This window comes from Frigidibacter sp. RF13 (assembly GCF_026626305.1).
Lineage (GTDB): Bacteria > Pseudomonadota > Alphaproteobacteria > Rhodobacterales > Rhodobacteraceae > TMP-24.
In genome coordinates, this window is the sequence record NZ_JAPNUE010000001.1 from 957,424 (window position 1) to 1,014,654 (window position 57,231).

Sequence of the window (57,231 nt, forward strand, 5' to 3'; positions counted from 1 at the left end):
GCGAAGCTTATCCCGACGGGGCGGTCGATCCGGTGCTTTTCGCGATGGCCGACAAGGGCCGGCTTGGCCGCAAGGCCAAGGCCGGCTTCTATGCCTATGATGACAAGGGCGAGCGCCAGGGCCTGTGGGACGGTCTTGACAGCCTCTGGCCGGTCGCCGCAAGCCAGCCCGACCTGACCGAGGTCCAGCACCGCCTGCTTCTGGTCCAGACGCTGGAGGCGGTGCGGGCGCTTGAGGATGGCGTTCTGGAAGACATCCGCGAAGGCGATGTAGGCGCCATCCTCGGCTGGGGCTACTGCCCCTGGTCGGGCGGGCCCTTCGGCTGGCTCGACATCGTGGGCGCCGCCCGCGCGGTCGAGATCTGCGACGGGCTGGAGGCGCGCCACAGCGCACGGTTCATGGCGCCGAAGCTTCTCATCGACATGGCGGCAAAGGGCGAAAGCTTCTACGGCGGCAAGGCGGCGAAGGCCGCCTGAGCGCGGCCTGCCCGGGCGGGCCTCCTCGAAGCACTTCGTGCGCTCGTCGGACCCGCCCGAGGCGTGCATGACATGCGCGACGAGGCGCCGCTTCGCGCAGGCGCCTCAGATGCGGCGCGTGAGCCCGCCATCGACGGTCAGATTCTGGCCGGTGATATAGCCAGCGCCATCCGAGAGAAGGAACGCGACGGTCGCCGCGACCTCCTCCGCCCGGCCATAGCGGCCCATCGGCACCATCTGCCGCCGTTCTTCGGTGCCGGGCAGGCTGTCGATCCAACCGGGCAGGACATTGTTCATCCGCACATTCTTCGCGGCATATTCGTCGCTGAAAATCTTGGTGAAGGCCGCTAGCCCCGCCCGCGCCACGGCCGAGGTCGGAAACATTGCCGAAGGTTCGAACGCCCAGGCGGTCGAGATATTGACGATCGCGCCGCCGCCCTGCGCCGCCATGACTGGCGCCACCAGCCGCGTGGCCCTGACCACGTTCAGGAAATAGACGTCGATCCCCCGGTGCCAGTCCTCATCGCTGATCTCTAGGATCGGGGCGCGCGGCCCGTGGCCAGCGGAATTCACCAGCCCGTCGATCCGGCCCCATCGCTTCATCGCCTGATCGACAAGCCGCGCCAGATCGTCTGAGGACTGGTTCGATCCGGTCACGCCCAGCCCGCCCAGTTCCTCGGCCAAAGCCTCGCCCTTGCCGGACGACGACAGGATCCCGACCTTCCAGCCCTGCCCGGCCAGATGGCGCGCCGCCGCCGCGCCCATGCCGGAGCCTCCGGCGGTGATGAGGGCAACCTTTGTGTCACTCATGGCAAACTCCTGCTTTCAAACATCAAAATCATAGCTGAACCGCGCAATATCCTCGGCGCAGATCGCGCCCAGCAAAGCTGCATCGCGGTCGGAATAGAAAGGCCGCCAGTCACGCGGCCGGGCGCTTTCGTTCACGCGCGGCAGGGGGGCGAGGCGAAAGCCCAGGTGCGCCTCGAACGGCGCCAGATCAGCGCCGATCTGTTCGAGGCGAAGGAAAAGCCCGGGCTGCTCCATTCCGGACCGGTCACGCAGCCAGGCCCCGTACGGCCAGCGGCGGAAACTCTCTGCGATCACCGGACGGTTCAGGAAGGCGCTGAAGTCGAGCGTCTGCGCCAGCCCCACGGCCGGATGATCGAAGCTCTGCAATTGCAGCCAATGGTAATAGCTCACCATCCGGTCCCACGGGTTGCGCACCAGCGTCACGATGAGAAGTCCCGGGTCCGCTACGCCTGCAAGCCCGTCGAGATCGGCGAGCGTGGAGTGCTTCCAAAGCCGCCCCGCCGTCTTGATCGCCTTCTGTCGCCCCGCCCGCGCCCGGCCCTTTGGCGTGTCGGAGATGATCACATCGTCCTTCATCGCACGCGCTTCCAGCGCCAAAGTCAGCGCCGTGCCGCCGGTCTTCGGCGCGTGGAGAAAGAGGAAACGGCGGCCGCGCGAGAAATACATGGGCCGAGCCTACCCCTCAGCGCGACCGCAGCGCAATGATCGCACCCGCGACAACGATCAGCCCCATGCCGCTGACCGCGGTCAGCGAAATCCCCTCGCCCCAGATCGCCCAGGTCCAGAGGGCGCTCATTGGCAGGATCGCATATTCGAAGACCGCGACCCGGCTCGCCTCGGCCACCTGATAGGCACGGATCATCAGGCCGACGCCCAGAAGCGAACCTGCTGCCTGAACGAAGGTCCAGAAAAGGAAGGGCCCGGACGGCCATACCGGCCCGCGCAGAACGAAACCTGCGGTGCCTTCCGGCACTGCCGGATGCAAGACAGAGAGGACGCCCATCCCGATCAGACCGAAGAATCCAAGGCCAAGGAAGAAACCCAGAAGCAGCGTCTCGGCCCTCTCGCCCTCGCACCATTCGCGGGTCGCGAGATTGCCCAGCGCGTAGAAGAACCCCGCGACGATGGGCAGGATCATCGCCGGGCTGACGGCCTTCAGACCGAACCCCAGAACCAGCATCACGCCCACGAACCCCACGATGACCGCCAGCACCCGGAACGGGCCTATCGGATGGCCATAGACGAACCGCGTGAGGATCAGGACGAAGATCGGCGCGGTGAAGAGGCCTGCCGCGACCTCGGCCACCGACAGGAAGGCGAGGCAGCCGAAATAGATCACCATCGCTATGGCATGAATGAGGCTGCGCGCCAGAACCGCGCGCAGGCGGCGCGGGGCGAGCGACAGGCCAAGCGGCCGGGCAAGCAGGAAGAGAAGCGCCGCCGCCATGACCGTGCGGGTGGCATGGAACTGCCAAAGCCCGCCCTCGGCGGCGATCACCCTGACCCAATTGTCGGTGAAGCCGATCAGGAAAGCATAGGTCAGGACCATCGCGGCGGCGCGCAGGGTCGGGTTTGCGGTAGGGCGGACAGTATCGGGGACGGTCATCGGGCCTCTCAGGTCGAATTTGGATATGCTAGCGGCCCGGCGCGCGTTACCCATGTCTGGAAACGACATGTGCGACGGGGAGGTACGCATGGGTTGGCTCAGGGACGAAACCGGTCTTGGCAGGAACGCGGCGAATTTCGTGCCGCTGACACCCCTCTCCTTCCTCCGGCGCGCGGCGGATGTTTTCGCCACTGATGCAGCGCTCGTCTATGGGAATGAGCGCTGGACCTATCGCGCCTTTCATGAACGGGTCAGCCGCCTCGCCTCGGCGCTCGACCGCGCGGGGGTCGCGCCCGGCGATGTGGTGGCAACGCTTCTGCCGAACGTGCCCGCCCAGGTCGAGGCGCATTTCGGCATTCCGGCCGCAGGCGCGGTGATCAATGCGATCAACACGCGGCTTGATGCCGACACCGTCGCCTATATCTTCGCCCACGGCGAAGCGAAGCTCGCGCTCGTCGACACGGCGCTTCTGCCGCTCGCCGAAGACGCCATCGCCCGAAACGCGGGCGCGGGTCCGAGGATCGTCGAAGTGCCAGACCGGGTCGCGGGGATCGAGCCAAGCGGGCGCTATCAGACCTACGAGGATCTGCTGGCGACCGGCGATGCCGACGCGCCCTGGAAAATGCCGCAGGACGAATGGGAAAGCCTCGCGCTCAATTATACCTCTGGCACCACCGGGCGGCCGAAAGGCGTGGTCTATCACCATCGCGGCGCCTATCTTCTTGGTATGGGCACGGCGGTCGCCTGGCAGATGGGGCTGAGGCCGGTCTATCTGACCATCGTGCCGCTCTTTCACTGCAACGGCTGGTGCCACAGCTGGACGATCCCGTCGCTCGGCGGCACGATCGTCTGCTGCCGCGACATCACAGCTGCCGCGATCTATCGCGCCATCGCCGAGGAAGGCGTGACCCATATGGGCGGGGCGCCGATCGTTCTGAACATGATCATCAATGCAAAACCGGAAGACCGGCGCGATTTTTCGCATATCGTTCAGACCTATACCGCCGGCGCGCCGCCGCCCGCCGCCACGCTTGCCGCCATTGAACCTTTGGGGTTTTCGGTGACGCAGGTCTATGGCCTGACCGAAACCTTTGGCCATGTCACCGAATGCCTCTGGCGGCCGGAGTGGGACGGGCTGCCCGAGGCGGACCGCGCGGCGATCAAGGCGCGGACCGGGGTCCTGATGCCCTTCATGGAAGACATAAACGTCCACAGCGATGCCTCCGCCCCTGTCGCCCGTGACGGCGCCGCGCTTGGCGAGATCGCCATACGCGGGAACGCGGTGATGAAGGGCTATTACAAGAACCCCGAGGCGACGGCTGAAGCCTTCAAGGGCGGCTGGTTCCGCTCGGGCGACATCGCCTTCCAGCATGAGGACGGCTATATCAAGATCACCGACCGGGCGAAGGACATCATCATTTCGGGCGGCGAGAATGTCTCGTCGGTCGAGGTCGAGGGCGCGCTGATGCACCATCCGGCCGTGTCGCTCTGCGCGGTCGTGGCGAAGCCGGACGACAGATGGGGCGAGGTGCCCTGTGCCTTCGTCGAGCTGAAACCCGGGCAGGAAGCAAGCGAGGAGGAGCTGATCGCCTTCGCGCGAACGCGGCTTGCGGGCTTCAAGACCCCGAAGAAAGTGGTGTTTCAGGAATTGCCCAAGACCTCGACCGGCAAGATCCAGAAATTCGAACTCCGCGCCCGGGCCAGGGAACTCTGACACAATGCAGGCGCCTCATCGAGCCCGGGCGGGCTCTCTTCGGCTGCAAGGGCTCGACGGGCGGCCCGGAATGATTGCCCGCCCTCCTCCGCTTCGCTAGACTGCGGGAAAACAGGCAAGAGCAGCATACCGCCCATGACGGCGCTCAGCGAATATCAGCGACTGGAATGCACCGGCCTCTGGCGGGAGCATGCGGCTGCCCAGAGGCGCGAGGTGATCGTCACCTTCGGCGATGCGACGCTGATGCTGAAGGAAGCGGCCTCTGATCGGGCGCTTGCCCATTGGTCGCTGCCCGCGCTGACCCGCGCCAATCCGGGAGAGATGCCCGCAATCTTTCGCCCCGACCCCGACGCAGAGGAGGAGTTGGAGATTGACGACGAGGTGATGATCGCCGCCATCGGAAAGGTCCACCGGCTGATCGAGGCCCGCCGCCCCCATCCCGGGCGCCTGCGCGGCGCGCTCGTCGCCTCGCTCCTCGCCGCCTTCCTCGGCGCGATGATCTTCTGGCTGCCGGGCGCCCTTATCGCCCATACCGCCAAGGTGCTGCCCGCGCCGGTCCGTGCCGCCGTCGGTCAGGCGATCCTGGCCGATGTCACGCGCCTGTCCGGTCCGCCCTGCGCAGAGCCCGAAGGGCTGGCCGCTGCCGATCTTCTGTCGAACCGCCTGCTCGGGCGCCCCGGCGCGCTGGTGATACTTCCCGAAGGGCTTCAGGGCGCGCTCCATCTGCCCGGCGGCCTCATCCTTGCCGGCCGTCCGCTCCTCGACAGCGGGGACGACCCGGCCCTGCTTGCCGGCCATATTCTTGCCGAGGAGCTTCGCGCCCGCCGCTCCGACGCGCTGACCGAAGCATTGTCCTACGCCGGCTTCCGCGCGACCTTCCACCTTCTGACCACTGGCGAAGTCCCGAGTGAGGCGTTCCACGGCTATGGCGAACGGCTCCTGAAAGCGCCGGTCGAGCCCGTGTCGGCAGATGATCTGACAGCGCAGGCCACGCGCCTCCACCTCGATCCCGCGCCCTATCTCACTGCAACCGGCGCCACCTCTGCCCCGGCAGGCGGTGACGCGGTCGAGCCGGTCATCACCGATACCGACTGGGTCGGCCTGCAGGGGATTTGCGGTTAGGGCCGGATGAACGCGCCGGGAAAACCTGCCTTCAGCCGCGCGCGCGCCGCCGCGGCCGCCGCTTCAGTTGCAAAAGGTCCCGCGAGAACGGCGGTCAACGCGCCGCCCCGCACCTTCTGCCGGGCCACCGGCAAATCCGCGCCCTTCACCGCCGTCGCGGCCGCCTCGGTATTCGCCGGATCGGCGAAGGCGCCAACCTGTACCCAAAGCGCCGCGCCGCCCACCGGTCGCTCTTCCAACGTTCCATCGCTCGACCAGACCAGCCGGTAACCGCCTGCACCCTGCGCCTTCGCGCGGGCAAGCGCGGCCGGATCGTCCGAAACGCCCGCAACCGCCAATCCCGGCACGCCCAACGCATTCACGCTCGCGGGGTCCAGCGCCCCACCGCCACAGCGGGTGATCCGCCGCCCGTCGCTAAGCCAGGCCCGCGCCCCTCCGCGCGGGCAAAGCCCATCGCCCGATGCCACGGCCTCTGTTCCGACGATCACCAGCGCCGGGCGCGCCCGGCGGGCCTTGGTCGCAGCCGGAGCTACCGCCTTCGGCGCAGGTTCGGGTGCAGGTGCCGCATCTGCCGCCACCTCGGCCACCGGCGCGGCTGTCGGCACCTCACCGCAAACCGGCTTGTTCGATTGATCCAGACGCGGCGCCCAGAGGACCGCGCCATTCACCACCGCGCGCTGGAAGAGGCAGCCCTTGCTGTCAGTATAGTCCCGCCCGGCATAATCGGCGGGCGGCGGCTCCGCCGGGCCACCCACCTGCCCGAAGCTGGGCTGACCGGCCAAGACCGCAAAAGACACCAGTACCGGAAGAACTCTCATCGCCTGCCCTGCCTCCACCCCGGGGTCAGATTGGCAAAGGCCAAGGCGCCGGTAAAGCCCCCACTCACTTCGTGCCAAACATCCGGTCGCCCGCGTCGCCAAGACCCGGCACGATATAGCCGTGATCGTTCAGATGGCTGTCGAGCGCTGCGGTGACGATCGGCACATCGGGATGGGCCTCTTTCATCCGCGCCACGCCCTCGGGCGCGGCCAGAAGGCACATGAAGCGGATGTTCTTCGCACCCGACTTCTTCAGAAGGTCGATGGCGGCGGCCGAGGAATTGCCCGTGGCCAGCATCGGATCGAGCGCAATGACCAGACGATCCTCCAGCCCCGAGGGCACCTTATAGTAATATTGCACCGGCTGCAGCGTCTCGGGGTCGCGGTAGAGACCCACGAACCCCACCCGCGCCGCCGGGATCAGCTCCAGCACCCCGTCCAGAAGCCCGTTGCCCGCGCGCAGGATCGAGATCAGCGCCAGCTTCTTGCCGTCGATCACCGGCGCGTCCATCTCGCAGAGCGGCGTCTCGATCCGCTTCGTCGTCATCTCCATCTCGCGGGTGATCTCATAGGCCAGAAGCTGGCTGATCTCGCGCAAGAGGCGGCGGAAGGAATTGGTCGATGTGTCCTTCTCGCGCATCAAGGTCAGCTTGTGCTGCACCAGCGGGTGTTTGACGACGGTCAGATGATCACGCACGGGCAGCCTCCAGCTTCTTGACGATCCGGTCCCTTGTATCGCCATCGCAGAAGGCCGCGTCAATCGAGGTGCGGGCGATTGCGTCGAATACGCCCTCGTCCCAGTCGAAAGCCTCGGCCAGCCTATCATATTCATTCTTCATCGTTGTGTGGAAGAAGGGCGGATCGTCGGTCGAGACCGTGACCTTCACGCCGCGCTCGCGCAGCCGGTGGATCGGATGGTCGCGCCAGGTCCTGTAGACGCCAAGCGCCACGTTCGAGCCCGGGCAAACCTCCAGCACCACTCCCTTTTCGGCAATCTCCTCGACCAGCGCCAGATCCTCGATCGCGCGGACGCCATGGCCGATCCGTTCGACGCCCAGATCGCGGATCGCGTCGCGCACGCTCTCAGGCCCGCCCCATTCGCCCGCGTGCGCCGTCAGGCGCAGACCCGCTTCACGCGCTGCATCAAAAGACCAGGCGAAGTCCTTGGGTTTTCCCATTTTTTCGTCACCGGCCAGACCGAAGCCGACGATCCAGTCGCCGGCAGTTTCGGCGGCACACAGTGCAGTTTCGCGCGCCTTCTCCGGCCCGAAATGGCGGATCGCGGTTACGATGCCCCTGAGCGTGATCCCGTCGCGCCTTTCGGCCAGATCGGCAGCGTCGCGGATCGCGGCCAGATAGTCCTTCCAGGCTTCCACGTCCCGCCCGCCGCAGAAATCGGGGCTGAGGAAGGTTTCGGAATAGACGACGCCCGAGGCCGCGCTTTCCTCCAGAACGGCAAGCGTCAGACGATGGTAATCCTCGGGGCTCTTCAAGGTTTCGGTGGCCGCCTCATAGACCTTCAGGAAATGCCAGAAGTCGCGGTAGGCATAGTGGCCGCGCTCGTCGAAGATGCCCGACAGGTCCATCGACTTTTCCTTCGCCAGCCCCCGGATGAAGGCAGGCGGTGCCGCGCCTTCCAGATGCAGGTGAAGTTCGACCTTGGGCAGAGTGGAGGTCATGTTCGGAGTTCCTTTCGGGACGGATGCCATACGCGTGCAGGACGGGTGCGGGACGCGGGCGGCACGGAGTTCTTTGGCCTAGAGGAAGCTCTTCCCAGGCCCGTGCGACGGCACACCAAGATGCGCCGCGACCGAGGCCGCCACATCGACGAAGCTGACATGGCCGATTTCTTTCAGCCCGTAGCCATGACCGATGACCGGCACCCGCTCGCGCGTATGGTCGGTGCCGGTCCAGGTCGGGTCATTGCCGTGATCGGCCGTGAAAAGCGCAAGATCGCCGGGGCGGAGAACGGCCAGAAAGTCGCCCACGCGGGCATCGAACCATTCAAGCGCCCGGGCATAGCCCGAAACATCGCGGGGGTGGCCGAACAGGCTGTCGAACTCGACGAAGTTCGCAAATGTTAAGGAACCCTCCTCGGCATCCCTCGCACAATCCATCAGATGTTCGAAAAGTGCAATATCCGCGCCCTTCTTCACGTCGTCGATCCCGCGCATCGAGAAGATGTCGCCGATCTTGCCGATCGCATGAACCTTGCGGCCCGCGCCCTGCACCCAGCGCAGAAGCGTCGGCGCGGGCGGGGCTATGGCGTAGTCGTGGCGGTTGGTCGTGCGCTTGAAGTTTCCCGGCTCGCCGACGAAAGGCCGGGCGATCACCCGGCCCACTTTCATCGCATGGAGACGCGGCGCGATGTCCTCGCAAAGCTTCAATAACCGGTCGAGCCCAAAGGTCTCCTCATGACAGGCGATCTGAAAGACGCTGTCGGCAGAGGTGTAGCAGATCGGCCAACCGGTCCGCATGTGCTCGGCGCAATGCGCCTCGATGATCGGCACGCCCGAGGCATGGCAGTTGCCCAAGGTCCCCCCGGCGCCGCATAGCCGCGCGACCTCGTCCATCAGATCCTGCGGGAAGGCGGGCTGGGCGTCGGGAAAATAGTGCCAGTCCCACGGCACCGGCACACCTGCCAATTCCCAATGGCCCGAGGGCGTGTCCTTGCCATTCGACACTTCGGTCGCAGCCCCCCAAAGGCCCTGCGGGCTGTGGCGCAGGCCCGGCATCGCCTCACCCGACGCCAAAGCCACAGCAGCCGACAGGCCCAGCCGGTCGAGGTTCGGCATGTGCAAGGGGCCGCTCCGCCCCTCTTCCGCCCGGCCCGCCGCGCAGGCCTGGGCAATATGGGCGAGCGTATTGGCGCCCGTATCCGGCACCTTGCCGTTGAAGAAGTTGCCCGCGTCCGGCGCGCCGCCCGCGCCGACGGAATCCATCACGATCAGGAAGGCGCGTCCCATCAGGCGATCCTTTCGATGATCAATTCCGGCTCGTCCGGCGCCTCGGGCGCGATCCGGTAGGCGGCGAGCACCTCGGCCACCGCGCGATCCGCATCTGCATCCGACGCTGCGTGAACCAAAGCGAAGGCCTCGCCCGCCGCCACCGGTTCGCCAATTGGCGCAAGGTCCGACAGCCCGACCGCCGGATTGATCCGGTCGCCGCCCTTGAGCCGACCGCCGCCGAGATGAACCACCGCATGGCCAAGCGCCTCGCCATCGATGGCGGCGATGAAGCCGCCTTCAGGCGCCTTCACCTCGCGCACCACCGCTGCTGCGGGCAGGCGGTCGGGATAGTGTTCCACGAAATCATGCGGCCCACCCAGCGCCGCGACCATCTGGCCAAAAATCTCCGCGGCGCGACCGGAATCGAGCGCCTCGGCAATCTGGTCCTCGCCTTCCAGCGCATCCTCGGCAAGGCCAGCGAGCACCAGGGCCTCGCCGCCAAGCGCCACCGTCGTGTCCCACAAGGGCTGGCTGATCGCCTGGCCGGTCAGCGTTTCCATCACCTCGATCACCTCAAGCGCATTGCCTGCCGCCGCAGCCAGAGGCTGCGACATATCGGTGATCAGCGCGGACGTCTTGCAGCCCGCGCCATTCGCCGTATCGACGAGCGAACGCGCGAGCGCCCGGGCCCGATCAAGCGTCTTCATGAAGGCGCCGGAGCCGACTTTCACATCCAGAACAAGGGCTTCCAGCCCGGCCGCCAGTTTCTTCGACAGGATCGAGGCGGTGATAAGGTCGATAGACTCCACCGTCCCCGTCACATCGCGGATCGCGTATAGCCGCCGGTCGGCGGGGGCGATATCGGCGTTCGCCCCGACGATCGCGCAGCCGACCTCGCGCAGGATGCGGGTCAGCGCGTCGGACGATTGGTCGACCTTGTAGCCCGGGATCGCCTCCAGCTTGTCGAGCGTGCCGCCGGTATGGCCAAGGCCGCGGCCCGAGATCATCGGTACATAGGCGCCGCAGGCCGCTAGCGCCGGGGCGAGGAGAAGCGATGTTACGTCACCGATGCCGCCGGTCGAGTGCTTGTCGACGATGGGCCCCGGCATGTCCCACTGCAGAACCTGGCCGCTGTCGCGCATGGCGAGCGTCCAGCCGACGCGTTCCTCGACCGGCAGTCCGTTAAGGAAAACCGCCATGGCGAAGGCGCCTGCCTGCGCATCGGTGACCTCGCCCGAGGCAAGCCCGTCGGCGAACCAGCGCGCGGCGTCTGCAGGCAGGCCGCCGCCGTCGCGCACGCGGGCAATGATCTGACGCGCGTCCATCTCAGACCCTTTCCATATGGCTGGCATCGAAGGACCCCGGCAGAAGCGCCCCGATCGTCGTCGAAAGGCGGGCGCCATCCGTCGTCGCGAGCGTCACCGGAACCTCGCCCGCGCCGAATTCCGCGAGCTTCTGTCGGCAGCCGCCGCAGGGCGGCACCGGCGCGGGGCTGTCGGCGATGACGGCGACCTCGGTCAGCCGCTTTTCCCCGGCCGCAACCATCGCGGCGATGGCGCCCGCCTCGGCGCAGGTGCCTTCCGGATAGGCGACATTCTCGACATTGCAGCCGACATAGACCGTGCCGGAGGCCGCCCGCACCGCCGCGCCGACCTTGAAACGGCTGTAGGGGGCATGGGCGTTCTCTCGCACGGCGCGCGCCGCCGCGACCAGATCATCCTCGGTCATTCCTGCCTCCCATTTTTTACCATCCGGTCTAATTACGTCACCGTTAGCGCGAACGCAACGGCGTAGTCCGGGGTGCTTTGCGCCCCCCGGAGCCTCCGCAGGATATTTGAGCCACAGTGAAAGGGATAGAGGTCAGGCGCGCAGGGTGGAAAATGCGCCGGGCAGGGAAACTTCCAGAAGCTCGAAATCGTCCGACGGCTCGGCCCATTCGGTCACCATGCCGGGCGGGGTGACGAACGCGTCACCGCGCACCAGACGGTAGGGCTCCTTGCCCTCGCCCTTCAGGGTCATTTCGCCCGCCATCACGAAGCCGAAAAGAATGTCGCTGTCATGGCGGGTGGGCGCGGACGGGCCCTCGCCCTTGCGCACCACCTGAACGCCCGCGACGCCCTTGGTATTTGCGTTGATCGTCGTGTCGCGGCAGATATAGCCCGGCTGGCGGAACGGGGCCCATGCGGCGCCTTTCGCCAGATTATGGACGAAGCGCTGGCCGTCCCATTCCCGATCGGGGCGGTCATGCGGGGTCGGCAGCTCCATCTCATGGTCGATCTCGGTGACATGTTCGGCCGGCACGCCGATCTCGATCACCTCGATATCCTCGCCCGCCTCCATCACCCGGTGGCGGATCTGCGGCGGCTGGATGAAACAATCGCCGCGCGTCAGGCGGCGCATCCCGCCCTGATCCTCGTAAAGCACATCGACCCAGCCGTTCACGCAGAAAATGAGCTGAAAGCCCACCTTGTGGTAATGAACCATGTCCGGAACCTTGCCGTCCGGCACGCGGATGTGGCTCGCGATGATCGCGCCGCCGAGGCGCGAGGGCACCAGATCGCGGTAGGCCATCCCGGCGCGGCCGATCACCCAGGGCGCCTGATCGGCGAGGCGGCGGACAACGAAGGCATGTTCGGTGGCGGGCAGCACGAGCGGCGGGTTCAGTTCATGGAGCGTGACGAGCGTGCCGCCGGGCGAGGTCAGTTCTGTCTTGCCCTCTGCCAGCGTCAGATAATCGTCGGTCAGGATGCGAAGCTGACCGGGCGCGGCCTTCAGCTGGGCATCGAGCCTGAGGCGCAGGCCATGGCCGGAAAGGACAACCACCGCCGGATTGTCGGCCGGGTAGATCATGTCGAGCCGGAAACCCAACTCCTTGGTGAAGAAGCCGAGATCCTTGGTCAGGGCCGTGGTCGGCAAAAGCACTTCGGCGCGCATGTCGCTCATCTTTGTCTCCTCCGGAGCTGCCGGTATTCTTCAAGTTCAAAATAACTTTTCAAGGAAATTCTTGTATGGCGATTGTATCTGTCGGAAAGTCAGGGAACTTGCGCGACTCTGTAAATAGTTTAATATTAAACAAATCAGGCGGGAGGCGGATTTGGACGAGACACGGCAAGACAGCGCGCGGCAGGCGGCGCTTGATTATCACGAGTTTCCGAAGCCCGGCAAACTGGAGATCCGCCCGACGAAGCCGATGGCGAACGGCCGTGACCTGAGCCGCGCCTACAGCCCCGGCGTGGCCGAAGCCTGCCTGGAGATCAAGGCCGATCCCGCCAGTGCCAGCCGCTATACCGCCCGAGGCAATCTGGTTGCCGTCGTGTCGAACGGCACCGCCGTGCTGGGCCTTGGCAATATCGGCGCGCTGGCGTCGAAGCCGGTGATGGAAGGCAAGGCGGTGCTTTTCAAGAAATTCGCCAATATCGACTGTTTCGACATCGAGCTGAACGAGCCCGACCCCGAGAAACTCGCCGATATCGTCTGCGCGCTGGAGCCGACCTTCGGCGCGATCAACCTCGAAGACATCAAGGCTCCCGACTGTTTCATCGTCGAGAAATTGTGCCGCGAGCGGATGAACATCCCGGTCTTCCATGACGACCAGCATGGCACGGCGATTGTGGTCGGCGCGGCGGCCACCAATGCGCTGCATGTCGCGGGCAAGCGGTTCGACGAGATAAAGGTCGTGTCTACGGGCGGGGGCGCTGCCGGCATCGCCTGCCTCAACATGCTCCTGAAACTCGGCGTCCGGCGCGAGAATGTCTGGCTCTGCGATCTCGCTGGCCTCGTCTACAAGGGCCGGGCCGAGCAGATGACGCCGCAGAAGGACGCGTATGCGCAGGGCACGGCGCCTGCGACGCTCGATCAGGTGATCGTGGGCGCGGACCTGTTCCTTGGCCTCTCCGGTCCGGGCGTGCTGACGCAGGAGATGGTGCAGAAGATGGCGCCGCGCCCGATCGTCTTCGCGCTGGCAAATCCCACGCCGGAGATTCTGCCCGACGAGGTGCGCGCCGTGGCGCCTGACGCGATCATCGCTACGGGGCGCAGCGATTTTCCTAATCAGGTCAACAACGTCCTCTGCTTTCCCTTCATCTTCCGCGGCGCGCTCGATGTGGGCGCGACCACGATCAACGACGAGATGGAGCTGGCCTGTATCGACGGGATCGCGGCCTTGGCCCGCGCCACGACCAGCGCCGAGGCGGCGGCCGCCTACCGGGGCGAGAAGCTGACCTTCGGGCCGGACTACCTGATCCCCAAACCCTTCGACCCCCGCCTGATCGGTGTGGTGGCAAGCGCGGTGGCGAAGGCGGCGATGGAAACCGGCGTCGCGATGCGCCCCATTGTCGACCTGCCCGCCTACAAGCAGAAGCTCGATGGGTCCGTGTACAAATCCGCCCTGATCATGCGCCCGGTGTTCGAGGCGGCCCGGCAGGCGGCGCGGCGGATCATCTTCGCCGAGGGCGAGGATGAGCGGGTGCTGAGATGCGCGAACGCGATGCTTGAGGAGATGACCGACAGCCCGGTACTGATCGGCCGCCCCGAGGTGATCGAACGGCGCTGCGAACGCGCGGGCCTGCCGATCCGCCCGGGCCGCGATTTCGAGATCGTGAACCCCGAAAACGACCCGCGCTACCGCGATTATTGGGAAACCTATCATGCGCTGATGGAACGGCGCGGCGTGACGCCCGATATCGCACGCGCCGTGATGCGCACCAACACGACCGCAATCGGCGCCATCGCCGTCCATCGCGGCGAGGCCGACAGCCTGATCTGCGGCACTTTCGGCCAGTATCTCTGGCATCTGAACTATGTGAACCAGATCCTAGGCCGCGACGGGCTCTGCCCTCACGGTGCGTTGTCGTTGATGATCCAGGAGGATGGGCCACTTTTCGTCGGAGACACCCATGTGAATGCGGTGCCGACGCCCGAGGAGATCGCTCGCGCCGCCATCGGCGCAGCACGTCACGCCCGCCGCTTCGGTGTGGTGCCCAAGGTCGCGATCTGCTCCCATTCGAACTTCGGCAATCTCGATACCGATTCCGGCCGCCGCACCCGCGGCGCGATGGAGATACTGGCCGCGAAGGGCGTCGATTTCGCCCATGACGGCGAAATGTCGGTTGACGCGGCACTCGACCCCGAACTGCGGGCGCGGATCTTCCCGAACGGGCGGTTCGACGGTGCTGCCAACATCCTGATCTTCGCCTTCACCGATGCGGCCAATACCGCGCGCAATGTGCTGAAGATGCGTGCAGGCGGGCTGGAGGTCGGGCCGATCCTGATGGGGATGGGCAACAAGGCGCATATCGTCACGCCGTCGATCACGGCGCGCGGGCTTCTGAACATGTCGGCCATCGCCGGAACGCCCGTGACCGTCTACAGCTAGGTAAAGGCGATTCTGCAGAGGTGTGGCTGGTATTTGCAAACCTGCCACACAATGCCCGTCCCTTTGCTGATACGCAGAGGATTTGCAAAAATTTGCCGGGGCAAGTTGTCTATTTTTGCAAATATCATGACAGCGACATTTCCTGCGACCGCTAACGCGATTGATCGCCCCCATCCCCTGCCCTAGGCTCCCGCCCGAGCTTTGGAGGAGGCGACAGATGGCGACGGCGGGGAGCTACCGGGAGATCTATGACGGCTGGCGGAAGGACCCGGACGGGTTCTGGATGGGCGCGGCCGAGGCCATCGACTGGATCAAACCGCCGTCGAAGGCGCTGAGCGCCGAAAAGGCGCCGCTCTACGAATGGTTCAAGGATGCCGAGGTCAACGCCTGCTGGAATGCCGTCGACCGCCATGTCGAGGCAGGCCATGGCGAACGGATCGCCATCATCCACGACAGCCCGATCACCCGCGCAATCCGCAAGATCACTTATGCGGAGCTCAGAAATCGGGTGGCGACGCTTGCGGGCGCGCTGCGTGCCAAGGGGGTAGAGAAGGGCGACCGGGTCATCATCTACATGCCGATGGTGCCCGAGGCGCTTGAGGCGATGCTGGCCTGCGCGCGGCTTGGCGCGATCCATTCGGTGGTGTTCGGCGGCTTTGCCGCGAACGAACTGGCTGTGCGTATCGACGACGCCAAGCCCAAGGCGATCATTGCCGCCTCCTGCGGTCTCGAACCGGGGCGCGTGGTTCATTACAAACCCCTCCTTGATGCTGCCATCGACCAGGCCAGCCACAAGCCCAGCTTCTGCGTGATCCTCCAGCGAGAGCAGGAAGTGGCGAAGCTGACCGAGGGCCGCGACTATGCCTGGCATTCCTTCCAGTACGGCGTAGAGCCCGCGGACTGTGTTCCGGTTTCGGGCGATCACCCGGCCTATATCCTCTACACCTCCGGCACCACCGGCCAGCCGAAGGGCGTAGTCCGCCCGACGGCAGGGCATCTGGTGGCGTTGAACTGGACGATGGGCAAGATCTACAAGGTGGGCGCGGGCGATGTGTTCTGGGCGGCCTCGGACGTGGGCTGGGTCGTCGGTCACAGCTATATCTGCTACGGCCCCCTGATCGCGGGCTGCACCACCATCGTTTTCGAGGGCAAGCCGGTCGGCACGCCCGACGCAGGCACCTTCTGGCGGGTGATCCAGGACCATGGCGTGAAAAGCTTCTTCACCGCGCCGACCGCTTTCCGCGCCATCAAGCGAGAGGATCCGCAGGGCGAGTTGATCAAGGATTACGACATATCGAGCCTCGAGGCGCTGTTCCTGGCGGGCGAACGGGCCGACCCCGACACGATCATGTGGGCCCAGCGCCATCTGAAAGTGCCGGTCATCGACCACTGGTGGCAGACTGAGACCGGCTGGGCCATCGCCGCCAATCCGATCGGGATCGAGGAACTGCCGGTCAAGATCGGCTCGCCTTCCGTTCCGATGCCCGGCTACGATGTCCAGGTGCTGGACGAGGGCGGCCATCCGGTCGCGCCCGGCACACTGGGTGCCATAGCGGTGAAACTGCCCCTGCCGCCCGGCACGCTGCCAACCCTTTGGAATGCCGAGGAAAGATTCAAGAAAAGTTACCTCAACCACTTCCCCGGCTATTATGAGACGGGCGATGCGGGCTATATCGACGAGGATGGCTATCTCTACATCATGGCGCGCACCGACGATGTGATCAATGTCGCGGGCCACCGTCTGTCGACCGGCGCGATGGAGGAGGTTCTGGCCTCGCACGCTGATGTCGCCGAATGCGCGGTGATCGGGGTTGCGGACGATCTGAAGGGGCAGATGCCCTTGGGGTTCCTCTGCCTCAACAAGGGCACCAACCGGCCGCATGGCGAGATCGTGAAGGAATGCGTGGGGCTGGTGCGCGACAAGATTGGCCCGGTCGCGGCCTTCAAGACCGCTTGTGTCGTTGACCGGCTGCCGAAGACCAGGTCGGGCAAGATCCTGCGCGGGACGATGGTGAAGATCGCCGACGGCGAGGCCTACAAGATGCCCGCCACGATCGACGATCCGGCCATCCTCGACGAGATCACAGAGGCGCTGAAAGCGCTCGGCTATCCGCGGGGTTAGGCACCGGCGGCTATCTGCGCGAGAGGCCGAAGGTCACGGCCTTTCGTTGCTGCCCTAAGGTCATGACGATTCAGACAAGTTGGCGCGGGGCGATTCGTCACGTAGATATGTTGCATTATGCAACCTTGGCTTGAATTGCCCTTGTCCCCTGGCATTCGGGTCCACGCAAGTGGCCGGACATGACATTTGACCGTACCATACTTCTGATCGAGAACACCGTATCGCTGCAGGTCACCTATGCCTCGGTCCTGCGGCAGCATGGCTATCGGGTGATTACAGCGGGAACCGCAGAGGCGGGGCTTGCCGCCTTGCGCGAGACCGCACCACAGGCTGTCATCGTCGACCTCGCTCTGCCCGACCGCGACGGGATTGAACTCATGGCCGATATCCTGACCGAACGCCCCGGGTTGCCGGTCATCGTCATCACGGCAAACGGCCCGACGAGCACGGCGGTCGAGGCGATGCGGGCCGGCGCGCATGACTTTCTGGTCAAGCCGTTCGACGAGCAGAGATTCCTTAACGCCGTCGGCAATGCGATCGCGGCGGCCGAGGCAACCTTGGCCAGCGCCGAAGCGCCAGACCGCACGGCACCCTCCCCAGGCGATTTCGTCGGATCATCGGCCACGATGACGCAGGTCTACGCCCGCATCCGCTCGGTCGCCCGGTCGATGGCGCCGGTCTTCATCACCGGCGAAAGCGGCACCGGCAAGGAGCTGTGCGCCGAGGCGATCCACCGCCTGTCGAGCCGCGCGACGAAGCCCTTTGTCATCTTGTCTTGCGGCACGATTCCATCGGATCAGCTGGAATCAGAGCTTTTCGGCCATATGAAAGGCTCGTTCCCCGGCGCCATCGCCGAGCGGACCGGCGCAGCGGCGGCGGCCGATGGTGGCACGCTCTTTCTTGACGAGATCTGTGAACTTGACCCGTCTGTCCAGGCGAAGCTTCTGAAATTCGTCCAGACCTCGACCATCCAGCCGGTCGGGTCGAACCGACCGCGCAAGGTCAATGTCCGCATCATCTGCGCCACCAACCGCGATCCGGCGCAGGCGATCCGCATGGGGCAGCTCAGGCAGGACCTCTACTACCGCCTGCATGTCGTGCCGCTGCATATGCCGCCCCTGCGTGATCGGGGCGCCGACGTGATCGAGATTGCCGAACAGGCGCTTGCCCGGATGTCCGAGGAAGAGGGGCGCCGTTTCCGTGGCCTCAGCGACGAGGCGGCGGCACTCTTCCGCTTCTACGCCTGGCCCGGCAATGTGCGCGAGCTTCTGAATGTCATCCGTCAGGTGGTGGTGATGCATGACGGGCGCGAAGTGACGCCCGCGATGCTGCCCCCGGAACTGACCGAGGCGCCGGTCAAGCCGAACCTCGCAGGTGCGCCGCGCCCGGTCGCCAGCAAGGTCGAAATCGGCGCGATCCTGGGCCGTCCGCTGGCTGAGGCCGAACGGATGATCATCGAGGCGACGATTGCCATGCATGGCGGTTCGATCACCCGCGCGGCGCGGGTGCTGGAGGTGGCGCCCTCGACGCTTTACCGCAAGATCGAAGCCTGGCAGGCGAAAACCGGCGGAGCCAAGGACAGCGAGGAGGGCTGATAGCCCCGCTCAGATGAACTGCTCGCGCGTCAGCCGTTCTTCCAGCCCGTGACCGGGATCGAAGAGGATGCGGTGACGGATCGTGGCATCCGAACATATCTCGACACTCAGCACATCGCGCACAGAGGACCGGCTGTCGGCGTCCGCCATTACCGGCCGCTTCGCGGCTTCGAGTACGTCGAACCGCACCAGCGCCGCCTTCGGCAGGATGGCGCCGCGCCAGCGCCTTGGCCGGAAGGCGGCCATGGCGGTCAGCGCCAGCACGTCCGATCCGATCGGCAGGATCGGGCCGTGGGCGGAATAATTGTAGGCGGTCGATCCGGCAGGCGTCGAAAGAAGCGCGCCGTCGCAGACCAGCTCCTCCATCCTGACCCTTCCATCGACGCTGATCCTCAGCTTCGCCGCCTGCGGCCCGGCGCGCAGAAGCGCCACCTCGTTGATCGCGAGCGCCTCATGCGCCGCACCATCGGCGTCGATAACCCGCATGCGCAAAGGGGCAATCTCGGTTTCCTCAGCCGCCGCCAGCCGCTCGAACAGCCCGTCTTCGGCATATTCGTTCATGAGAAAGCCGATGGTCCCGCAATTCATGCCATAGACCGGCAGATCGCGCGCCTCGGTCGCATGGAGCGTCTGCAGCATGAACCCGTCTCCGCCAAGCGCGACGATGGCGTCCGCCTGTTCCAGCGCCACTGATCCATAGCGCGCGGTCAGCCGCTCTAGCGCATCGCGCGCGGCCTCCGCCTCGCTTGCCAGAAAAGTGATACGCTGCGACCTCTTCACATCTTCCGCTCCGCTTCCACATCGGCATTGATCACCGTTAAGGACGCCTGCGCAACCCCGCAGTCGCCCCCCGTCTGAAAGGAACGCCCGATGACGCCCAGCCGCCGCACCTTCCTGACCGGTCTTCTGGCCAGCCCCGCGCTTATGCGCCTCGGGCCTGCCTTCGCGTCAGAGGGGCGGGCGCTGACCATGCCCGCGATCGACGAAGGAACGGTGACGGCGGGCGCGCTGTCCTTCGACCTCGGGCTGCAGTCGGGCGAGATGGAGTTCCTGGCAGGCAGGGCGACGCCGACGATCGGCATCAACGGCCCCTACCTCGGCCCGATCCTGCGGGCGCGGGCGGGCGAGGCCCTGTCGCTCAGGGTCCGGAACGGCCTTGAGGAAGCGTCATCGCTGCACTGGCACGGGCTGCATCTGCCCGCCGCGATGGACGGCGGCCCGCATCAGCCGATCGCGCCGGGCGCCAGTTGGACGGCCGAATTTCCGCTCAAGCAGAAGGCCGGGACCTTCTGGTTCCATTCGCACCAGCATGGCCGGACCGCGGCGCAGGTCTGGTCGGGGCTCGCGGGCGTGATCCGGGTCGAAGATGAAGAGGAGGGGGCGCTGCCCCTGCCCCGCACGCACGGCGAAGATGATTTCACCCTTGTCCTGCAGGACCGGCGTTTTGGCGCGGACGGTGCCATGACCTATGCGCCCGACATGCATGACCTGATGGCAGGCAAGGTCGGCGATGTGATGCTGGTGAACGGTCAGGTGGGGGCCCATCTGCCGGTCGCCGCGCCGCTCGCGCGGCTGAGGGTCCTGAACGGCGCCAATGGCTCGATCTACCGGCTGCATTTTGCGGGCGACGTGCCCTTCGTGCAGATAGCCTCTGACGGCGGGCTCCTCGAAGCCCCGGTCATGCTGACCGAGGCACTCGTCGCGCCGGGCGAAAGGGTGGAACTTCTGGTCGATCTGAGCGCAGGGGCGCCCCTGATGCTGCGCGCCGAGGTTTTTGGCGCCGAGGCGCCCTTTGCCGGATCGAACGGCGTGCGTGACGTGATCGAGATCCGCCCCGACCGCGCGCGGTCTGCCCCGCCCGCCCTGCCCGACCGGCTCGCCAGCCTGCCGCCCGTCCCGGCGGCCACCGGCGCGACGCGGACCTTCAAGCTCGGCATGACCGGCGAGGGCCTGATGGGCACGCCGGTGATCGACGGCATTCCGTTCGACCATGGGCGGATAGATTTCACCGTGCCGCTCGGCGCGGTCGAGACCTGGATCTTCGAGAACACATCCCAGATGCTGCATCCAATGCATGTGCACGATGTGCAGTTCCGCATCGTCTCTCGCAACGGCCAGCCGCCCGCGCCGCGCGAGGCGGGGCTGAAGGACGTGGTCCTCACCCAGCCCGGCGAACGGGTCGAACTTCGGATGGAGTTCACCGACTACGCCGACCCGGTCAGCCCCTACATGATGCACTGCCATATCCTCGAGCATGAGGATCAGGGCATGATGAAGCAGTTCACTGTGGTCTGAACACCGCCCGGCGGCAAAGGGTAGCGGTAACGTTCGCCCCGTGATGCGGGAAGGTCGGAATCCGCCTTTCTCGCAGGGGGAAGCTCGGCTACAACCCCGCCCGAACCGGACCGCGAGGAGACCAGCATGACCGCCCAAAAAGGCTTTTTCACCGAGCATCTTGCGTCGAGCGACCCCGAGCTCTGGAGCTCGATCACCAATGAACTCGGCCGCCAGCGCGACGAGATCGAGCTGATCGCCTCGGAAAACATCGTGTCGCTGGCGGTCCTCGAGGCCCAAGGCTCGGTGATGACCAACAAATATGCCGAGGGCTACCCGGGCAAGCGCTATTACGGCGGCTGCCAGTATGTCGACGTGGCCGAAACGCTGGCCATTGAACGCGCGAAGGAACTCTTCGGCTGCAAGTTCGCGAACGTCCAGCCGAATTCCGGGTCGCAGATGAACCAGGCGGTGTTCCTGGCGCTTCTGAAGCCCGGCGATACGTTCATGGGGCTTGACCTCAACTCCGGCGGCCACCTGACCCACGGCTCGCCCGTCAACATGTCGGGCAAATGGTTCAACGTCGTCTCCTATGGCGTCCGCCAGCAGGACCAGCGGCTGGATATGGAAGATGTCCGCCAGAAGGCGCTGGAACATCGGCCGAAACTGATCATCGCGGGCGGCACCGCTTACAGCCGCGAATGGGACTGGGCGGCCTTCCGCGCCATCGCCGACGAGATCGGCGCCTATCTGCATGTCGACATGGCCCATATCGCGGGGCTTGTCGCGGGCGGCGTCCATGCCTCGCCCGTCCCGCATGCCCATGTCTGCACCACCACGACCCACAAGTCGCTGCGCGGCCCCCGTGGTGGCATGATCCTGACCAATGACGAAGAGATCGCGAAGAAGATCAATTCTGCCGTCTTCCCCGGCCTGCAGGGCGGCCCGCTGATGCATGTGATCGCCGCAAAGGCCGTGGCCTTCGGCGAGGCGCTGCGGCCCGAATTCAAGGCCTATGCGGCGCAGGTCAAGAAAAACGCCGCCGCCATGGCGGACGAGCTGATGAAGGGCGGGATCAACATCGTCTCGGGCGGCACCGACAACCACCTCTGCTTGGCCGACCTGCGGCCCAAGAAGGTGACCGGTAAGGCGACCGAGGCCGCGCTTGGCCGTGCCCACATCACCTGCAACAAGAACGGCGTGCCGTTCGACCCCGAAAAGCCGTTCGTGACCAGCGGAATCCGTCTCGGCGCGCCCGCCGGCACCACCCGCGGCTTCGGCGAGGCCGAATTCCGCCAGATCGCCCGCTGGATCGTCGAGGTCGTCGATGGCCTTGCCGCGAACGGCGAGGAAGGCAACGGCGCGGTCGAGGCCAAGGTCAAGGGCGAAGTCGCGGCCCTTTGCGCCAAATTCCCGATGTACCCGACACTCTGAGCCGGAACATTTTTGACTTAGAAGGGCCTCCGAATTTCCGGAGGCCTTTTCTATGCCTCTTTCGCGCTCTGCTGCAGCCCGGCGAAAGTCATGAGCGAAGCCGAGAAATCCTTAAGGCCCTGAAATAGCAATCGATGTTTGCAGGCTGCGTGCAGCTCTGAGTGCAATTTACATCATCCGCCCGAATGAATTGAAGGCAGCTTTCTGCCAGAAGATATGGCAGATCAGGGTCCATCATCTCGACAAAAAAGGCACAGCGGTGGCATTGGTTAACCGCAGTTGCAACCCCTCGATAAGCGCCGTTAGTGCCGTCAGCAAACTGATGCTTTGCAGGAGGTCCCACTGGGAGTAGCTTATGGGGAAACAGTTCGCGAAGGTCAGGGCGGACTCCACCTTGTCTTCTCCAAAGATGGTTTCCGGCTGTTGGGAACAAAGGAGCTGTTTCAAATGACATCGTCACTTCTGGAATCACGCGTTGTTCTTGGAATGATGCTGGTAGCGTTTACGAGTGGAGCTCAGCCTGCCTCAGCAGAGGGCGATCTGAGCAAAGGAAAGACATTGGCTCGAAGCTCGGCTTGCATCCAGTGCCATGGCGACGACGGAAATGCGCGCTCCACTTCGTTCCAGCCGATACCGATGCTCGCAGGGCAACCCGCAGAGTATTTGGTAGCACAGATGAAGGCATTTGCTGACGGCACCCGAATGAGTTCGACCAAGAATGTCGAGCTTATGGTGCAGGCGCTCGGCAGGCTCAGCGAAAGCGATTTCCAGGACATTGCAGCCTATTTCGAAGCGCAGAAGCGGTACTAAGTTCCAAATGTCGACGTAGTAGCCCGTCATGCCTTGCAGCGGCATGTCCATCGGTGCGCAACCCACCAGCATTGACTAGATTCTGACCAATCGTCCAAGATCGCGCCGCAAGGAGAGCACCATGCCCCGCGATCCGCGTTTCGATATCCTGTTTCAGCCCCTGAAGATCGGCCCCGTCACCGCGCCGAACCGGTTCTGGCAGGTGCCGCATTGCACCGGTATGGGCTTTGCGCTGCCCGCTACACTCGCCGCCATGCGCGGGGTGAAGGCCGAGGGTGGGTGGGGCGTGGTGAACACGGAATACTGCTCGATACACCCGAGTTCGGACGACACGCCTGCGCCCTACGCCTCGCTTTGGGACGAGGGCGACATCGCCAATATGGCGGCAATGGCCGAGGCGGTGCACGCCCACGGCGCGCTGGCGGGCGTCGAGCTGTGGCACGGCGGCTGGCGGGCGGGCAATATCCTCAGCCGCGAGGCACCGTTGGGCCCGGAAAGCATGCTGGCCGAGACCGTTCCCTGGCAGAGCCAGCGGATGGATAGGCAGGATATCAGGGCCTTGCGCGATTGGCACCGGGCAGCGGCACTGCGTGCGAAGGCGGCCGATTTCGACGTGGTCTATGTCTATGCCGCCCATACCTACCTTCTGACCCAGTTCCTCGACCCGTCCACCAACCCGCGCGCCGACGAATACGGCGGCTCATTCGCCGCCCGGTCGCGGCTAATTCGCGAACTGGTCGAAGAGACGCGCGAGGTGGTGGGCGACCGCTGCGCGGTGGCCATCCGCATCGAAGTGACGGATGAGGACGGATCGGGTGGAGAGGAACGCGCCCGCGTGCTGGCCGACCTCGCGCCCTTGGTCGATGTCTTCGACGTGACGATCCCCGATTACGGCACCGAAATGGGCCCCTCGCGCTTCGTCAAGGAAGCGGCGCTGGAGGGTCACATCGCCCATGTCCGTGCCGCGACCGGGAAGCCGGTGGTCGCCGTCGGACGGTTCACCAGCCCCGAGACCATGTTGTCCCAAGTCCGGCGCGGTATCCTTGATTTCATCGGCGCCGCCCGCCCCTCGATCGCCGATCCCTTCCTGCCCGCGAAGATCCGCGAGGGGCGGTTTGAGGACATCCGCGAGTGTATCGGCTGCAATATCTGTTACGCCCATGACGGGCTCGGCGCGCCGATCCGCTGCACCCAGAACCCGACGATGGGCGAGGAATGGCGGCGCGGCTGGCACCCCGAACGGGTGCCCGCTCTGAAACGGTCCGACGACCCCGTCCTGATCGTCGGCGCTGGCCCCGCCGGGCTGGAGGCGGCACTGACGCTCGGGCGGCGCGGGGCGACGGTCATGCTGGCCGAGGCATCCGAGGAACCGGGCGGACGGGTCAACCGCGAGGCGCGTCTGCCGGGCCTGTCGGAATGGGCGCGGGTGCGTGACTGGCGGCTGTCGCAACTGCGCCAGATGGCCAATGTCAGTCTCTATCCCGCCAGTCCGATGTCGGCCGAGGATGTGCTGGCAACCGAGGCGCCGCATGTGATGGTGGCGACCGGCAGCCTCTGGCGGGCCGACGGGCGCGGGCGCAGCCATCCAAGGCCGGTTCCGACTTTCGCCGATCCGCGCACTATTACGCCTGACCGGTTGCTCGAAGGGGAAAGACCGGCAAACGGGCCGGTGGTGATCTTCGATGACGAGGGCTATCATATCGGCGCTGGCCTCGCCGACCTGCTCGCGGGCGAAGAGCATGAGGTGACCTATGTCACGCCCTTCGGCACGGTCGCCGACTGGACAGGCTACACCGTCGAACAGGCCCGCCTGCAGGCCCGGCTGATCGAGCGCGGCGTGCGGATCGTCACCTCGCATATAGTCACAGCCCTCGCGCCCAGTGCGGCGCACCTCTCCTGCGCCTACTCGGCCCGCGAATGCCGGGTGCCCTGCGGCGCCTTCGTCCCCGTGACCTCGCGCGAGCCTCAGGACAGTCTCTGGCAGGCGCTCAAGGACCGGGGCCTTGCCACGCTCACCCGCATCGGAGATGCCCGGGCACCGGGCCTGATCGCCCACGCTGTCCACGACGGCCACCGTTTCGCGCGCGAATTCCTGACGCCGGAGGCGCAGGCAGTGCGCCGTGAGCGGGTCATTCTCGGCGGCTGAGGCTGCGCGCTGGACCAGCCGCCGATCCCGTGCCAGAAGGCGATTGAGGATCGAGGAAGAGTGCATGCACCGTACCACCGACCGGATCGAGCGCGCGCTCGGCGACTGGGCCCGCGCCCGCCTGCCTTTCGCGCTCGCGGAATTCGTGATGTTCGGGTTGAAACAGGCCTGGGCCTGCCTCTTCGGCGGACTGCTGCTGGCGGCGCTGCTGATCACCAGGGCCATGTGGCAGGCGGACTGGCCGATCGCCCGCTATGATGCGCTTTTCCTTTTCGCGGTCGCTGTGCAGGCGCTGTTCCTCTGGGCGCGGCTTGAGACCTGGGCGGAGGCGCGGGTGATCCTGCTCTTCCATCTCACCGGCACGGTGATGGAATGGTTCAAGGTGGGTGCGGGCTCCTGGGCCTACCCGGAGCCCGGGCTCTTCAAGATCCTCGACGTGCCGCTCTTTTCCGGCTTCATGTATGCGTCCGTCGGCAGTTACATGGCCCGCGTTATTCGCCTCTTCGACATGCGCTTTGCGCCCTATCCGCCTTTCTGGACGACGGTGGTTCTGGCCCTCGCCATCTATGCGAATTTCTTCGCCCACCATTTTCTGCCGGACATGCGGCTTGGCCTCTTCGCCGCCACGATCCTGCTTTATGCGCGCACCCGCATCTGGTTCCGCATCGCTCGGCACGACTACTGGATGCCGCTGCCCCTTGCTGCGTTCCTCACCAGCGGCTTCCTGTGGCTGGCCGAGAATATCGGCACACAGACCGGAACCTGGCTTTATGGCGGCCAGCACGCTGGCCAGATGGTGAGCCTTGCCAAGATGGGCTCCTGGTACCTTCTGCTCTACGTCAGTTTCGTGACCGTGACGCTCGTGGTACGCGACCCGCTCAAAGAAAGCCGCGCCAGGCGAGAGTCGCGGCCAGCGCCACAAGCGTGACAAAAAGGCCCGTGGCGATCGCGGTGGTCATCTGCCACAGCAGAGCCCGACGGCGTGCGCCCGCGCCGAGCGGCTTGAGATAGCGCACGCAGGCGTCATAGGCCTCGGCCGCTTCCTCCGGATCGACCTGCATCTGCAGGCGCGGTATCGTCGCCATCTCGGCCTGCCGGGCCAGCGCCTCGGCCGCCGCCAGCACCTTGCGCGGCAGATGCCGCCCGCCACGGCGGAGCTTGGCCGCAAGCCCCTCGCCCTTTACCCTGAGCCGCGCCTCCATCAGTTCGGCCACGCGGTCGGCCATCTGCTGGACTGAGATCGACATGTCGTTTACCCCCGGACAGGCAGGTTAAGACCGAATCCCCAGCAGGGGGAAGGGGGGATTGTCCGCGATGCTGAACCGGATCGAGGCTGGAAACGATGGCGCCTTTCCGCCCCTGTTGATCGTGCATGGGCTTTTTGGTTCGGCGCGGAACTGGGGGGCGATCCAGAAGCGGATGGCAGCGGACCGCCGGGTGGTGGCAGTCGATCAGCGCAATCATGGCGAAAGTTTCCGGGCGGCGACGCAGAGCTATCATGACATGGCGGATGATATTGCCGAAGTCATTGAAAGCGAAGGCAGATCCATGGATGTCGTCGGGCATTCCATGGGGGGAAAGGCCGCGATGATGCTGGCGCTGACGCGGCCGGAACTGGTGTACCGGCTGGTCGTGGCCGACATTGCGCCGGTGGCTTACGGCCATTCTAACCGGCATCTTGTCCATGCGATGCAGGCGCTGGACCTTGAGGGATTAACGGCGCGTAGCGAGGCCGACCGGCGGCTTCAGACTTCGGTAACCGATCCGGGGACGCGGGCATTCCTGCTGCAATCCCTTGATCTTAAAGAGGAACCTCCACGCTGGAGGCTGAACCTGCCGGTCCTTGACGCCGAGATGGACAAGATCGTCGGCTGGCCGGAGGGGGTGAGCGGTACATATGACGGGCCAGTCATGTTTCTGTCGGGGGCTGCATCTGACTACATGCGGCCAGAGTACCGGGCGGGGATTAAGAAGCTGTTTCCGAGCGCGGTGATGGCCAAGATTCCGGGTGCCGGGCACTGGCTGCATGCCGAAAAGCCGCGGGAATTCGAGGCGGCTCTCAGGGCTTTTCTGAAGTGATCTCAGCAGGTTAGGCGGAACTTTGCCTCGCCCGTATCCCCCGGCAGACCGGTGACCATCGATCCGGGAACCACGCGGCAGCCGGTCGCCTCCTCGACCGCCGCCTCCATCAGCTGCGGCACGGGGGCGCGTTCGGCGCGGGTCAGATAGCCGAGGCGCACGACCTCTGCACAGCTATCCTTTTGAAAAACCACGAAATCCACCCCGCCCTTCGTCACCTCATGCCGGGTGGCACCGAAGAATTGCGGGGCCGGGGAGGCGCCGCAGGCGGCAAGGAAAAGGGGCAGGATCAGCAGACGCATGGTGCCAGAGTGACGGGTCATGGTTAACGGACCCTTAAGAAAATCGGGTGCCAGCCTCCGTCCCGCATCCGTCCCGCAGGCGTATGGCATCCGTCCCGACAGCATCTGGCGGCGGCGCAAGGAACGGGTAAGGCCTGCGGCCCCGGCACTGGCGGCGGGGCCGCCGCCGACCGCAAGAGCTGGGTGACGGACAAAGATGTGGGGGGCAAAGGCCCCTGCCCCGCAGGATATGGTTGAACGCAGGGCCGATCCGCGCTATGGATCGGGCACAGGTGCTACGGACGCGGAAAGTATCCCTGACGGGAACGGGACCCCCAGCGATGGCGGGTCCCGTTTCTTTTGGTGGGAGAATCAGAAAAGGCGCCAGGTGCTCGGACGCGGTCCTTGCATGGGTCTTGCGACCCCCCTGACGCCTTCCTGATGGGTCCGCCCGTTGCCGGGTTTCCCGCATCTGGGATTCATGAGAACCCCTGCCACGTCAGGTCCGAAAACCCTTCGCAGCCGCATCGCCCTTTTCCCCGCCGATCCTTGGGGTCATGAGACCCTTTGCACCTGCGCTCGTCCGTTCGCTTTCGGGGGTCCGACCCGGGCTTGCACCCGACCTTCCCACCCGCACGCGCCCCGGAGGCCGTTGCGCCCGTCCGGTGTCTTGCGATCCGGTGCGGTAAGGAAAGGGTCGGGTCTAAAGGGTGAGTCGCGCAAGGAAAAATCGCGGGGCCGGGCAAGATTCCGGGGGATAAGATGTTGATTTTCCTTGTGGATATCCTGTGGAGAACCAGATTACCGATTGGATTCGGCCCAGTTATGAGGCGACGTGAAGGTATCGCGCCGACTGCGCAGTCAAGCGCAGACTGCGGCTGGTGTCCCCTCCCTCCACCACTGAGAGAGGGGAACGCCGGTTGGTCAAGGGCGCGTCCGCGCCTCGTTCGGTGACTAGTTGGGCGCCTTGTATTTGGCGGCGATGCCGGCAGCCGCTTTCTGGGCGGCAAGGAATTCCTTGGAGGTGAAGGCCTGCACCGTCTTCAACCCCGATACCGCACCTGACGCGCCGGTGACCATCAGCGACGCCAGCAGTCCGGCCAGGTCGTCGCTCTGCGCGACCACCATGAAATCTGTGTCGCCGGTCGTCACATAGAAGCTTTCCAGCTTGCCCCCGCCCCCGGCGATGAGGGCCGAAACCGCCTTTTCCCGATCGCTCGGCTTGGCGATCATGCCCTTCATGGCGGCGGGCGTATAGCTGCCGGTGATGATATAGCGTGCCATTGCAGTATCCCCCTTTGGGCCACGGACCGCCCCCGGACACAGCGCCCGGGTTGTCATCGGTCCTGTGACGCGAGGGCAGGATAGCACAGATTGGGCGTGGCGTGTGACGTAAGGTAAGGGGCGCCGAGGACCGGCAGGGAACGCGCCAGTGGCACGTTACCCGGTCCGATTGGCCCTGACGCGAGGAAGGGCCAAGGGGGTATCCGCGCAGCCGGACGATTGGGGCACGGACGGCGCCACCCGGCCGCGCCACGGGCGCGGCGTTCTTCGGGGAAACGTGCCACTGGCACGTTTCTAACCCCTCATCACCCCTGGCGGGTGCGCGTGCGCCCGCCGCCCGGAGGGCGGGCGCCGGCCGTGCTTCAGGAGCACGGCCGGGATGGCGGAGGCCGGTCACGGGTTGCGCGGTGCGCTGGCCCCGCGCTTTGGGAGTGTGGGTGGGTGAATCCCACCGTTGGCGACGGGATGATGGAGAATGGTGGGTTAGCACCCACCCTACGCTCGCTGACATCGACATTGGCGAAAGTTGCAACAAGCGTGGGATGACAACCCTCTACGCTCGCCACGATAGCTTCATATCATCCCTGAATGCCACGGCCTACTTCTGCCGACCGGCTGCTTGAGGTCTTTAGGGAAGCATTTCTTGTTCGCTTCCAAAACCTCCCAGAGGTGATCTGGCACCCCAAAAGACGCGTGTATCTGCGAGACATGTTGTCCGGGTTTTGCAAGCAGCTTTACAAAACCGCGGTTATACAAAGATGCAGCTAAATCTCCGTCAATGTGAGCCGTAAAGGTTTTCTGACTGTTATGAAGCAGGTAACCAAGTATTCTCTTCTCGCGATCGGTGAGGAACGGCAAATACGCCGCCAGCTCATCCTTCTGATTTTGCAATTTCTTTTGCTGATCGCGCTCGGCGACCGCCTTGCGCCTCTTTTCCGCGAGAACACCAGCCCCTTGTTCAGCGGCGCCAAACAATGCAAGGAACCCAGTCACCAATACCGCAAGCGGAAGGCCATACACAATCAGAGGCATGTCTATCGCTGGCAACACGCCGAACTTGATAAGTGCCCAAAAAGCCGCGAGTGAAAGAGACAGTGCACCCAGTTGCCAGCCACTGGCTTTTAACAACTCGAGCCACTTCGCATCCATCTTTCACCCATCCATCTTCAACGCATTGATAAACGCTTCCTGCGGAATCTCAACTTTCCCGAACTGCCGCATCTTCTTCTTGCCGGCCTTCTGCTTGTCGAGAAGCTTGCGCTTGCGCGTCGCGTCCCCGCCGTAACATTTGGCCGTCACGTCCTTCCTCATCGCCGACAGGGTCTCGCGCGCGATCACCCGGCCGCCGATGGCCGCCTGGATCGGGATCTTGAACATGTGGCGGGGGATCAGCTCCTTGAGCTTCTCCACCATCACCCGGCCCCGCGCCTCGGCCCGGTCGCGGTGGACCATGATCGAGAGTGCGTCGACAGGTTCGTCGTTCACCAGGATCGACATCTTGACGAGCCAATCCTCGCGGTAGCCCATCATCTGATAGTCGAACGAGGCATAGCCCTTGGTCACCGATTTCAGCCGGTCGTAGAAGTCGAAGACGACCTCGGCCAAGGGCAGGTCATAGACGACCATGGCGCGGTTCCCCGCATAGGTCAGGTCCATCTGGATACCGCGGCGGTCCTGGCAGAGTTTGAGGACATCGCCGAGATAGTCGTCGGGGACCATGATCGTGGCCTTGATGCGCGGCTCCTCGATATGGTCGACATAGGTGAGGTCGGGCATGTCGGCGGGGTTGTGGAGGTCGCGGACCTCGCCGTCCTTCATGTGGAGCTTGAAGACGACCGAAGGGGCGGTGGTGATCAGGTCGAGGTCATATTCGCGCTCCAGCCGGTCGCGGACGACTTCGAGGTGCAGAAGGCCGAGGAAGCCCATACGGAAGCCGAAGCCCAAGGCGGCGGAGGTTTCCATTTCGGTCGAGAAGGAGGCGTCGTTGAGCGCGAGTTTCTCGATCGCGTCGCGCAAGGCTTCGAAATCGGCGGCGTCGACGGGGAAGAGGCCGCAGAAGACCACGGGCTGCGAGGGTTTGAAGCCGGGGAGCGCGGTCTCGCAGCCCTTGCGTTCATGGGTGATCGTGTCGCCGACGCGGGTGTCGCGGACCTGCTTGATCGAGGCGGTGAAGACGCCGATCTCGCCCGGGCCAAGTTCGGCGATGTCGGTCATCTTGGGTTTCAGGACGGCAAGCCTGTCGACGCCGTAAAGCGCGCCGGTCTGCATCATCTTGATGCGGTCGCCCTTGCGGATGACGCCGTCCATCACACGGATCATCACAACGACGCCGAGGTAGGCGTCGTACCAGCTGTCGACGAGCATGGCTTTCAGCGGTGCGTTGCGGTCGCCTTTCGGGGCGGGCAGGCGCGTGACGATGGCTTCCAGCACGTCGGGGATGCCGAGACCGGACTTGGCGGAGATCGGGATGGCTTCGGAGGCGTCGAGGCCGATGACATCCTCGATCTGGGCCTTCACCTGTTCGGGCTCAGCCGCGGGCAGGTCGATCTTGTTCAGGACCGGGACGATCTCATGGTTCGCGTCGATCGCCTGATAGACATTGGCGAGCGTCTGTGCTTCCACGCCCTGGGAGGCGTCGACGACGAGGAGCGAGCCTTCTACCGCGCGCATCGAGCGCGAGACTTCATAGCCGAAGTCGACATGGCCGGGCGTGTCGATGAGGTTCAGGACGTAGGACTTGCCGTCCTTCGCCTTGTAGTCGATGCGCACGGTATTGGCCTTGATCGTGATGCCGCGTTCCCGCTCGATATCCATCGAGTCCAGAAGCTGGGCCTTCATGTCACGGTCGGCCACCGTGCCGGTCGACTGGATCAGCCGGTCAGCAAGCGTGGATTTGCCGTGGTCGATATGGGCCACGATGGAGAAATTGCGGATCTGTGCGAGCTCGGTCATGATCGCCGCGATATGCTTGGGAATTGTCAGGCGGTCAATGGGGCATGGGCCGGGATACGGCCATGCAGGGCTGCCGAGCAAGAGGGTGTCGCTATCAGTTCGGACCGTGCAGCAATGTCACGGCGTCTTCCAGATAGGCGTCCGCATGGGTGCGCGCCGCCAGAACGACCAGCTCGCGCGCCGTGAGCGAGGCTTCGTCTGTCTTGCGCCGCTTCCGAAAGAGCCGGAGTTCGTCTGAAAGAATTTCTATCAGCAGGGCCGCGTACAGGTCGGTCACCGAGCAAAGGCGCGACCGGGCATGGACGAGCCAGTCGGATGCGTCGCCAAGCTCGCCGCGATCCTCGTGCAACAGGGCCTTCGCCCTGGCAGTCGCGGCTTCCCAGCAGGGATCGCCCAGCTGGACGCTAAGGGCAAGGGAAGCGTCGAGCGTGGCTGCGGCCGAATTCTCGACCCGGCCTTGCCGAAGTCGGGCCTCGACCAGCAATGCCTGCGGCCAAGGCCGGAAGGCGAGCCAGCGCATGTCGTCGCACATGGCCGTGCAGCGCGTGAGCCAATCCTCGGCAATATCCGCCCTGCCCGCACGCAACTGCCCCCAGCCGCCGATGCCGAGCGCCCAGATTTCACGTCGCTGGTTGCCGCAGGACCGGGCGCGGTCGATGGCTTTTTCGAAATGGGACAGTCCGAGATGGTGCTGACCCCAATCAACGAAGTTGAAGCCCATCATGGCATGAATGCCCGCCAGCGCGTCATCGTCGTTGTCGGCATGGTCGAAGGCGTGCTTCAGATGGATGTCGGCCGCAGGCCGACGGCCGGCGAGCGCCTCGACGTATCCCAGCTCCCGCAAGGCCGCGGCGGCGATGCCGGAACAGCCGGCTTCGACAGCAATGTCAGCGGCATGGCGCAGCATGATCGAGCCTTCGTCGTCGAAGCCGCGGATGGCGTGAACAAGCGCCGATCCCAACTCTAGGAAGGTTCGCGCGATCAGATAGTGGTCGCCGATAGCCTCCGCCTTGGCGGAGGCCTGGCGCAGGCAGTCGAGACCGGCATCGACGGCACCTGCGGACACCGCCGCCGTGCCGCTCTTCACCAGGGAATCGATGATCGCCGTTTCGGATATGCCCTTGGGCGGATCGCCGACCGTCTTGCGCGCGGCAAGGCGCAGGGCGCGGGATGGCCGCTCGCCGACGGCTGCTTCAAACTGGGCTTCGGTCGCGCCTATGTGGGCAAGGGCCGCGTCGGACTTGCCCGCCATCGCAAGCGCCTTGACGAGCAGAATGTGGCCGCTTTCGTCGAGCGGGCTGAGGCGGATGGCCCGTTCGGCCTGGTGCATCGCAAGGTCCGCGTTGCCGCGCGCCAATGCCTCGACTGCCGCCCGGCGAAGATGCTGGTGCAGGCGTCCGGCAATCTGTTCGCGTGCAACGAGAAGCCAGGTGGAAAACTCGGCGCCGGACGAAGGTTCGACGCCCTGCAGGAACTCTGCCGGTTCGTCGAGATCGAAACCGGCCCTGTCGATGGACCGCACGTCGACCACCGTACCTTCGGGCAGATTGAGATCGATCGGGTCGCCACGCAGGGTCCTCGGGCCAAGCGCCTTGCGCAGCGCGGCCAGGCACCAGCGCAGGGCGCCGAGCGGATCATCGGCATCGCTGAACAGCTCGCCCGCGATCTGGCGCCGCGCCAAGGGCCGGTCGGCCAGGACCAGGCGGGCCAGCACTGCCCAAGGCTGATGCCCAGGAACCCGCACAAGCGTCCCGTCATCCATAATGATCGCCGGTTTGCCGATCAGGTTCAGCCGCATGGCGCGCATCCTGTTTGGCTCTATGCCTCAGATGATCCTAGCACCGTGTGTGGAAACGTGTGGGACGCCCGCAAAGATTTTTTCCCTCGGCAAACGGCGGGGCACATGACCGGCCTTCAGACATGATTCACCGAAACACCGAGAGGAAGGAAAATCCAAATGCCGATGTATCTGATCGAAAGAAACATTCCCGGTGCCGAAACCCTGTCGCCCGACGAGCTTTGCGAAATATCCGCCAAGTCGAACGGCGTCGTCGCGGGGCTGAATGCGCCCTACAAATGGCACCACAGCTATGTGGCGGGCGACAAGATCTATTGCGTCCACGAAGCCGAAAGCGAAGAGGTGATCCGTCGCCATGGACGTGAAGGCGGCTTTCCTGTCGATCTGGTGGTCGAGATCAAGTCGACGATCGGGCCGGACACCGGGCGGCGCGCGTCCTAAGGCATTTCCAGAACGGCTGGGGGCGGATCGTCCCCGGCCGATCCGCCGTGCCGTCAGGCGCGGCGCTTCGCCTCGATGGCTTCCCAGATCTTCGCGGCGGCGTTGGTGCCGTCGAACCGTTCCAGTTCCTGGATGCCGGTGGGAGAGGTCACGTTGATTTCGGTCAGCCAGTCGCCGATCACGTCGATGCCGACGAAGATCTGGCCTTTCTCGCGCAATGTCGGGCCGATGGCCGCGCAGATCTCGCGGTCGCGCTCGGTGAGGCCCACCTTCTCGGGCCGGCCGCCCACATGCATGTTCGAGCGTGTCTCGCCTTCGGCGGGGACGCGGTTGATGGCGCCGACCGGCTCGCCATCGACAAGGATGATGCGCTTGTCGCCCTTCACCACGGCGGGGACGTATTTCTGTGCGATCAGGGGCTCGCGGTTGATGCCGGCAAAGAGTTCGTGCAGCGAGGCGAGGTTGCGGTCGTTGGGGTCGAGCCGGAAGACGCCCGCGCCACCGTTGCCGTAGAGGGGCTTGAGGATGATGTCGCCGTGGCGGTGCTTGAAATCGCGGATGGTGGCGAGGTCGCGGGCGATGAGCGTGGGCGGTGTCAGATGCGGGAAGTTCAGGACCAGCAGCTTCTCGGGGTAGTTCCGGACCCAGAAGGGATCGTTCACGACCAGGGTCTTCGGGTGGATCATGTCGAGGATATGGGTGGTGGTGATATAGCCCATGTCGAAGGGCGGGTCCTGGCGCAGCCAGACCACGTCCCAGTCGGCGAGGTTGACCTCGGTTTCCGGCCCGAGCGTGAAATGGTTGCCCTTCTCGCGCCGGACGGTCAGCGGCCAGCCGCGCGCGAGCACCCGGCCCTCGCGATAGGCGAGCCGGTCGGGGGTGTAATAGAAAAGCTCATGCCCCCTCGCCTGCGCCTCCAACGCGATCCGGAAGGTCGAATCGGCGTCGATATTGACCCGTTCGATAGGGTCCATCTGCAGGGCGACCTTGAGCTTCATGGCAGGTATCCTTTCGCTGACGGGCCAAGTGATGGCCGAGCGGGCGGGCGGATGCAATGGCCTGCGGTCCGGCCGGGTTCAGGCGCCGAAGGCGTTCGGGATGATCTCGATCCGGCCCTGCCCGTCGACAAGCGCAAGGTCGAAGCGGACCTCGGTGTCCTGCCCGGAGGGTTCGCCTGCGAGAAACTCGCTTGCCGCGCCGAGGATGCGGGCGATCTGGGCAGGGCCGAGCCGTTCGGCGGCCGTGGCGAAGCTTTCCGCGCGTTTCACCTCAACGAACACCACCCGTGCGCCTTCGCGCAGGATCAGGTCGATCTCGCCGCGGCTGCCGCGCCAGTTGCGGGCGGCGGGAACGGCGCCGCGGCCGAGGTAGTGGCGTTCGACCTGCTCTTCGGCGGCATGGCCGCCGTGGTGCGACATGGTGCCGGTCATTCGTCCTTTGCCCCGGCGAGGTCGAGCGCCATCTGATAGACCTCGCGCTTGGGCAGGCCGTGAAGCTCGGCGATCAGGGATGCCGCCTCTTTCACCTTCATCCGCCCCAGCGCGTCCGCAAGTGCGGCGCGGATCGTGCCCTCATCCGAGCGGCGTTCGCCCGGCCGGTCGATCAGGACCACGATCTCGCCCTTCACGGCGCTGTCGCGGAACCGGTCGGCGAGGTCGGACAGGGGCGCGCGGATCACTTCCTCAAATTTCTTGGTCAGCTCGCGGCAGACGACGGCGCGGCGGTCTCCGCCCATGACTTCGCTCGCCGCAGCAAGGAAGTCGGCAAGGCGGTTGGGCGATTCGTAGAAGATGAGCGTCGCCTGCACCTGCGACAGATCGGCCAGCCAGTCGCGGCGCGCCTTGGCGGCGGGGGGGGCAAAGCCCGCGAAGAGGAAGCGGTCAGACGGCAGGCCCGAGACGGTCAGCGCGGCGAGGACCGCAGATGGCCCAGGCGCAGCGAGCACCGAGTGGCCGGCGGCGATCGCGGCCCGGCCAAGCTGAAAGCCCGGATCGGCGACAAGCGGCGTGCCTGCCTCTGAGGCATAGGCGACCGATTTGCCCTCGGCCATGTAAGCCAGAAGCCGCGGGCGCGCCGCCTCGCCATTATGGTCGTGATAGGCAACGAGCGGGCGGGAGCCGAGCGCCACGCCGTGGATATCCATGAGATGGCGGAGCGTGCGGGTATCCTCGGCCGCCAGAACATCGGCGCCCGCCAGAATATCGAGCGCGCGCAAGGTGATATCGCGCGCGGCGCCGATGGGCGTGGCGATGAAATGCAGGCCGGGCGGCAGCTTCGCTGCGGTTTTCGGCGAGGGGCCGCTCATGTGACGTCTCCGGAACAGTGTTTCCGCTCGCGCGTTTACTTCACGCGGGGAAAGCCGTAGGTTCGAACCAGCCTTCCAGCATCAGGACCAGAAGAGGTTTCGTTTATGTTGTCTGTTTCGCTCAGCCGCCGCAAGTTCCTGAAACCTCTGGCCGCGTCGGCAGTCGCGCTGGCACTTGCGGCCTGCGAACCCTTGCCGACGGCAAGCCGGGGCCCCGGCTGGGACCCGACCAAACCGGTGCCGGTCGCGTTGCTCTTGCCGTCAGGCAGCGGCAATGCGGGCGACGACATTCTGGCGCGCGACCTGAAGCAGGCTGCCGAGATGGCGATTGCCGATCTGTCTGGCACCGTCGATATCGACCTGCGCGTCTACAATGCGGGCGCCGATCCTTCGCTTGCGGCCCAGATGGCGAACCAGGCGGTCACTGACGGCGCGGTCATCATCCTCGGTCCGGTGTTCGGCGACAGCGCCAATGCGGCGGGCGTCGCGGTGAAGGGCAATGGGGTCAATGTCCTCTCGTTCTCGAACAACACCGATATTGCGGGCGGCAATGTCTTCGTCCTTGGCCCGACCTTCCAGAACGCGGCCCAACGGCTGACGGGCTACGCGGCGCGTCAGGGTAAGGGCAATATCCTGATCGTGCAGGACAAGACCCCGCAGGGCGACCTTGGCGGGCGGGCAGTCACGCGCGCGGCGGCGGGTTCGGGCGCGAAGATCGTGGGCACGGTGCCCTATGAATTCTCCGGGCCCGGCGTCACAGCCGCGATCCCGACCATTGTCGCGACGGCGCGGTCGACCGGCGCGCAGAGCCTGTTCTTCACCGCCGACAGCGCGGGCGCGCTGCCGCTGCTGGCCGAAACGCTGCCGCAGGCGGGTCTTGGCCCGACCTCGATCCAGTATGCGGGCCTCACGCGCTGGGACATCCCGCCCGCGACGCTGAGCCTTCCGGGCCTGCAGGGCGGCTGGTTCGCCCTGCCCGATCCGGGCATGAACACCGCCTTCCAGAGCCGCTTCACCGCGAAATACGGCAATCTGCCCCATCCGATCGCTGGACTTGCCTATGATGGCGTGGCGGCCATCGGCGCGCTGGTGAAATCAGGCCAGCCCAACCCGTTCTCGGGTACGGCGCTGACACAGGGTGCGGGCTATGTCGGCGTGAACGGCATCTTCCGGCTGATGGGCGACGGTACCAACCAGCGCGGCCTTGCCATCGCCCAGATCCAGAACGGCAGCTACACGATCGTCGATCCCGCCCCGAGAAGCTTCGGTGGCGCCGGATTCTGACCTCAAAACCCATGACGCGCCAAGCGTGAATGGCCGGGTGCTCGCGCATCCGATCTATGACACGTCGGCTTTCACGGCGCCGCTGCGCGACGCGCTGAAACAGCTTTCCGACCCGCGCGAGCAGCGCCAATTGGTCGTGCAGGCGCTGGCCGCCGCGCGAAGGGAAGCGGGCGCGGCTATCGAGGCGGCGTTTGACGCGGCGCCGCGCCGGGCGCGCGAGGCGGTGCGGGCCCGTGCCATGCTGGCGGACGCCACGATCCGCGCGACCTTCATGCTGGCGACCGAAGTCCTGCACCCGGCGCCGAACCCGACCCGGGCGGAACAGCTGACCGCGATTGCCGTCGGGGGCTACGGTCGGATGGAGCTTGCGCCCTTCTCCGACATCGACCTTATGTTCCTGACCCCCTACAAGATGACCGGCTGGGCCGAGAGCGTCATCGAGACGATGCTCTATATCCTGTGGGACCTGAAGCTGAAGGTCGGCCATGCGAGCCGCACGGTGAAGGATTGCCTGCGCCTCGGGAAAGAAGATTACACGATCCGCACCGCGCTGCTGGAGCACCGTTTCCTTGCGGGCGAAGAACGGCTGGCGGTCGAGTTGCGCCACCGGCTGAGGCAGGATCTGTTCCGCACCACGGGGCGCGAGTTCATCGAAGCCAAGCTAGATGAACGCTCCGAGCGCCACAAAAGGCAGGGTGGCCAGCGCTATGTGCTGGAACCCAACGTGAAAGAGGGCAAGGGGGGCCTGCGCGATCTGCAGACGCTCTACTGGATCGGCAAATATATCCACGGTGTCGGCAAGGCGGCGGAACTGGTGGCGGAGGGCGTGTTCCGACGCGAGGAATATGAGAATTTCGCCGCAGCCGAGGATTTCCTCTGGGCCGTGCGCTCTCATCTGCACCGGATCGCCGGGCGGGCGTCGGACAAGCTGTCCTTCGACATGCAGGTCGAGGTGGCGGCGCGCATGGGATATCAGGATGCAGGCGGCAGGCGCGGCGTTGAGCATTTCATGCAGGATTATTTCCGCCATGCCACGCGGGTGGGAGAGCTGACGCGGGTCTTTCTGACCGCTATGGAAGCACGGCACCTGAAGCGCGAGGCCTCGCTTGTGGGGCTTCTGAGGCGGCGCAGGAAGCTGCCTGCGGGCTATGTCATCGACCGCGGACGGTTGAACATCGCCGATCCGAAGACGTTCATTGCCGACAAGCTGAACCTTCTTCTGATCTTCGAAGAGGCCTTGCGGTCGGGCGTGCTGATCCATCCCGAAGCCATGCGTGTGATTGCCGCAAACCTCGACCTCATCGACGACGAAATGCGCGAGGACCGGGAGGCGGTGCGCATCTTCCTTGACCTGATGCTGAAGCACGGCAACCCCGAACGGGCGCTACGTCGGATGAACGAGCTGGGCGTGCTTGCGGCCTTCCTGCCGGAATTCGAGCCGATCGTCGCGATGATGCAGTTCAACGTCTACCACCACTACACGGTCGACGAGCATACGATCCAGACGATCTCGATCCTCGCGCAGATCGAGCGGGGGGAGTTGATCGAGGAACTGCCGCTGTCGTCCTCGATTCTCGAGGAGGGCGTGAACCGCAAGGTTCTGTATGTGGCGCTTCTTTTGCATGACATCGGCAAGGGGCGGCCGGAGGATCATGCCATCCTCGGCGCGCAGATCGCCCGGCGGGTCTGCCCGCGCCTTGGCCTGACGGCCGAGGAATGCGAGACGGTCGAATGGCTGGTGCGTTATCACCTCTTCATGTCCGACATGGCGCAGAAACGCGATATCGGCGATCCGCGCACGGTCCGCGATTTCGCCAAGGTGGTGAAGACCAAGAAGCGGCTCGACTTGCTGACGGTGCTGACGGTCTGCGACATCCGAGGCGTGGGGCCGAACACCTGGAACAACTGGAAGGCCATGCTTCTGCGTCGCCTTCATGCCGACACGACGGTAGCGCTGGAATCGGGCCTCGAAAGCGTGAACCGCGAAAAGCGTACCGATGAAGCGAAGCGAAGCCTGCGCGAGGCCTTGCCCGACTGGGACGCGAAAGAGCTGCGCGCCGAGACGGGGCGGCATTACGACCCCTACTGGCAGGGGCTTTCGACCGGCGCCCACAAAATCTTCGCGCGTCTTCTGAAGGACATCCCCGACGACGAGATCCGCATCGATATCGAGCCTGACCACGATCACGACGCGACGCGCGCCTGTTTTGCGCTGGCCGACCATCCGGGCATCTTCTCGCGGCTCGCGGGCGCGCTGGCGCTTTCGGGCGCCAACGTCGTCGATGCGCGGACCTATACGTCGAAGGACGGCTATGCGACGGCGATCTTCTGGGTGCAGGATGGCGATGGCCATCCCTACGATCCGGCCCGCATTCCACGCCTGAAACAGACGATCGAGAAGATCCTGAAGGGCGAGGTTGTGGCGCGCGAGGCCTTGAAGGACCGCGACAAGATCAAGAAGAGCGAGCGCCAGTTCCGCTTTCCGACCCATGTCACCTTCGACAATGAGGGCTCGGACATCTATACGATCATCGAGGTCGATACCCGCGACCGCCCTGCCCTGCTCTACGATCTGACGCGGACTTTGGCGTCCAACAATATCTATATCGCGAGCGCGGTGATTGCGACTTACGGGGCGCAGGTGGTCGACAGTTTCTATGTGAAAGACATGTTCGGCTTGAAACTGCACAGCAAGCTGAAGCAAGAGAGCCTGGAAAAGAAACTGCGTGCCGCCATTACGGAAGGCGCGGAGAGGGCCGAGGCGAGCTGAGCCGATGAAACCGATCCGTCTGGTCAGGGGCTTCCTGACCGTTGGAGCCTGGACGCTCTTGTCGCGCATTGCGGGCTTTGCGCGCGATGTGCTAACGGCGAACTATCTGGGCACCGGGCCGGTGGCAGAAGCCTTCCTCGTTGCCTTTTCGTTGCCCAACATGTTCCGCCGGTTCTTTGCCGAAGGGGCGTTCAACACCGCCTTCGTGCCGATCTTCTCGAAAAAGCTCGAGGGCGGCGAGGATGCGAGGACCTTCGCCGAGGATGCGATGACTGGGCTGGCGCTGGTTGTCACGCTTTTCTCCATCGTCGCGATGATCCTGATGCCCTGGTTGGTGCTTGCCATGGCAAGCGGCTTTGCCGGGGACGAACGGCTGGCGATCGCCACCGAATATGGGCGCATCTGCTTCCCCTATATCCTGCTCATCTCGCTGACGGCGCTCCTCTCGGGCCTTCTGAACGCGGGCGGGCGGTTCATTGCGGCGGCGGGCGCGCCGGTGCTTCTGAACCTGATCTTCATCGCCGCCATGGTCTGGGCCGATCGGGCGGGCTGGGACATGGGGCTGACCATGGCTTGGGCGACGCCCGTCACCGGATTTGCGCAACTGGCGCTCGTCTGGGTCGCGGCGGCGCGGATGGGCTATCCGCTGCGCTTTCGCCGCCCGACGCTCTCGCCCGATATCCGCAGGCTCTTGTCCATCGCCTTTCCGGCGGTGCTGGCGGGGGGCGTTGTTCAGATCAACCTCTTGGTCGGCCGTCAGGTCGGGTCGTTCTTCGAGGGCGCGATTGCCTGGCTCTCTTACGCAGACCGGCTTTACCAGTTGCCGCTCGGCGTCGTCGGCATCGCCATCGGCATTGTGCTTCTGCCCGACATCTCGCGCCGGCTGAAGGCGGGCGACGTGGGCGGCAGCCGTCACGCCTTGTCGCGCGCGACGGAATTCGCGTTGTTTCTGACGCTACCCGCCGCCGTGGCGCTGGTGGTGATCCCGCTGCCGCTGATCTCTGTCCTCTACGAGCGCGGCGCCTTCGGACCCGAGGATAGTGCCGCGACGGCGCTGGCGCTGGCGGTCTATGGCGCGGGCCTGCCGGCCTTCGTGCTGCAGAAGGTGCTGCAGCCGCTTTATTTTGCCCGCGAAGACACGCGAACGCCGTTCCTCTTCGCGGTCCTGTCGATGGTGGTGAACGCGGGCCTTGCGATCGGGCTGGCACCCTACTGCGGCTTCATCGCCGCCGCGATCGGCACGACGCTTTCGGGCTGGGTGATGGTCGCGCAGCTTTGGTGGGGGACACGGGCCATGGGCGAGGCGGCGCGAGGCGATCAGCGGATGTGGTCCCGCGCCTGGCGGATCGTTCTGTCATCGGCCCTGATGGGCCTCTTCCTGTGGTTTGCCGCCGCCTGGCTTGAGGGCGAGCTTGGGCAGGCGGGCCACCGTTACTGGGCGCTGGCGCTGCTCTGTCTCTCCGGCTTTGCGGTCTACGGGATTGCCGCCCTGCTGACCGGCGCCTTCCGGCCGTCGGACCTGCGCGCGGGTCTGGCAAAGACGCCGCGTTGAGGTAGGGCCCCGGGACACCAGGCAGGCGCGCCTCCTCGTTCCCCTTCGGGGCTCGTCGGGAGCGAAGAGCGCACGGAGTGCGACGATGAGCGTTACCGGCGGCGGAGGCGGGCCAGGACCTGTTGCGGCCCGCCCGGCACCAGAAGGAATGACAGGCCAAAGCCCGCGGCGAAACCCGCCAGATCGGCGATCCAGTCGGGCGTGCCGCCGAAGAGCATGCCGAAGAGAAGCTGCAACCCCAGAAGCATGCCGATAAGCAGGAAGGCGCGTGCCGAATTGTCGCCGGTCGAGCGGAGCCGCGCCCAGATCAGGAAGGTGAAGGCGCCGATCAGCCCGTAAGCCGCCGGATAACCGCCGATCAGCCATCGCTCGAGCCCCGGAACCAGCGAATAGACAAGCGCCCCCGTAAGGCCTGATCCGAAGAAGATCAGGAGGAACGCTAGCGGCCGGAAGACCTCTGCCACCATCTTGCCGAGTGCCAGCGTGAAGATCGCGACAAAGAGCGCATGCACGAAGCTCGCGTGGACGAACATATAGGTCACGAAGCGCATGGCGTAATCGCTGTTCCAGCTGCCCCGCGCCAGCATCTCGTCCAGCATCTGCGGCGAGAGCGCGAACATCTGCAGCGCCTCTTGCCGCCAGCCTATGGCACCAGTTCCGCCGACATATCCCGAAGACCCGAGGCTCAGCACCACCTCGACGGCGATGATCGGCAGAAGGACAGCCCAGACCACCGGCGGCACCGGGTTGAACGGCGGTTCCTGATAATCCTGCATGCGCTCTCCCTCCTCGGGGTCTTGTTGACGGCCCCCTCGCCCATGCGATACGCCAGCCCAGACCCAAAATCCAGCCGGAGCCTGCCCGATGAATGCCGCCGCAAAGTTCAAACCCCGGATCTTTTCGGGGATCCAGCCGTCCGGCGGTCTGACGCTCGGCAATTATCTGGGTGCCTTGAAGCGGTTTGTCGAAAAGCAGGACGAGGGGATCGAGACGATCTATTGCCTGGTCGATCTGCATGCGATCACCGTCTGGCAGGACCCGGCGAAGCTGCGCGATCAGACGCGTGAGGCGGCTGCGGGCTTCATCGCCGCAGGGATCGACCCCAAGCGCTCGATCCTCTTCAACCAGTCGCAGGTCGCGGGTCATGCCCAGCTTGCCTGGATCTTCAACTGCGTCGCGCGCATGGGCTGGATGGGCCGCATGACCCAGTGGAAGGACAAGACCGCAGGCAAGAACGCCGAGGCGGAAAGCCTTGGTCTTTTCGCCTATCCGTCGCTCATGGCCGCTGACATCCTGCTTTACCATGCGACCCACGTGCCGGTGGGCGAGGATCAGAAGCAGCATCTGGAACTGTGCCGCGACATCGCTGCGAAGTTCAATCATGACTATGGCGTCGATTTCTTCCCGATCACCGAGCCGGTGATCGAGGGCGCGGCCACGCGGGTCATGTCCTTGCGCGACGGGACGAAGAAAATGTCGAAATCCGACCCGTCGGACGCAAGCCGCATCAACCTGACCGACGATGCCGACACGATCGCGCAGAAGCTGAAGAAGGCGAAGACCGACCCAGAGCCTTTGCCCGAAACCCTTGAGGGGCTAAAGGACCGGCCCGAGGCGCGGAACCTCGTGAACATCTACGCGGCCCTCGCCGACAAGACGCCCGAGGCGGTGGTGGGCGAGTTTGCTGGCAAGGGCTTCGGCGCTTTCAAGCCCGCGCTCGCCGATCTGGCCGTTGCCCGGCTGGCGCCCATCGCTACCGAGATGAAGCGGTTGATGGCCGATCCGGCCGAGATCGACCGGATCCTCGGCGACGGGGCAGAGCGGGCGGATGCGATTGCCCAGCCGATCCTCGACCGGGCTTTGGAGATCACCGGCATGATCCGTTCGCGGCGGAGCTGACTGTGCGATGGCGCACTGATCTGGTGCGCCATTTGCCACTTCCCTCAAATCACGCACAGGTCTATCTCTGACGCAGTGATACAGGGAGGCTCCCATGCCCTTCGAAGCCCCGGCCGGTACGATGATCGGCCATGTCCATCTGAAAGTCGCGGACCTTGACCGCGCCATCGGCTTTTACCGCGATGTGCTCGGGCTTCAGGTCATGCAGCGTTACGGCACGCAGGCTGCTTTCCTGTCGGCGGGCGGCTATCACCACCATATCGGCCTGAATACCTGGGAATCAAAGGGCGGCGAGGCCCCTGCCCCGGGCACGACCGGTCTTTACCATACCGCAATCCTCTATCCGTCGCGTCAGGCCTTGGCGCAGGCGCTGAAATCTGTGGTCGAGGCGGGCTGGCCGCTCGATGGCGCCTCCGACCATGGCGTGAGCGAGGCGATCTATCTGCGCGACCCCGACGGCAATGGCGTGGAGATTTACCGCGACCGGCCCGAGGGCGAGTGGCCGCGCGACGCCGACGGCAATCTGAAGATGGTGTCCGAGCGGCTCGATCTGCGCGCCCTTCTGGCGGAAGCGGCCTGAGCCGCCCCGCGCCTGACGTCGGTCAGCATGGATTAACCTTTCCGCCCTAGCCTGCCAGCAGGTGGGACAGGAGCGGACAACGCATGGTCGGCTACAGCTTCGCAGGCCTTCTTGGCACCGGAAATCCGAGCTTCTCCTCCAACGTCTTCGATCTCGACATCGTCTGGATCAACGGCCAGCCGAGGCTCGTCACCACCGCGCTGCCCGGACCCGGGGCGGGTTATGCGCTTTACGATATCTCGGGTTCTGGCACAGGCACGCTGGTCGCGCTTCAGGGCTATTCGGCGCCGATCCGTCATGGCACGCGGCCGGAGGTCCTGATCCTGCCCGATCTGGCCGGATCCGGCGCGCAACTGATCGCCGCGGGTCTCACGCCCTCGGGCTGGGCGAGTTATGACCTGACGGCAGGTGGTTTCGGCGCGAGCCTGAACCATCCGCTCAGCTTCGATCCGACGGCGGTGGCGGGTTATGCGGCGGGTGGCCACACTTACGTCTACCTCGCCCCGGAAGGATCGGACCGACCCCTCGCCTTCGACCTGTCCGACAGCGGCACAATGACGCCGGTCGCGCCCCCGGCAAGCCTAACCATCGGTGCCAATATCGACTGTCTCGCCGTGGCGACGACCGGCCACGGCGACTATTTGCTTGCGGCTTCCGCCGCCGGCAACGTGCTGACTGCCTATGCGATCAGCGCGAATGGCGCGATCACCCAGACGAGCCAGATATCGGTCGATTTCGGCATCGGTTTTTCGAAACCGACCGAGGTGGCGAGTGTCACGCTGCACGGCATGACCTTCGCTGTCGCCGCCGCGTCCGAAAGCTCCTCTCTCTCGACCTTCCACCTGCTTCCCGGCGGGCTTCTCTACGAGGCCGACCATGTGGTCGACAATCTCTATACGAGGTTCGCGGGTGCGACGGCGCTCACGACGCTGGAGGTTGCAGGGCGCGCCTTCATCTTTGCGGGCGGATCGGATGACGGGATCGAGGTGATGACCATGCTGCCCGACGGGCGGCTCGTCTCGCTGATGACAATCACCGACACTGGGGCAACATCACTTGCCGACGTGACTGCGTTGAGCGCGGCGGTGATCGGCGGGCAGATCAAGCTTTTCGCCGCCAGCGCGACGGAGGGCGGCATCAGCCTGATCGACCTTGCGCTCGGGCCGCTTGGCATTTCGCTTTACAAGGATGCGGGCGTGCAGGCTGGCACGGGCGCGAACGACCTTCTGTTCGCAGGCTCTGCCACCACCGCGATCTATGGCGGCGGTGGCGACGATCTGATTGTCGGAGGGGGCGCGGGCGGCGGCGCAGCGCTCTACGGCGGAGCGGGCAGCGATACCTTCATCCTGTCGCCCAGCGCTGCACAGATTGTCGTCGGCGACTTTCAGGCAGGCGTCGACAAGCTCGATCTGACAAGCTTTCCGATGCTGCGCTCGACCGATCAGCTGACGATGCTGCAGACCGCGACAGGTGCCATGATCTCGTTTGGGACCACCACCATTTGGGTCGAGAGCTTTGACGGAAATCCCATCCCGTTTACGGCCTTCGGACAGGTCCAGATGCTGAAGCTCACGCATTTCGCGCCGGTCAACTCCACAGAGATCATGATTGGCACTAACGGCGCCGACTGGATGCAGGCTGCTGCCGCGCCGACCAGCCTCATCGGGCTCGACGGCGATGACACGCTGGCCGGCGACGACGGGCAGGACATGCTCGACGGGGGTAACGGCGCGGACTTTCTGACCGGCGGCAACGGCAACGACCGGCTCTTTGGAAAGCTGGGCAACGATCAGCTCAATGGCGATGCTGGCGACGATTCACTGGACGGTGGCGACGGGCATGACTCGCTGGAAGGCGGCGCGGGAAACGACACCTGCTACGGCGGCATCGGATATGACATTTTCCTCGCTGGCGACGGCGATGACATCTGCTTCGGCGACTGCGGATGGGACAGCCTTTGGGGCGGGATCGGGTCAGACACTTTTGCGGGTGGACTGGGCAACGATCTGCTGATGGGGGAATACGGCGACGATGATCTGTCGGGTGACGAGGGCGAAGACGAGCTGCGCGGCGGCCCGGGCAACGATTGGCTGCGCGGTGGCGATGGACACGACTTTCTGTCGGGCGGCTATGGTCTCGACACGCTTGTCGGCGGCGAGGGGAGCGATGGGCTCTGGGCAGGGCCCGACGCCGATTCTCTCTATGGCGGCGGTGGCGACGACAGGTTGGAAGGACAGTCCGGCGACGACCTCATGGACGGCGGGGACGGGAACGACACGCTCTCGCTCGGCCAAGGGAATGACACTGCCTTCGGGGGCACAGGCGACGACCTCATATATGATGCGGGCGGTGACAGCCTGATCCTGTGCGGTTTCGGTAGCGATCTGGTGTTTTCCGACGACGGCGACGACACGATTGACGGCCAGGAAGGCGCCGACACGCTCTATGGCGGCGCGGGAAATGATCATCTGAAGGGTGGAGACGGCGCAGATTGGCTGACCGGTGACAGCGGCGACGATCGTCTGGAGGGCGGCAATGCCGACGACATACTTCAGGGCAATCTCGGCAACGATCGGCTCTACGGCGAGGATGGGAACGATTGCCTGTCGGCGGGTGAGGGCAATGATTCTCTCTACGGCGGCGATGGCAATGACAGCCTATTCGGCCGCACGGGCGACAACTACTTCGATGGTGGCATTGGCCTCGACACGATCGTGATGGAGGGCGGCAACGACACGGCCTACGGCGGAGATGATGCGGACTGGATCAGGGTGGTCGGGGGACCAGGGCTGATCTACGGCGGAAAGGGGAGCGACGACATCGTTGGCGGTAGTGCGGCCGACACAATGTACGGCGGTTGGGGCGATGACAGCATCTACGGTGGCGATGGTACGGATGTGATCGATGCCGGCGGCAACGATGATTTCGTCAGCGGCAACACCGGCAATGATACGATCCTCGGCGGCAACGGCAAGGACACGGTTTATGGCGGCCAGGATGACGACCTTATCGACGGCGGCGACGACAATGACAGCCTCTCGGGCGACAAGGGTGACGATATTCTGATCGCGGGCGAAGGCCGCGACCGGCTGAGCGGAGGCGAAGGGGCCGACATATTCCGCTTCCTCGCCCCGAGCGAAATGGGGTTTGGCAGCGGATCTGACACGATCGATGATTTCACCAACGGGCTCGACCGGCTGGATTTTTCCGGCCTCGGCCTGCATTTCGCCGGCACCGCCTTCACCGGCGCCGCGAACCAACTGATCTACACCGTCTCCGGCGGCAGCGCGACGGTCTGGCTCGATGTCAATGGCGACGGCGGCGCCGATTTCTCGCTGCTTCTTACCGGCGTCTCTTGGCTCTCGGCAAGCGACTTCACCCTCGTCTGACCTGCGATCGCGCGATTGCCTTCGGGCCGCTGCCGCGACATGATGGCCGGGCCTCAAGGGGATCCGAATGCGCAAGTTTCTCGTCGTCCTGGACGATACACGCGAATGCCTGAACGCGATGCGCTTCGCCGCGCTGCGTGCCGCCCATACCGGCGGGGGCGTGACGATCCTGTCGATCGTCCAGCCCGACGACGCGCCCCACTTCATGGGGGTCGCCGACCTGATGCGCCAGGAGGCGCGCGAGCGGATCGAGGCCCATTTCGAGGTTTTCGCCAAATGGATGCGAGACCGGCAGGGGATCGACCCGGAACTGGTGATCCGCGAGGGCGAACCGGTGGCGGAGATCCTCGGGCTGATCCGAGAGGATGTCGAGATCGGTGTCCTGGTCCTTGGTGCCGGGACCGACAAGGCAGGCCCCGGCCCGCTCGTCACGCAACTGTCGCGATCCTCGGGCAGCCTGCCGATTCCCATCACCATCGTGCCTGGCGACATGTCGAAGGAAAGACTGGAGAGCATTACCTAGTAGGCCTGCGCCAAGGTTTTGACGCAGCTTTAGAATCGTTCCAATCCTTGACTTCGCCCGAACCGAGGCGCATATCCGACTGGAATAGTAGGAAAGCTCCGCCATGTTCATCCAGACCGAATCCACCCCGAACCCCGCGACGCTGAAATTCCTGCCCGGCCAGACGGTGCTTGAGGTCGGCACCGCCGATTTCCCCTCCGCCGAGGTGGCCGGAAAATCCCCGCTCGCCCGCCGCATCTTCGCGGTCGAAGGCGTGGGTGGCGTGTTCCTTGGGTCGGACTTCGTAACGGTGACCAAGGCCGATGCGGTGGACTGGACCCATATCAAGCCTGCGATCCTCGGCGCGATCATGGAACATTTCCAGTCGGGCGCCCCGGTGATGGAGGGCGAGGCGACGCCGGGCGGCGGCCATGCGCGCCATGAGGGGCCGGACGGCGAGATCGTGAAGCAGATCAAGGAGCTGCTTGATACGCGCGTCCGCCCGGCCGTGGCGCAGGACGGCGGCGACATCACCTTCCACGGCTTCGATCGCGGCGTCGTCTATCTGCATATGCAGGGATCCTGCGCGGGCTGCCCCTCTTCGACTCTGACCTTGAAGATGGGGATCGAGAACCTTCTGCGCCACTATATCCCGGAAGTGACCGAGGTCCGGCCCGTTGCCGCCTGAGGCGCTGATCCTTGCCTTCGACACGTCGGCCGCGCATTGCGCGGCCGCGCTCGTCTTGGGCGACAAGATCCTGTCCGAGCGGACCGAGCCCATGGCCACCGGGCAGGCGGAACGGCTGTTCCCGATGCTGGAAGAGATGCTTGATGGCGCCGGTTGCCGCTGGGCGGACCTGACGGCGATCGGGGTCGGCATCGGCCCGGGCAATTTCACAGGCGTGCGGCTTTCGGTCTCGGCGGCGCGCGGGCTATCGCTGTCGCTCGGCGTTCCGACCGTCGGCGTGTCGAGCCTCGAGGCACTTGTCCATGGAGTCGACGAACCCTGCATCGCCAGCCTCGATGCACGGCAGGGCAGGCTGTATGTTCAGCTGTTCTGCCCGGCACATGTCGCCGCGCCGGTACTGTGCGACCTGGACACGTTGCCGGATATGCCGGCCGCTATCCGGCCCGTTTGCATCGGTTATCAGGCCGAGGAGATCGCGGCGCGCGTCGGTGGCCGCCCTCAGGCGCACGGTCACAATCTGCCCGTTGCCATCGCGCGGTTGGCGGCAGCCAGATACATGGTCACGGTAAGCGCCCCCGCCCCCCTCTACCTGCGCCCCGCCGATGCCGCGCCATCGCGTCAGGCGCCGCCGGTGATGCTGCCGTGAGGCCTTCGGCCGAAGCGCTTGCCGCGCTCCATGCGGCGGCCTTCACCTTCCCGCGCCCATGGTCGGCGGCCGAGATCGCGCAGCTTCTCGACGATCCGCTCTGTTTCCTCAGCCACCGCGCGGACGGTTTCGCGCTTGGCCGCGCCGTCGCGGGCGAGGCGGAACTTCTGACCATCGCCGTTCATCCGGACGCACAGGGGCGAGGTGTCGGCGGGGCGCTGCTTGCCGAGCTGATCGGCCATGCCCGTAGCCGGGCGGCCGAGCGCATGTTCCTCGAGGTTGCGGCGGGCAATGAGTCGGCCATCCGGCTTTACCTGGCGGCAGGTTTCACCCGGATCGGAGTACGTCGGGGTTATTTTGCCGACGAAGCCACCCGGATAGATGCCTTGGTCATGGCGCGTGACCTTGGGGCAGCCGCTCCTTAGGCGCTTGATAGCGCTCACAAATTTGACCTTATGGTCAAAATTCATTGTCAAGCCCCGAGAATCCTGTTGACCGCCCCATAGCCTTCGGCGCTAATCAGACCGATCCGACAGAGATCGCCCTGCCCCGGCGGGGCCGTCCGCAATTGGACAGACGTTCATTCAGGGAGCCAGACATGAGCCTCATGCATAAATTTCTAGGCGCAGCTGCCACGCTTGCACTGACCGCGGGCGTTGCCGCAGCCGATCCGGCGATCATCTTCGATCTGGGCGGCAAGTTCGACAAATCGTTCAACGAAGCCGCCTTCAACGGCGCGCAGCGCTGGGCCGCGGAAACCGGCGGCACGTTCAAGGAACTCGAAATGCAGTCGGAAGCCCAGCGCGAACAGGCGCTGCGTCGCCTGGCCGAAGCGGGCGCCAACCCCGTCGTGATGACCGGCTTTGCTTTTGCCGACGTCCTGTCGAAGGTCGCGCCCGATTTCCCCGACACCAAATTCGCAATCGTCGACGTCGATTGGCTGGACCTGCCCAACGTTCAGCAGGTTTCCTTCGCCGAGCATGAGGGCAGCTATCTGGTCGGGATGATGGCGGCGATGGCGTCCAAATCCGGTACCGTGGGCTTCATCGGCGGTATGGATGTGCCGCTGATCAGCAAATTTGCCTGCGGCTATGTCCAGGGCGTGAAGGCGGCAAACCCGGACGCCAAGGTCATCCAGAACATGACCGGCACAACGCCGGCTGCCTGGAACGACCCGGTCAAGGGCGCCGAACTCGCCAAGGCGCAAAAGTCGCAAGGCGCCGACGTGATCTATGCCGCCGCCGGCGGCACCGGTATCGGCGTTCTGCAGGCTGCCGCTGACGAAGGCATCCTGTCGATCGGCGTCGACAGCAACCAGAACCACCTGCACCCGGGCCAGGTCCTCACCTCGATGCTGAAGCGCGTCGACAATGCGGTCTATGACGCGTTCAAGGCTGGAACCGATCTTGAAACCGGCACGATCCGGGTCATGAACCTTGCATCCGAAGGCGTTGGCTATGCGCTGGATGACAACAATGCTGCGCTGGTCACCGATGAGATGAAGGCTGCCGTCGATGCCGCGGCCGAGAAGATCAAGTCGGGCGAAATCCAGGTGCATGACTTTACGACCGACAGCACCTGCCCGGTTCAGTGAGCTAGGCGATGGCGGGGGGAGTTCAGGAGGGGCGGCAGGCAACTGCCGCTCCCGCGATCGAATTGCGCGGCATCTCGAAAGCCTTTGGCCCGGTTCAGGCCAACAAAGACATTTCGATCGCCGTGCCCAAAGGCACGATCCACGGGATCATCGGCGAGAACGGCGCGGGCAAGTCCACGCTGATGTCGATCCTCTACGGCTTCTACAAGGCCGACCGGGGCGAGATTCTGATCAATGGCTCCCTCACCTCCATCCCCGACAGCCAGGCCGCGATCCGCGCGGGTATCGGCATGGTTTTCCAGCATTTCAAGCTGGTGCAGAATTTCACCGTCCTTGAAAACGTTGTGCTGGGCGCCGAGGACGGCCCGCTTTTGAACACGTCGCTCGCCAAGGCGCGCAAGGTTCTGACCGATCTGTCGCATGAATACGAGCTTGATGTGGACCCCGATGCACTGATCGAGGATCTGTCGGTTGGCCATCAGCAGCGCGTGGAAATCCTGAAAGCGCTTTACCGGCAGGCCGATATCCTGATCCTGGACGAGCCGACGGGCGTTCTGACGCCGTCGGAGGCGGATCACCTGTTCCGCATCCTCAAGGGTTTGAAGGAGCAGGGAAAAACCATCATAGTCATCACCCACAAGCTGCGCGAGATCATCGAGAATACCGACAATGTCAGCGTCATGCGGCGCGGCACGATGGTCGGTCATGTAAAGACCGCCGAGACGAGCCCCGAGGAGCTGGCCGAACTGATGGTCGGCCGCAAGGTGCTTCTGGAGGTCGAGAAGGCACCGGCCAGCCCCGGCGATGTGGTCTTGAAGGTCGAGAACCTGCGGGTGGTCGACGAGGCCAAGGTCGAGCGGCTGAAGGGCGTGTCCTTCGAGATCCGCAAGGGCGAGATTCTTGGCATTGCCGGGGTGGCCGGCAATGGCCAGTCGGAATTACTGGCGGCGCTTGGCGGTATCCAGAAGGCTACGGGCAAGGTGACGTTGAGCGGCGCCGAACTGCCCTTGTCCGGCCCCGGCGCCGACGGACGGACGCGGCGCGAGGTGGGGGTTGGCCATATTCCCGAAGACCGGCAGGTGCTGGGCCTGATCATGGATTTCGCCGCCTGGGAAAATGTGGCGTTCGGTTATCACCACGACCCGAAGTACCAGAAGAATTCTCTTCTGATGGACAATGAGGCGATCCGGGCCGACACGGAAAAGAAGATGCAGACCTTCGACGTGCGGCCGCCGATCGCGAGCCTTCCGGCCAAGAGTTTCTCGGGCGGGAACCAGCAGAAGATCGTGGTGGCGCGCGAGATCGAAAGCGACCCGGACGTGCTTCTGGTCGGGCAACCGACGCGGGGCGTCGATATTGGCGCCATCGAGTTCATCCACAAGCGGATCATCGAACTGAGGGACGCGGGCAAGGCGATCCTGCTCGTCTCGGTCGAACTGGACGAGATCATGAGCCTGTCGGACCGGATCGCGGTGATGTTCGACGGCCATATCATGGGCGAGAAGCTGCCCGGCGAGACCGACGAGCGGGAACTCGGCCTGCTGATGGCGGGCGTCAGCGGGGAGGCAGCCTGATGGTGAAACTTCCGACCTGGGCGGACGTGATACTCGTCCCGCTCATCAGTCTGCTTCTGGCAGCGATCTTTTCGGCCATCGTGCTTCTGGCGATCGGGCAAAGCCCGATGGAGGCGATGAAGGTCATGGTCGAGGGCGCGGTGGGTTCGCCCTATGCCTGGGGCTATACGCTTTATTATGCCACAAGCTTCATGTTCACCGGCCTTGCGGTGACGGTGGCCTTTCACGGCAGCCTCTTCAACATCGGCGGCGAAGGTCAGGCGCAATTGGGCGGGCTTGGCGTGGCGCTGGTCTGCCTGTCGATCAACTGGCCGCACTGGGCGCTCGCCCTTCCGGCGGCGATGATCGGGGCTGCGCTTTTCGGCGCGGCCTGGGCGGCGATCCCGGCCTATCTGCAGGCCAAGCGCGGCAGCCATATCGTGATCACCACGATCATGTTCAACTATATCGCCGCGGCGCTGATGATCCATATTCTGGTGAACGTGCTTCGCCCGGCCGGCCAGATGGACCCCGCCTCGGCCAACTTCCCCGAAGGGACCAACCTGCCGACCCTGCACGAAATCCCGGGCCTCAGCCTCATCTTCACCAAGCAGGTGCCCGCGAACGTGACCTTCTTCATCGCGCTGATCTGCGCCTATCTTGTCTGGGTCCTCTTGTGGCGCACACGGCTTGGCTATGAGATCCGCGCCTTCGGCAAGTCCGAAAAGGCCGCGGCCTATGCGGGGATTTCCTCCTTCAAGATCATCATGGTCGCCATGCTGATCTCTGGCGCCCTGTCGGGCCTGATGGCGATCAACAATGTGATGGGCGAAAGCGGGCGGCTGTTGCAGAACGCGTCCGAGGGCGCGGGCTTCATCGGCATCGCGGTGGCGCTGATGGGCCGGAACCATCCTGTCGGCGTGATCCTGGCAGCGATCCTTTTCGGCTTCCTCTTCCAGGGCGGCGCCGAGCTTGGCCTCTGGACCTCGATCCCGATTGAACTGAGGACCGTCGTGCAGGGCCTGGTGATCCTCTTCACCGGGGCACTTGATCAGATGGTGCGGATGATGCTCGGCTTCGTCTTCCGCCCGAGCCTGGCGAAAGGGGCGGCGTGATGGACTACGATACGCTTCTACAGATCCTTGGTGCCTCGATCCGCTTCGGCACGCCCCTGCTTCTGGCCTGCCTTGCCGGGCTTTATTCCGAACGCGCGGGGATTTTCGACATCGGGCTGGAAGGCAAGATGCTGATGGCCGCGATGTGCACGGGCGCCGTCGCCGCGATCACCGGGTCGGTCTGGATCGGGCTGCTGGCCGGGATCGCCGGGTCGCTATGCTTCGCGCTGGTCCATGGCATCGCCTCGATCACCTTCCGGGGCAACCAGCTGATATCCGGCGTTGCGCTCAATTTCGTCGCCTCCGGCATCACTGTGCTGATCGCGCAGGCGCTCTTCCGCCAGGGTGGCCGTACGCCCCCCCTGAGCGGTGATGGCCGCTTCAACCCGATTACGCTCCCTTTCGCCGATGCCCTGTCGTCGGTCCCGCTTCTCGGGCCCTTCTATGCGAAGGTCCTGTCGGGTCATGTGATCCTCGTCTATGTCGCCTTCCTTCTGGTGCCCTTGACCTGGTGGGTCCTCTATCGCACCCGGTTCGGACTGCGCCTGCGGGCCGTAGGCGAAAACCCGGCCTCGGTCGATACGGCTGGCGTTTCGGTCGTTCGCCTCAGGTTTTCAGCGGTGATCATCACCGGCGTTCTGTGCGGCCTTGCGGGCGCCTATATGTCGGCCGGGCTGCAGGCGGGCTTCGGGCGCGAAATGACGGCCGGGCGCGGCTATATCGCGCTGGCCGCCCTCATCTTCGCCAAATGGCGGCCCTGGGCGGCACTTGGCGCGACGATGCTCTTTGGCTTCCTTCAGGCACTCGCCCTCAGGCCGGATGTGATCACCCGGACGGTCGGCTTCGACGTGCCGGTCGCGGCCCTTGACGCCCTGCCCTACATTCTCACCGTCATCGTTCTTGCCGGTTTCGTCGGCCGCGCCATCCCGCCCCGCGCGGGCGGCGAGCCCTATGTGAAGGAGCGTTGATCCGGGCCGCGCGCCTCGCCCCAGCGCGGCGCGCACGCCAAGGGACCGCGCGACCTACGCTTGCACGACATGCTTCGAGGAGGCCGCGCGGCCGGGCTGGACCGCCCAGTCGGTCGGTTTTGTGAGTCTCTGTTGCAATGCTGACCCAAAACGTGACCGGATCACGGGGATTTTTGCCCTTCTGCCTTTGACAGTCCGGAAAACTCGCCGCATCACGGAGAACAAGTCTTCACCCTGCCATGACAGGCCGCGATGCAGTTTTATCTGCCGATTGCCGAGGTTTCCGTGAATGCCTTCGTGCTCTTCGGGCTCGGCGGCATCGTCGGTATCCTGTCGGGCCTCTTCGGGGTCGGCGGCGGCTTCATCATCACGCCGCTTCTGTTCTTCATCGGCATTCCGCCGACCGTCGCGGTCGCGACCGGGGCCAATCAGGTGGTGGCCTCGTCAGTTTCAGGCGTGCTTGCACATCTTAAACGCAAGACCGTCGACATCCGCATGGGCACGGTCCTGCTTGCGGGCGGCATGGCCGGATCGGCCTTTGGCATCTGGCTTTTCAACTATCTCTCGCGCCTCGGCCAGATCGACCTGACGGTGCAGCTGGCCTATGTGCTCTTCCTCGGCACCGTGGGCGCAATGATGCTGCAGGAAAGCCTGCGCGCGCTGAGACGGTCGAAGAGATCGGCCCCGATCAAGCGGCATCAGCACATGTGGGTGCACAAGTTGCCCTTCAAGATGAAGTTCCGCACCTCGGGCCTTTATATCAGCGTCATCCCGCCGCTTCTGGTCGGTTTCTTCGTGGGCGTGCTGGCGGCGGTGATGGGCGTGGGCGGCGGGTTCCTGATGGTGCCCGCGATGATCTATATCCTCGGCATGCCGACCAAGGTGGTGGTGGGAACCTCGCTCTTCCAGATCATCTTCGTCGCGGCCTTCACCACCTTCATGCATGCCTGGACCAACCAGTCGGTGGACCTGATGCTTGCGCTGATGCTGATCCTCGGCGGGGTGATTGGCGCGCAGATCGGCGCGCAACTGGCCCTGCGGCTCCGGGCCGAGCATCTGCGCGTGCTCCTCGCCCTCCTCGTCCTGTCGGTCGCAGGCAAGCTTGCCTTTGACCTTCTCGTACGTCCGGACGAGCTCTATTCGATCGCCGTCGGGAGCCGGGCATGAAGCGGTTTATCATCGCCGCCTTCCTGGCGTTCGCAGGTCCCGTTCTCGCCGAAGAGGATGTGGTCGCGGGCCTCAGCCAGGACCGGATCGACATCACGGCGAACTTCGACGGGTCGGACATTCTGATCTATGGCGCGGTCAAGCGCGATGCGCCGGTACCGCCGGGCGCGCTTGACGTGATCATCACGCTTGAAGGGCCGGGCGAGGCCGAGGTGGTGCGGCGCAAGGCCCGCGTCCTTGGCCTGTGGATCAACACCGACAAGGTGGTGATCGACCGGGCGCCGAGCTTTTATGCGGTGGCGACGACCGGCGCCTTTTCCGAGATCATCTCTGATACCGAGGATCTGCGCCACGCCATTTCGATTCCGCGCGCCATCCGCTCGGTCGGCGCGCCACAGACCATTCAGGATTCGCAAACTTTCACCGAAGCGCTGATCCGCATCCGCGAGGCGCGCCATCTCTATTCGCTCGATCAATATGCGGTGCGGCTGACCGACCAGACCCTGTTCCGCGCCGATTTCGACCTGCCCGCGAACCTCGTCGAGGGCAATTACAAGACCCGGATCTTCCTTCTGCGCGACAAAAGGGTGGTGAACCTCTACGAAAAGACCATTTTCGTCCGGAAGGTCGGGCTGGAACGCTGGCTTTTCAACCTGTCGCGCCAGCAGCCCGCCGCCTATGGATTGCTCGCGCTGGTCATTGCCGCCCTTGCAGGCTGGGGCGCTTCGGCGGGGTTCCGTCTCTTGCGCCGATAGGGGCTCAGCCCCGCCCGACGAAGGGCATTTTCGTCGCCATGATCGTCAGGTTCAGGACATTGGCCGTAAGGGGCAGCGTCGCCATGCCATAGACGGCGTCGGCGACATGGGCGACATCCATCAAGGGTTCGGGCTGGACCCTGCCGTCGGCCTGTTTCGCCCCCTGCCCCAGCGCGCTGGCAAGTTCGGTTTCGGCATTGCCGATATCGATCTGGCCGCAGGCAATGTCGAAGGGCCGACCGTCAAGCGCCAGAACCTTGGTCAGCCCGGTGATCGCATGTTTCGTCACCGTATAGCCGAGTGAGCCGGGCCGGGGCGCGTGGGCCGAGATCGAGCCGTTGTTGATGATCCGCCCGCCTTGCGGTCGTTGCCTGCGCATC

Annotated in this window: 51 protein-coding genes (2 of these 51 cut by a window edge); 29 read left to right on the plus strand and 22 right to left on the minus strand. The window is 64.9% G+C overall.

Features of this window, described 5'->3' with window-relative positions; translation table 11 throughout:
* Positions 1–476: the 3' portion of a 3-hydroxyacyl-CoA dehydrogenase NAD-binding domain-containing protein gene (locus tag OU426_RS04705; RefSeq protein ID WP_267632697.1), read on the plus strand. 1,720 nt of this gene lie to the left of the window's left edge; only the last 476 of its 2,196 coding nucleotides appear in the window; its start codon lies off the left edge, out of view; the stop codon is at positions 474–476.
* Positions 477–581: 105 nt separating this feature from the next.
* On the opposite strand, the gene OU426_RS04710 is transcribed toward OU426_RS04705, so the two are convergent.
* From OU426_RS04710 to OU426_RS04720, 3 genes are read right to left on the minus strand one after another with little or no spacing between them, the layout of a single operon-like run.
* Positions 582–1,286 carry an SDR family oxidoreductase gene (locus tag OU426_RS04710; RefSeq protein WP_267632698.1) on the minus strand — a complete coding sequence of 235 codons (705 nt, stop codon included), beginning with the start codon at positions 1,284–1,286 and terminating at the stop codon, positions 582–584.
* Between the two features lie 15 nt (positions 1,287–1,301).
* Positions 1,302–1,952, minus strand: coding sequence for a sulfotransferase family protein (locus tag OU426_RS04715; RefSeq protein WP_267632699.1), 651 nt, complete (start codon positions 1,950–1,952; stop codon positions 1,302–1,304).
* Positions 1,953–1,968: 16 nt separating this feature from the next.
* On the minus strand, positions 1,969–2,892 hold the full coding sequence (locus OU426_RS04720) for a DMT family transporter (protein ID WP_267632700.1): 924 nt from the start codon (positions 2,890–2,892) through the stop codon (positions 1,969–1,971).
* A gap of 88 nt (positions 2,893–2,980) precedes the next feature.
* Here OU426_RS04720 and OU426_RS04725 point away from each other — a divergent pair, with 88 nt between their 5' ends.
* Together OU426_RS04725 and OU426_RS04730 are read left to right on the plus strand one after the other, a co-directional pair.
* Positions 2,981–4,606, plus strand: a complete 1,626-nt coding sequence (locus OU426_RS04725) for an AMP-binding protein (RefSeq protein WP_267632701.1) — start codon at positions 2,981–2,983, stop codon at positions 4,604–4,606.
* A 135-nt stretch (positions 4,607–4,741) separates the two neighbouring features.
* The gene (locus OU426_RS04730) at positions 4,742–5,728 is read left to right on the plus strand and encodes a hypothetical protein (RefSeq protein ID WP_267632702.1); all 987 of its coding nucleotides are present in this window, start codon (positions 4,742–4,744) and stop codon (positions 5,726–5,728) included.
* Here OU426_RS04730 and OU426_RS04735 read toward each other — a convergent pair.
* The 7 genes from OU426_RS04735 to OU426_RS04765 form a co-directional block, all read right to left on the minus strand.
* Complete coding sequence (locus OU426_RS04735; RefSeq protein WP_267632703.1) at positions 5,725–6,546, minus strand: SPOR domain-containing protein; 822 nt, start codon at positions 6,544–6,546, stop codon at positions 5,725–5,727. The genes OU426_RS04730 and OU426_RS04735 overlap by 4 nt on opposite strands.
* Positions 6,547–6,610: 64 nt before the next feature.
* Positions 6,611–7,243 (minus strand): uracil phosphoribosyltransferase, encoded by a 633-nt coding sequence (gene upp, locus OU426_RS04740; RefSeq protein ID WP_267632704.1) that lies wholly within the window; start codon positions 7,241–7,243, stop codon positions 6,611–6,613.
* Positions 7,236–8,225: an adenosine deaminase gene (locus OU426_RS04745; protein ID WP_267632705.1), complete on the minus strand. Its 990-nt coding sequence runs from the start codon at positions 8,223–8,225 to the stop codon at positions 7,236–7,238. The genes upp and OU426_RS04745 overlap by 8 nt, the downstream gene beginning before the upstream one ends.
* 78 nt (positions 8,226–8,303) lie before the next feature.
* Complete coding sequence (locus OU426_RS04750) at positions 8,304–9,512, minus strand: phosphopentomutase (protein ID WP_267632706.1); 1,209 nt, start codon at positions 9,510–9,512, stop codon at positions 8,304–8,306.
* Positions 9,512–10,819 carry a thymidine phosphorylase gene (locus OU426_RS04755; protein WP_267632707.1) on the minus strand — a complete coding sequence of 436 codons (1,308 nt, stop codon included), beginning with the start codon at positions 10,817–10,819 and terminating at the stop codon, positions 9,512–9,514. The genes OU426_RS04750 and OU426_RS04755 overlap by 1 nt, the downstream gene beginning before the upstream one ends.
* Before the next feature lies 1 nt (position 10,820).
* Positions 10,821–11,222, minus strand: a complete 402-nt coding sequence (locus OU426_RS04760) for a cytidine deaminase (RefSeq protein WP_324289797.1) — start codon at positions 11,220–11,222, stop codon at positions 10,821–10,823.
* Between the two features lie 132 nt (positions 11,223–11,354).
* Entirely contained in the window at positions 11,355–12,437 is a 1,083-nt protein-coding gene (locus OU426_RS04765; protein WP_267632708.1) for a cupin domain-containing protein, read from the minus strand.
* A gap of 151 nt (positions 12,438–12,588) precedes the next feature.
* Here OU426_RS04765 and OU426_RS04770 point away from each other — a divergent pair, with 151 nt between their 5' ends.
* The 3 genes from OU426_RS04770 (at position 12,589) to OU426_RS04780 (ending at position 18,585) form a co-directional block, all read left to right on the plus strand.
* Positions 12,589–14,868 (plus strand): NADP-dependent malic enzyme, encoded by a 2,280-nt coding sequence (locus OU426_RS04770; protein ID WP_267632709.1) that lies wholly within the window; start codon positions 12,589–12,591, stop codon positions 14,866–14,868.
* A 217-nt stretch (positions 14,869–15,085) separates the two neighbouring features.
* Positions 15,086–16,990, plus strand: a complete 1,905-nt coding sequence (prpE, locus tag OU426_RS04775) for a propionate-CoA ligase PrpE (protein WP_267632710.1) — start codon at positions 15,086–15,088, stop codon at positions 16,988–16,990.
* A gap of 179 nt (positions 16,991–17,169) precedes the next feature.
* Positions 17,170–18,585: a sigma-54-dependent transcriptional regulator gene (locus tag OU426_RS04780; RefSeq protein WP_267632711.1), complete on the plus strand. Its 1,416-nt coding sequence runs from the start codon at positions 17,170–17,172 to the stop codon at positions 18,583–18,585.
* Between the two features lie 9 nt (positions 18,586–18,594).
* On the opposite strand, the gene OU426_RS04785 is transcribed toward OU426_RS04780, so the two are convergent.
* Positions 18,595–19,365, minus strand: a complete 771-nt coding sequence (locus OU426_RS04785) for an NAD kinase (RefSeq protein WP_267632712.1) — start codon at positions 19,363–19,365, stop codon at positions 18,595–18,597.
* 90 nt (positions 19,366–19,455) lie between these two features.
* Between OU426_RS04785 and OU426_RS04790 the strand changes: the two genes are divergently transcribed.
* From OU426_RS04790 to OU426_RS04810, 5 genes are all read left to right on the plus strand, one after another.
* Positions 19,456–20,880 carry a multicopper oxidase family protein gene (locus OU426_RS04790; RefSeq protein WP_267632713.1) on the plus strand — a complete coding sequence of 475 codons (1,425 nt, stop codon included), beginning with the start codon at positions 19,456–19,458 and terminating at the stop codon, positions 20,878–20,880.
* Positions 20,881–21,006: 126 nt separating this feature from the next.
* Complete coding sequence (gene glyA / locus OU426_RS04795; RefSeq protein ID WP_267632714.1) at positions 21,007–22,293, plus strand: serine hydroxymethyltransferase; 1,287 nt, start codon at positions 21,007–21,009, stop codon at positions 22,291–22,293.
* A 447-nt stretch (positions 22,294–22,740) separates the two neighbouring features.
* Positions 22,741–23,103, plus strand: coding sequence for a c-type cytochrome (locus OU426_RS04800; RefSeq protein ID WP_267632715.1), 363 nt, complete (start codon positions 22,741–22,743; stop codon positions 23,101–23,103).
* A 121-nt stretch (positions 23,104–23,224) separates the two neighbouring features.
* Positions 23,225–25,249 (plus strand): oxidoreductase, encoded by a 2,025-nt coding sequence (locus OU426_RS04805; protein ID WP_267632716.1) that lies wholly within the window; start codon positions 23,225–23,227, stop codon positions 25,247–25,249.
* 64 nt (positions 25,250–25,313) lie between these two features.
* Complete coding sequence (locus OU426_RS04810) at positions 25,314–26,177, plus strand: DUF817 domain-containing protein (protein WP_267632717.1); 864 nt, start codon at positions 25,314–25,316, stop codon at positions 26,175–26,177.
* Here OU426_RS04810 and OU426_RS04815 read toward each other — a convergent pair.
* A complete protein-coding gene (locus tag OU426_RS04815) occupies positions 26,128–26,496 on the minus strand; it encodes a hypothetical protein (protein WP_267632718.1) in 369 nt (122 codons plus the stop codon). The two genes, OU426_RS04810 and OU426_RS04815, sit on opposite strands and share 50 nt — an antisense overlap.
* 67 nt (positions 26,497–26,563) lie before the next feature.
* Here OU426_RS04815 and OU426_RS04820 point away from each other — a divergent pair, with 67 nt between their 5' ends.
* Positions 26,564–27,328: an alpha/beta fold hydrolase gene (locus tag OU426_RS04820; protein WP_267632913.1), complete on the plus strand. Its 765-nt coding sequence runs from the start codon at positions 26,564–26,566 to the stop codon at positions 27,326–27,328.
* 2 nt (positions 27,329–27,330) lie between these two features.
* On the opposite strand, the gene OU426_RS04825 is transcribed toward OU426_RS04820, so the two are convergent.
* From OU426_RS04825 to OU426_RS04845, 5 genes are all read right to left on the minus strand, one after another.
* Positions 27,331–27,651 (minus strand): hypothetical protein, encoded by a 321-nt coding sequence (locus OU426_RS04825; RefSeq protein ID WP_267632719.1) that lies wholly within the window; start codon positions 27,649–27,651, stop codon positions 27,331–27,333.
* Between the two features lie 912 nt (positions 27,652–28,563).
* Positions 28,564–28,893 (minus strand): GYD domain-containing protein, encoded by a 330-nt coding sequence (locus OU426_RS04830; RefSeq protein WP_267632720.1) that lies wholly within the window; start codon positions 28,891–28,893, stop codon positions 28,564–28,566.
* Between the two features lie 573 nt (positions 28,894–29,466).
* Positions 29,467–30,042, minus strand: coding sequence for a hypothetical protein (locus OU426_RS04835; protein WP_267632721.1), 576 nt, complete (start codon positions 30,040–30,042; stop codon positions 29,467–29,469).
* 3 nt (positions 30,043–30,045) lie between these two features.
* Positions 30,046–31,845 carry a translation elongation factor 4 gene (gene lepA, locus OU426_RS04840; RefSeq protein ID WP_267632722.1) on the minus strand — a complete coding sequence of 600 codons (1,800 nt, stop codon included), beginning with the start codon at positions 31,843–31,845 and terminating at the stop codon, positions 30,046–30,048.
* 94 nt (positions 31,846–31,939) lie between these two features.
* Positions 31,940–33,643 (minus strand): ATP-binding protein, encoded by a 1,704-nt coding sequence (locus tag OU426_RS04845; protein ID WP_267632723.1) that lies wholly within the window; start codon positions 33,641–33,643, stop codon positions 31,940–31,942.
* A 159-nt stretch (positions 33,644–33,802) separates the two neighbouring features.
* Here OU426_RS04845 and OU426_RS04850 point away from each other — a divergent pair, with 159 nt between their 5' ends.
* Positions 33,803–34,084 (plus strand): DUF4242 domain-containing protein, encoded by a 282-nt coding sequence (locus tag OU426_RS04850; protein WP_267632724.1) that lies wholly within the window; start codon positions 33,803–33,805, stop codon positions 34,082–34,084.
* A gap of 53 nt (positions 34,085–34,137) precedes the next feature.
* On the opposite strand, the gene gshB is transcribed toward OU426_RS04850, so the two are convergent.
* The 3 genes from gshB to rsmI all read right to left on the minus strand — a co-directional run bounded on the left by gshB (position 34,138) and on the right by rsmI (position 36,389).
* The gene (gene gshB / locus OU426_RS04855) at positions 34,138–35,082 is read right to left on the minus strand and encodes a glutathione synthase (protein WP_267632725.1); all 945 of its coding nucleotides are present in this window, start codon (positions 35,080–35,082) and stop codon (positions 34,138–34,140) included.
* Between the two features lie 78 nt (positions 35,083–35,160).
* Positions 35,161–35,514: a YraN family protein gene (locus OU426_RS04860; RefSeq protein ID WP_267632726.1), complete on the minus strand. Its 354-nt coding sequence runs from the start codon at positions 35,512–35,514 to the stop codon at positions 35,161–35,163.
* Positions 35,511–36,389: a 16S rRNA (cytidine(1402)-2'-O)-methyltransferase gene (gene rsmI, locus OU426_RS04865; RefSeq protein WP_267632727.1), complete on the minus strand. Its 879-nt coding sequence runs from the start codon at positions 36,387–36,389 to the stop codon at positions 35,511–35,513. Before rsmI ends, OU426_RS04860 begins: the two co-directional genes overlap by 4 nt.
* A gap of 105 nt (positions 36,390–36,494) precedes the next feature.
* Between rsmI and OU426_RS04870 the strand changes: the two genes are divergently transcribed.
* Genes OU426_RS04870 through murJ form a run of 3 tightly spaced genes read left to right on the plus strand, consistent with a single transcriptional unit; the run spans position 36,495 to position 41,995 of the window.
* The gene (locus tag OU426_RS04870) at positions 36,495–37,673 is read left to right on the plus strand and encodes a penicillin-binding protein activator (protein WP_267632728.1); all 1,179 of its coding nucleotides are present in this window, start codon (positions 36,495–36,497) and stop codon (positions 37,671–37,673) included.
* Positions 37,657–40,443 (plus strand): [protein-PII] uridylyltransferase, encoded by a 2,787-nt coding sequence (locus OU426_RS04875; protein ID WP_420712566.1) that lies wholly within the window; start codon positions 37,657–37,659, stop codon positions 40,441–40,443. The genes OU426_RS04870 and OU426_RS04875 overlap by 17 nt, the downstream gene beginning before the upstream one ends.
* Before the next feature lie 4 nt (positions 40,444–40,447).
* Positions 40,448–41,995 carry a murein biosynthesis integral membrane protein MurJ gene (gene murJ / locus OU426_RS04880; RefSeq protein ID WP_267632729.1) on the plus strand — a complete coding sequence of 516 codons (1,548 nt, stop codon included), beginning with the start codon at positions 40,448–40,450 and terminating at the stop codon, positions 41,993–41,995.
* A 92-nt stretch (positions 41,996–42,087) separates the two neighbouring features.
* Here murJ and OU426_RS04885 read toward each other — a convergent pair whose 3' ends face one another.
* Positions 42,088–42,771, minus strand: a complete 684-nt coding sequence (locus tag OU426_RS04885) for a rhomboid family intramembrane serine protease (RefSeq protein ID WP_267632730.1) — start codon at positions 42,769–42,771, stop codon at positions 42,088–42,090.
* Positions 42,772–42,859: 88 nt separating this feature from the next.
* Between OU426_RS04885 and trpS the strand changes: the two genes are divergently transcribed.
* The 13 genes from trpS (at position 42,860) to OU426_RS04950 (ending at position 56,851) form a co-directional block, all read left to right on the plus strand.
* Positions 42,860–43,894 (plus strand): tryptophan--tRNA ligase, encoded by a 1,035-nt coding sequence (gene trpS / locus OU426_RS04890; RefSeq protein WP_267632731.1) that lies wholly within the window; start codon positions 42,860–42,862, stop codon positions 43,892–43,894.
* A gap of 94 nt (positions 43,895–43,988) precedes the next feature.
* Positions 43,989–44,474, plus strand: a complete 486-nt coding sequence (locus OU426_RS04895) for a VOC family protein (protein WP_267632732.1) — start codon at positions 43,989–43,991, stop codon at positions 44,472–44,474.
* Between the two features lie 83 nt (positions 44,475–44,557).
* The gene (locus OU426_RS04900) at positions 44,558–47,863 is read left to right on the plus strand and encodes a calcium-binding protein (protein WP_267632733.1); all 3,306 of its coding nucleotides are present in this window, start codon (positions 44,558–44,560) and stop codon (positions 47,861–47,863) included.
* Positions 47,864–47,930: 67 nt separating this feature from the next.
* Positions 47,931–48,386: a universal stress protein gene (locus OU426_RS04905; RefSeq protein WP_267632734.1), complete on the plus strand. Its 456-nt coding sequence runs from the start codon at positions 47,931–47,933 to the stop codon at positions 48,384–48,386.
* A 103-nt stretch (positions 48,387–48,489) separates the two neighbouring features.
* Positions 48,490–49,053: a NifU family protein gene (locus tag OU426_RS04910; protein ID WP_267632735.1), complete on the plus strand. Its 564-nt coding sequence runs from the start codon at positions 48,490–48,492 to the stop codon at positions 49,051–49,053.
* Positions 49,043–49,699 carry a tRNA (adenosine(37)-N6)-threonylcarbamoyltransferase complex dimerization subunit type 1 TsaB gene (tsaB, locus tag OU426_RS04915; protein ID WP_267632736.1) on the plus strand — a complete coding sequence of 219 codons (657 nt, stop codon included), beginning with the start codon at positions 49,043–49,045 and terminating at the stop codon, positions 49,697–49,699. Before OU426_RS04910 ends, tsaB begins: the two co-directional genes overlap by 11 nt.
* Complete coding sequence (gene rimI / locus OU426_RS04920) at positions 49,696–50,124, plus strand: ribosomal protein S18-alanine N-acetyltransferase (RefSeq protein ID WP_267632737.1); 429 nt, start codon at positions 49,696–49,698, stop codon at positions 50,122–50,124. Before tsaB ends, rimI begins: the two co-directional genes overlap by 4 nt.
* Before the next feature lie 173 nt (positions 50,125–50,297).
* On the plus strand, positions 50,298–51,293 hold the full coding sequence (locus OU426_RS04925) for a BMP family lipoprotein (RefSeq protein WP_267632738.1): 996 nt from the start codon (positions 50,298–50,300) through the stop codon (positions 51,291–51,293).
* Positions 51,294–51,301: 8 nt separating this feature from the next.
* Entirely contained in the window at positions 51,302–52,867 is a 1,566-nt protein-coding gene (locus tag OU426_RS04930; protein ID WP_267632739.1) for an ABC transporter ATP-binding protein, read from the plus strand.
* Positions 52,867–53,961, plus strand: coding sequence for an ABC transporter permease (locus OU426_RS04935; RefSeq protein ID WP_267632740.1), 1,095 nt, complete (start codon positions 52,867–52,869; stop codon positions 53,959–53,961). Before OU426_RS04930 ends, OU426_RS04935 begins: the two co-directional genes overlap by 1 nt.
* Entirely contained in the window at positions 53,961–54,929 is a 969-nt protein-coding gene (locus tag OU426_RS04940; RefSeq protein ID WP_267632741.1) for an ABC transporter permease, read from the plus strand. The genes OU426_RS04935 and OU426_RS04940 overlap by 1 nt, the downstream gene beginning before the upstream one ends.
* Before the next feature lie 252 nt (positions 54,930–55,181).
* Entirely contained in the window at positions 55,182–56,096 is a 915-nt protein-coding gene (locus OU426_RS04945; protein WP_267632742.1) for a sulfite exporter TauE/SafE family protein, read from the plus strand.
* Entirely contained in the window at positions 56,093–56,851 is a 759-nt protein-coding gene (locus OU426_RS04950; RefSeq protein WP_267632743.1) for a TIGR02186 family protein, read from the plus strand. Before OU426_RS04945 ends, OU426_RS04950 begins: the two co-directional genes overlap by 4 nt.
* A 4-nt stretch (positions 56,852–56,855) precedes the next feature.
* Here the strand turns inward: OU426_RS04950 and OU426_RS04955 are convergent, their stop codons facing one another.
* A protein-coding gene (locus OU426_RS04955; RefSeq protein ID WP_267632744.1) for an SDR family oxidoreductase crosses the window boundary here: on the minus strand, positions 56,856–57,231 show its 3' portion. The gene runs 368 nt beyond the window's last position; 376 of the gene's 744 nt are visible here — the last part of the coding sequence; its start codon lies beyond the right edge, outside the window; it ends in the stop codon at positions 56,856–56,858.

Excerpts from the sequence above, each read along its gene's own strand:
- OU426_RS04710 (WP_267632698.1), bottom strand. The coding sequence starts at position 1,286 with ATGAGTGACACAAAGGTTGCCCTCATCACCGCCGGAGGCTCCGGCATG.
- OU426_RS04715 (WP_267632699.1), bottom strand. The coding sequence starts at position 1,952 with ATGTATTTCTCGCGCGGCCGCCGTTTCCTCTTTCTCCACGCGCCGAAG.
- OU426_RS04720 (WP_267632700.1), bottom strand. The coding sequence starts at position 2,892 with ATGACCGTCCCCGATACTGTCCGCCCTACCGCAAACCCGACCCTGCGC.
- OU426_RS04725 (WP_267632701.1), top strand. The coding sequence starts at position 2,981 with ATGGGTTGGCTCAGGGACGAAACCGGTCTTGGCAGGAACGCGGCGAAT.
- OU426_RS04730 (WP_267632702.1), top strand. The coding sequence starts at position 4,742 with ATGACGGCGCTCAGCGAATATCAGCGACTGGAATGCACCGGCCTCTGG.
- OU426_RS04735 (WP_267632703.1), bottom strand. The coding sequence starts at position 6,546 with ATGAGAGTTCTTCCGGTACTGGTGTCTTTTGCGGTCTTGGCCGGTCAG.
- OU426_RS04745 (WP_267632705.1), bottom strand. The coding sequence starts at position 8,225 with ATGACCTCCACTCTGCCCAAGGTCGAACTTCACCTGCATCTGGAAGGC.
- OU426_RS04750 (WP_267632706.1), bottom strand. The coding sequence starts at position 9,512 with ATGGGACGCGCCTTCCTGATCGTGATGGATTCCGTCGGCGCGGGCGGC.
- OU426_RS04755 (WP_267632707.1), bottom strand. The coding sequence starts at position 10,819 with ATGGACGCGCGTCAGATCATTGCCCGCGTGCGCGACGGCGGCGGCCTG.
- OU426_RS04760 (WP_324289797.1), bottom strand. The coding sequence starts at position 11,222 with ATGACCGAGGATGATCTGGTCGCGGCGGCGCGCGCCGTGCGAGAGAAC.
- OU426_RS04765 (WP_267632708.1), bottom strand. The coding sequence starts at position 12,437 with ATGAGCGACATGCGCGCCGAAGTGCTTTTGCCGACCACGGCCCTGACC.
- prpE (WP_267632710.1), top strand. The coding sequence starts at position 15,086 with ATGGCGACGGCGGGGAGCTACCGGGAGATCTATGACGGCTGGCGGAAG.
- OU426_RS04780 (WP_267632711.1), top strand. The coding sequence starts at position 17,170 with ATGACATTTGACCGTACCATACTTCTGATCGAGAACACCGTATCGCTG.
- OU426_RS04790 (WP_267632713.1), top strand. The coding sequence starts at position 19,456 with ATGACGCCCAGCCGCCGCACCTTCCTGACCGGTCTTCTGGCCAGCCCC.
- glyA (WP_267632714.1), top strand. The coding sequence starts at position 21,007 with ATGACCGCCCAAAAAGGCTTTTTCACCGAGCATCTTGCGTCGAGCGAC.
- OU426_RS04800 (WP_267632715.1), top strand. The coding sequence starts at position 22,741 with ATGACATCGTCACTTCTGGAATCACGCGTTGTTCTTGGAATGATGCTG.
- OU426_RS04805 (WP_267632716.1), top strand. The coding sequence starts at position 23,225 with ATGCCCCGCGATCCGCGTTTCGATATCCTGTTTCAGCCCCTGAAGATC.
- OU426_RS04810 (WP_267632717.1), top strand. The coding sequence starts at position 25,314 with ATGCACCGTACCACCGACCGGATCGAGCGCGCGCTCGGCGACTGGGCC.
- OU426_RS04815 (WP_267632718.1), bottom strand. The coding sequence starts at position 26,496 with ATGTCGATCTCAGTCCAGCAGATGGCCGACCGCGTGGCCGAACTGATG.
- OU426_RS04820 (WP_267632913.1), top strand. The coding sequence starts at position 26,564 with ATGCTGAACCGGATCGAGGCTGGAAACGATGGCGCCTTTCCGCCCCTG.
- OU426_RS04825 (WP_267632719.1), bottom strand. The coding sequence starts at position 27,651 with ATGACCCGTCACTCTGGCACCATGCGTCTGCTGATCCTGCCCCTTTTC.
- OU426_RS04830 (WP_267632720.1), bottom strand. The coding sequence starts at position 28,893 with ATGGCACGCTATATCATCACCGGCAGCTATACGCCCGCCGCCATGAAG.
- OU426_RS04835 (WP_267632721.1), bottom strand. The coding sequence starts at position 30,042 with ATGGATGCGAAGTGGCTCGAGTTGTTAAAAGCCAGTGGCTGGCAACTG.
- lepA (WP_267632722.1), bottom strand. The coding sequence starts at position 31,845 with ATGACCGAGCTCGCACAGATCCGCAATTTCTCCATCGTGGCCCATATC.
- OU426_RS04845 (WP_267632723.1), bottom strand. The coding sequence starts at position 33,643 with ATGCGGCTGAACCTGATCGGCAAACCGGCGATCATTATGGATGACGGG.
- OU426_RS04850 (WP_267632724.1), top strand. The coding sequence starts at position 33,803 with ATGCCGATGTATCTGATCGAAAGAAACATTCCCGGTGCCGAAACCCTG.
- gshB (WP_267632725.1), bottom strand. The coding sequence starts at position 35,082 with ATGAAGCTCAAGGTCGCCCTGCAGATGGACCCTATCGAACGGGTCAAT.
- OU426_RS04860 (WP_267632726.1), bottom strand. The coding sequence starts at position 35,514 with ATGACCGGCACCATGTCGCACCACGGCGGCCATGCCGCCGAAGAGCAG.
- rsmI (WP_267632727.1), bottom strand. The coding sequence starts at position 36,389 with ATGAGCGGCCCCTCGCCGAAAACCGCAGCGAAGCTGCCGCCCGGCCTG.
- OU426_RS04870 (WP_267632728.1), top strand. The coding sequence starts at position 36,495 with ATGTTGTCTGTTTCGCTCAGCCGCCGCAAGTTCCTGAAACCTCTGGCC.
- murJ (WP_267632729.1), top strand. The coding sequence starts at position 40,448 with ATGAAACCGATCCGTCTGGTCAGGGGCTTCCTGACCGTTGGAGCCTGG.
- OU426_RS04885 (WP_267632730.1), bottom strand. The coding sequence starts at position 42,771 with ATGCAGGATTATCAGGAACCGCCGTTCAACCCGGTGCCGCCGGTGGTC.
- trpS (WP_267632731.1), top strand. The coding sequence starts at position 42,860 with ATGAATGCCGCCGCAAAGTTCAAACCCCGGATCTTTTCGGGGATCCAG.
- OU426_RS04895 (WP_267632732.1), top strand. The coding sequence starts at position 43,989 with ATGCCCTTCGAAGCCCCGGCCGGTACGATGATCGGCCATGTCCATCTG.
- OU426_RS04900 (WP_267632733.1), top strand. The coding sequence starts at position 44,558 with ATGGTCGGCTACAGCTTCGCAGGCCTTCTTGGCACCGGAAATCCGAGC.
- OU426_RS04905 (WP_267632734.1), top strand. The coding sequence starts at position 47,931 with ATGCGCAAGTTTCTCGTCGTCCTGGACGATACACGCGAATGCCTGAAC.
- OU426_RS04910 (WP_267632735.1), top strand. The coding sequence starts at position 48,490 with ATGTTCATCCAGACCGAATCCACCCCGAACCCCGCGACGCTGAAATTC.
- OU426_RS04925 (WP_267632738.1), top strand. The coding sequence starts at position 50,298 with ATGAGCCTCATGCATAAATTTCTAGGCGCAGCTGCCACGCTTGCACTG.
- OU426_RS04930 (WP_267632739.1), top strand. The coding sequence starts at position 51,302 with ATGGCGGGGGGAGTTCAGGAGGGGCGGCAGGCAACTGCCGCTCCCGCG.
- OU426_RS04935 (WP_267632740.1), top strand. The coding sequence starts at position 52,867 with ATGGTGAAACTTCCGACCTGGGCGGACGTGATACTCGTCCCGCTCATC.
- OU426_RS04940 (WP_267632741.1), top strand. The coding sequence starts at position 53,961 with ATGGACTACGATACGCTTCTACAGATCCTTGGTGCCTCGATCCGCTTC.
- OU426_RS04945 (WP_267632742.1), top strand. The coding sequence starts at position 55,182 with ATGCAGTTTTATCTGCCGATTGCCGAGGTTTCCGTGAATGCCTTCGTG.
- OU426_RS04950 (WP_267632743.1), top strand. The coding sequence starts at position 56,093 with ATGAAGCGGTTTATCATCGCCGCCTTCCTGGCGTTCGCAGGTCCCGTT.